Source organism: Mycobacterium avium subsp. avium, from assembly GCF_009741445.1.
GTDB lineage: Bacteria > Actinomycetota > Actinomycetes > Mycobacteriales > Mycobacteriaceae > Mycobacterium > Mycobacterium avium.
The window spans coordinates 4,000,425-4,057,406 of record NZ_CP046507.1 but is presented as its reverse complement, the minus strand read 5'-3'; the positions used below and the strand labels follow the sequence as shown (position 1 = coordinate 4,057,406).

The window sequence follows — 56,982 nt, the reverse complement described above, 5'->3', positions numbered from 1 at the left end:
CACCGCCCGCCGGTGGGTGGGCTCGCGGCCCGGCGGTTGCTGCGGCGGCGGCAGCAGCGGCTTGCGGGGACGCACCGCGACGGTGGTCGGGGACTGGGTGCTGAGCTCCAGCTCGGCGCCGGCGTGCTGGATGGTCAGCTCGCCGCCGGGCCCGTCGCGCAGCGTGTAGGTGACATCGGCGTGGTTGACGTCCACGGTGACCCGGAAATCGCGCCACCGCAGCCGGAACCGCAACCGCGAAATCCCGTCGGGCAGTTGGGGATCCAGCGACAGAACGCCCTCGTCGTCGCGCAGCCCGCCGAACCCGGACACCAGCGCCGTCCACGCGCCGGCCAGCGAGGCCATGTGCAGGCCGTCGCGGGTGTTGTGGTGCAGGTCGCGCAGGTCGATCAGGGCGGCCTCGTAGGCGTAGTCGTGGGCCAGTTCCAGATGCCCGACCTCGGCGCACATCACCGCTTGCGTGCACGCCGACAGCGACGAGTCGCGCACCATCCGCGGCTCGTAGTAGTCGACGTTGCGGGCCTTCTGCTCGGGCGTGAACGCGTGGCTCTGCCAGTGCATCGCCAGCACCAGGTCGGCCTGCTTGATCACCTGCGCCGGGTAGAGGCGCACGTAGGCCTCGTGCAGCAGCAGCGGGTAGGTGGTGTTGTGCTCGAAGTCCCATTCCGCGAAGGTGGTGAAGCCCTCGCACTGCTGGTGCACGCCCAGGCCGGAGTCGTAGGGGATCTTGACGGCGTCGGCGGCGTCGCGCCACGCCGCGGTCTCCTCAGTGGTGACGCCCAGCGCCTTGGCCCCGTCGGGGTGGCGGTTGCAGGCCTCGGCCGCGACGCGCAGGTTGTGCGCGGCCATCAGGTTGGTGAAGACGTTGTCGCGGACCACCGCGGTGTACTCGTCGGGGCCGGTGACGCCGTCGAGGTGCCAGACGCCGTGCCGGTCGTGGTGGCCCAGCGAGAGCCACAGCCGGGCGGTTTCGACCAGCACCGGCAGCCCGCACTCGGCCTCCAGGTCGTCGTCGCCGGTGACGATGCGGTAGCGCTCGAAGGCCATCGCGATGTCGGCGTTGATGTGCCAGGCCGCCGTGCCGGCCGGCCAGTAGGCCGAGCATTCCTGTCCGCGGATGGTGCGCCACGGAAACGCGGCGCCCTCCAGGCCCAGCTCGGCCGCGCGCTCCTTGGCCAGGTCCAGGGTGGAGGCGCGCCACCGCAGCGCGTCGGCGACGGTGTGCGGCGCGGTGTAGGTCAGCACCGGCAGCACGTATCCCTCGGTGTCCCAGAAGGCGTGGCCGTCATACCCGGTTCCGGTGAGCCCTTTGGCGGCGATCGCGCGGCGTTCGGCGCGGGCGCTGGCCTGCAACAGGTGGAACAGCCCGAAGCGGACGGCCTGCTGGGATTCGGGGTCGCCCTCCACCTCGACATCGGCGCAGTCCCAGAAGTTGTCCAGGTACTTGCGTTGCGATTCCAGCAGCCCCGGCCATCCGGTGTAGCGGGCGCTGTGCAGCGCGGCGGCCACCTGGTCGCGCAGCGCCGGCCGCGAGCGCATGCTCGACCACCCGTAGGCGAGGTATTTGACGATGCGCAGTTTCTGTCCCGCGCGCAGCCCGCAGATCACCGTGGTCCGCGCCAGGTCGGCCCGCGAATCCGTGCTGACCTCCACGCGTCCGGGAACCTCGACTTCGTGGTCCATGCCGGCGGCCATCATCAGCGCGCTACTGCGGGTGCGGTGTATGAGAAGCGCACCGGTGTCGGTGTTTTCGTGGTCGACCTCTTCGAGCGGGTTCTCCAGGATGGCCGACACCCGCGGGTCGCCCGAGGTCTGCGGCTGGTCCTCGTTGGTGACCAATTCGGATTGCACCGTCACCCGGACGAAGTCGCCGACGGCTTGCACGACGTACTCGATGGCGGCGACGCCGCGTTGGGCCAGCGACACCAGCCGGGTGGAGACCACCTTGACCTCTTTGCCCGCGGGCGAGCGCCAGTACGCGCTTCGCGTCAGCGTTCCGCCGCGCAGGTCGAGAGTGCGCTCGTGGGAAAGCAATTCGCCGTAGCGGACGTCGAAGGGCTCGTCCTCGACCAGGAGCCGGATGATCTTGCCGTTGGTGACGTCGACCAGCGTCTGGCCGGCCTCCGGGTAGCCGTAGCCGGCCTCGGCGTAGGGCAGTGGCCGGATCTCGTAGAAGGAGTTCAGGTAGGTGCCCGGCAGCCCGTAGGGCTCGCCCTCGTCCAGGTTGCCGCGCAGCCCGATGTGCCCGTTGGACAGGGTGAACAGGGATTCCGACTGGGCCAGCAGGTTGAGGTTGAGCTGGGTCTCGCGCACGTGCCAGGGGTCGACGGGAAACGATTCGTCGGCGATCATGACGCCAGCAGCTCGGCGAGATCGCTGACCACCACGTCGGCGCCGTTGCGGCGCAAATCCTCGGCCTGGCCCACCCGGTCGACACCTACCACGAAACCGAAATTACCGGCCCGGCCCGCGGCCACCCCGGACAAGGCGTCCTCGAACACCGCCGCCGCGCCGGCGGGGACGTCGAGCAGCTGCGCCCCGCGCAGGAAGGAGTCCGGCGCCGGCTTGCCGGCCAGGTGTTCCTCGCGCAGCGTGATGCCGTCCACCCGCTGCTGCACGAACCGGTCCAGGCCGGTGACCTCGAGCACGTCGCGGGTGTTGGCGCTGGACGACACCACCGCGATGCCCAGGCCGGCGGCCGAGGCCGCCTCGAGGTAGCGCCGCGACCCGTCGAACACCTTGACGCCGTCCTGTTTGAGGACCTTCTGGAACATGTCGTTCTTGCGGTTGCCCAGGCCGTAGATCGTCTCCGCGTCTCCCGCGTCGTCCGGGCTGCCGTCGGGCAGGTGAATGCCGCGGCTCTGCAGGAACGACCGCACCCCGTCCTCGCGCTTCTTGCCGTCGACGTATTTGCGGTAGTCGGCGGCCGGGTCGAACGGGACGAACGTCTCGCCGGTGCGCTTGGCCCGGTCGGCCAGGTAGGCGTCGAACATCGCCTTCCAGGCCTTGGTGTGCACGCTGGCGGTGTCGGTGAGCACGCCGTCGAGGTCGAACAGGCAGGCGTGCACTTTCTCGGGCAGACCCAGCACGGGCACTCGCTTCCGGTGGTTGGGGTCGGGCGGTATCCACTCCACCATGCGGAAGGGACATGTCGCCACCGATCGCCGGCGCGCCGGACGTCAGACCCCGCTGTCGCGCGGGTCCGGCGGGGCCCAGCTGCCCGGGAGCAGGGGCATGCCGGCCCCGCCGCCGAACTCATCCCCGGCCAGCTGGGTCAGGCCCGCGGCCGCAACGGTTTCCCGGGGCGCCGTGCCGGCGAAGCCCAGGTTTCCGGCACCGCGCGGGGACGCCGTCGTCGCCGGCTCGTCCCAGTCCGGATCGACGCCGACATTCATGTCCATGAATTCGTCGCCGCGGCGCCGCGACCGCTGGCGGCGCCGGGCATGTGCCGCCTCCCGGACGGCCGCCCCGGCGCCGACCGCATTCGAATCCGGTTGGGGTGACTTGCTTTTCGCGCGGGCGTCGACGCTCGCTCTCGCTTTCGAGCCGAACCCAACACCGGGCGGTGCGACGGCGTAGGGAGGCGCAAACGGGGCCGCGCCCGGGGCCGGTGGCGCCGGCGGTGCCGGGCTGGACACGGTGGCCGCCGTAGGAGCAGGCGTGGGCGCGGGCGCCGGCACCGAAGCCGCGGCCGAAGCGGCGATCGGGGTCGCGCCGGCCGTCGCCGGCAGGCCGGTCGGCGCCGCGGCGGATGGGGTCGCCGGCTCCGCGACCGGCGCGGGGAGGGGCGGCTGCCCGGCCACGCCCGCGAAGCCGGCCAGCGCCCCGAACGGCGCCGCGGCGACGAGCGCGGGCACCAACAGCAGCTGGGGTTGCGTCGGAAGCCAACTGGCGAGCTGGGCCAGGTGGGTCGGCCAGTCGAGCAGCACCAGTTCGGTGATGAATTGGAAAGCCGCCGCGGGGTTTTCCTGCAGCAGGGCCCCGAACTGTTGGAAATCGGAAAACAGCTCCAGGGCCCGCACCACCCACCACAGCGGGTCGGCGGGGCTGGTGTAGGCCTCGTACGGCAACCCGTTGAGGGTGCCCTCGACCGGGTCCCAGTCGATGCCGAACAGCCGCAGGATCTGGGCGACGAACTGGTTGAGCGGGCTGTCGAACCCGTGGTCGTGATCGTGGTCATCCCCGTGCTCGTGGTCGTCGTGGTCGTGCGCCGCGGTGGATTTCAGGATGGACGGCGCCGGGTCCGGCTGCGGGACGGCTGCCACCGCCGCGGTGGAGACCGCTTGATACGTCGCCATGGTGCCGGCGGCCTGGACCCACATCCGCGCATAGTCGGCCTCGTTGACGGCGATCGGAATGGTGTTGATCCCAAAGAAATTCGTCGCCACCAGCGCGCCGTGGACGGCGTGGTTGGCGGCCAGCTCCGGCAGCGTCGGCATCGCCGCCAACGCGGCGGTATAGGCGGTGCCCGCGGTCTCGTGCTGGGCGGCCGCCGCCGCGCTGTGCGCGCTGGCCCGCGTCAACCATGCCAGATACGGGCCGTGCGCGGCGACATAGGATTCGGCGCTCGGCCCCTGCCACGCGCCGGCCTGCGCCGATGCCAGTAACCCACTGAGTTCCTCTGCCGCCGAGGCGTATTCGGCGCCCAACGCGCTCCACGCCGCCGCGGCGGCGAACACCGACGCCGGCCCGGGGCCGCTGCTCAACAACGCCGAGTGCACCTCCGGCGGGGACGCCATCCAGATCGGTGCGGTCATCGCGGGCACTGTCGTCACGGCAACTCCTGGGCTGGTTGGGATTGCGGAATCACCGAAAAGATAAGTGAAAATGATTATCGTTATCAGCAGCGGCCGGGAGGCTCATATCGAAGGCATAGAATTCGCTCGGTGCCGCGCTTTCGCTGCGGGCGTCGGGGGCCGGGGCCGGCGGAGGCGGCCACTAGACTTCTGGCGTGGCCGAATCCCCCCCCACCGAGGTGCCCGAACCGCCCGCTCGACCCGTGTTGGTGGTCGACTTCGGTGCCCAGTACGCGCAGCTGATCGCCCGGCGGGTGCGTGAGGCGCGGGTCTTCTCCGAGGTCATTCCACACACCGCGACGATCGAGGAGATCAAGGCCCGCCAGCCGCGGGCGCTGGTGCTCTCCGGCGGCCCGTCCAGCGTCTACGAGCCGGGCGCCCCGCAACTGGATCCGGCGGTGTTCGACCTGGGGGTGCCGGTGTTCGGCATCTGCTACGGATTTCAGGCCATGGCGCAGGCTTTGGGCGGCACCGTCGCGCACACCGGCACCAGCGAATACGGTCGCACCGAGCTGAAAGTGCTTGGCGGCGAACTGCATTCGGGGCTACCGGGCGTGCAGCCGGTCTGGATGAGCCACGGTGATGCGGTCACCGCCGCGCCGGACGGTTTCGAGGTGGTGGCCAGCAGCCCCGGCGCCGTGGTGGCCGCGTTCGAGAACCGGGCCCGCCGCCTGGCCGGGGTGCAGTACCACCCGGAGGTGATGCACACCCCGCACGGCCAGCAGGTGCTGAGCCGGTTCCTGCACGACTTCGCCGGGCTGGGCGCGGACTGGACGGCCGCCAACATCGCCGGTGTGCTGGTGGAGCAGGTCCGCGCGCAGATCGGCGACGGCCACGCGATCTGCGGATTGTCCGGCGGGGTGGATTCCGCGGTGGCCGCCGCTCTGGTGCAGCGCGCCATCGGCGATCGCTTGACGTGTGTGTTCGTCGACCACGGGTTGTTGCGTGCCGGCGAACGCGCGCAGGTGCAGCGCGATTTCGTGGCCGCCACCGGCGCCAACCTGGTCACCGTCGACGCGGCGGACACCTTCCTGCAGGCGCTGGCCGGGGTGACCAACCCGGAGGGCAAGCGCAAGATCATCGGCCGGCAGTTCATCCGGGCGTTCGAGGGCGCGGTGCGAGATGTGTTGGGGGACAAGCCGGTCGAGTTCCTGGTGCAGGGCACGCTGTATCCCGACGTGGTGGAGTCCGGCGGGGGCAGCGGCACCGCGAACATCAAGAGCCACCACAACGTCGGGGGGCTGCCCGGCGACCTGAAGTTCACCCTCGTCGAGCCGCTGCGGCTGCTGTTCAAGGACGAGGTGCGCGCGGTCGGCCGGGAACTGGGGCTGCCGGAGGAAATCGTTGCGCGCCAACCCTTTCCGGGTCCCGGCCTGGGCATCCGGATCGTCGGCGAGGTCACCGCGACGCGGCTGGACACGCTGCGGCGGGCGGACTCGATCGCGCGCGAGGAACTCACCGCCGCCGGCTTGGACTCGCTGATCTGGCAGTGCCCGGTGGTGCTGCTCGGTGAGGTCCGCTCGGTGGGGGTGCAGGGCGACAACCGCACCTACGGACATCCGATCGTGCTGCGGCCGGTGACCAGTGAGGACGCCATGACCGCGGACTGGACCCGGGTCCCCTACGAGGTGCTGGAACGGATCTCGACCCGCATCACCAACGAGGTCCCCGAGGTCAACCGCGTGGTGCTGGACATCACCAGCAAGCCGCCCGGCACCATCGAGTGGGAGTAGCCGCCCCGCCGGAAATGGGCTCGGGCTGCCGTCAGCCGGACGGGATGGTCGCCGCGCCGCCGCCGAGGGCGCGCGGCGCGATCCGCCTGTGAGGGCGTTTTCCCGGTAGCAGGCCTCGGTGAATTTGACGACGTGCTCGTCGCCGTGCACGACGGCGCGGCTTCCGCCGGCTTCCTACCGGCCCGGCCCGGCGTTGCCACTCGGGGCAAAAAAGCACCATCCGTCCCACCGGCACCGAGCGCATAAGGCTGCCCCTTACGTTTCTTGACGGTTGTCGGAGGGTGGGTGTTTACTCCCCAGTGAATCGAACATGCGTTCGAAACCTTCGGGCGACGAGTGGCGACAGGAGGCTGGTCATGACCGCGGCTTTCGCCTCCAGTCGCCACGAAGAAACCCGCGCCGAGCGGCTGGAATCGCTGCGCCGGCGGATGGCGGAGATGTCCGGGAGGATGTCCGGGGCGGCGTCCGGTGCCGCCGCCCCCGCCGACCTGCTGGGCGCGGAATCTTTGCTGGCCCTGCCGCGGTGGCTGGCCGAATCGGTGCGGGTGCCCCGGGGGTCGGTGGCGGTGCTCTCGGGCGCCCGGTCGCTGCTGTTGAGCATGGTGGCCGCGGTGACGGCGGCCGGGGGCAACGCCGCGATCGTCGGCCAGCCGGACATCGGGCTGCTGGCCGCCGCCGAGATGGGGGCGGACCTGAGCCGGCTCGCGGTGATCCCGGACCCCGGGACCGATCCGGTGGAGGTGGCCGCGGTGCTGGTCGACGGCATGGATCTGGTGGTCCTCGGGCTGGGCGGGCGCCGGGTGCCGCCGACCCGGGCCCGGGCGGTGGTGGCGCGGGCCCGCAGCAAGGGCTGCACCCTGCTGGTCACCGGCGGCGATTGGCAGGGCGCGCCGACGCGGCTCGCGGCCCGGGTCTGTGGCTATGAGGTCACACCGGCCCAGTGGGGAAAACCCGCCCCGGGGTTCGGGCGCATCAGCGGGGTGCGGCTGCAGGTCAGCGGGATGTGCGCGGGACGGCGGGTGGCGGCCCAGGCGCGGGCGGGGTGAATTCCGGTGGTAACCCCTTCTGGTTCAAGGGTTTTGGCGATCTGGTGCATGGACTGGCCCGCGGTGGCGGCGGCGGCCGCCGCGGAGCTGCCCGCCACCGCCCCGGTCGCGGTCACGTTGGCCAACCGGGTGATCGCCTGCTCGTCGGCCGCCCGCGCGGCCGGGGTGCGGCGGGGCCTGCGCCGCCGGGAGGCGGCGGCCCGGTGCCCGCAACTGCATGTCAGCACCGCCGACGCGGACCGCGACGCCCGCTTCTTCGAAGCGGTGATCGCGGCGGTGGACGACCTGGTGCCCCGCGCCGAGGTGCTGCGGCCCGGGCTGCTGGTGCTGCCGGTGCGCGGGGCGGCCCGCTACTTCGGGTCCGAGGAGGCCGCGGCCGAGCGGCTGGTCGACGCGGTGGCCGTGAGCTCCGTGGCCGGCGCCGAGTGCCAGGTCGGGATCGCCGACCGGTTGTCCACCGCGGTCCTGGCGGCGCGGGCGGGCCGGATCGTGGAGCCGGGAGGCGACGCGAAGTTCCTGTCGGTGCTGTCCGTCCGCCAACTCGCCACCGAGCCGAGCCTGTCCGGCCCCGGCCGCGAAGAGCTGACGGACCTGTTGTGGCGGATGGGAATTCGCACCATCGGGCAGTTCGCCGCGCTGGCCCGCGGCGACGTGGCGTCCCGGTTCGGCGCCGACGGGGTGGCCGCGCACCGGCTGGCCCGCGGCGAACCCGAACGGCCGCCCTCCGGGCGGGAACCCCCGGCCGAGCTCGAGGCCGTGCTGGACTGCGACCCGCCGATCGACCGGGTGGACGCCGCGGCGTTCGCCGGGCGCTCGCTGGCCGGCACGCTGCATCAGGCGCTGATGGCCGCCGGCGTGGGCTGCACCCGGCTGGCCATTCACGCCGTCACCGGGAGCGGCGAAGAACGCCACCGGGTGTGGCGGTGCGCCGAGCCGTTGACCGAAGACGCCACCGCCGACCGGGTGCGCTGGCAACTCGACGGCTGGTTGAGCAACCGCACCGCGCGCGATCGTCCCACCGCCCCGGTGACGCTGTTGCGGCTGCGGGCGGTGGAGGTGGTCTCCGCCGAGGCGCTGCAATTGCCGCTCTGGGGCGGCCTGGGCGAGGAGGACCGGCTGCGGGCCCGCCGGGCGCTGGTGCGGGTGCAGGGCTTGCTCGGCCCGGAGGCGGTGCGGGTACCGGTGCGCTCCGGTGGCCGCGGCCCGGCCGAGCGCATCACCTTGATCCCGCTCGGCGACGAGCCGGTGCCGCAGGCCGATCCCGACCTGCCGTGGCCCGGCCGGCTGCCCGAGCCGTCACCGTCGGTGTTGCTCGACGATCCGGTGGAATTGCTTGACGCCCAAGGTAATCCGATACGCGTCAGCAGTCGGGGGCTGTTCTCCGCCGACCCTGCGCGCCTGGTCGTCCACGGCCGGGGCGAGCGGCTGTGCTGGTGGGGCGGGCCCTGGCCGGTCGACGAGCGGTGGTGGGACGACCGGGGTCAGGGCGGGGGCCGTACCGCCCGCGCGCAGGTTCTGCTGGAAAGCGAACGCGCGCTGCTGCTGTGCTACCGGCAAAGGAGATGGTATTTGGAGGGAAGCTACGAATAACGTTGTGGTGCAACATGTTCGACGCGGCGAAGCGCGTCCGGCGTCAGGTCCTTCAGCGAGGGGTAGCCGTCGACGGCCATGATCAGGTCCGCCTCGGCCAGCAGCGAGCGCAGCACGTGCACGATGCCGTCGACGCCCCCGAGCGCCAGCCCGTAGGCGTAGGGGCGGCCGATGCCGACCGCGGTCGCCCCCAGCGCCAGCGCCTTGACGATGTCGGCACCGCTGCGCACACCCGAGTCGAACAGCACCGGCAACCCGTCAGCCGCCTCGACCACCCCGGGCAGGCAGTCCAGGCAGGGCAACCCGCCGTTGGCTTGCCGGCCGCCGTGGTTGGAGCAGTAAATGGCGTCCACCCCAATGTCTTTGGCGCGGCGCACGTCGTCGGGGTGGCAGATGCCCTTGGCCATCAGCGGCAGGCTGGTCGTCGACCGCAGCCATTCCAGGTCCTCCCACCGGAACGGCCCGCCGAAGATCGGCAGCTTGCGCACCGCCGCCTCGGTGGGGTCTTCGCCGCGGCTCAACCCGGCGCGAAAAACCGGATCGCTGGTGTAGTTGGCCAGGCATCCGCTGGGCACCTGGGGGTAGTTCCCGCCGCTCAGGTCGCGGGGCCGCCAGCCGGTCACCCAGGTGTCCAGGGTGACGGCGATGCCCTTGAAGCCGGCCGCCTCGGCCCGGTGCACCAGGCTGGCGGCCATCTTGCGGTCCGGTGGGGTGTAGAGCTGGAAAAACGCTGGGGTGTCGCCCAATTCGTCGGCCAGGTCCTCCATCGGATCGGCCGACAGCGTGCCGACGAAGAACGGGACGCCGGTGCGGATCGAGGCCCGAACGCAGGCCAGGTCGCCGTGGCCGTCGGGGTCGCATACCCCGATCACGCCGATGGGCGCCATGAATATCGGTGACGGGAACCGGGTGCCGAACAGCTCGACGGACATGTCGCGCTGTTCGGGGGCGATCCCCATCCGCGGGTACAAGCCCCACCGCTTGAACGCCTCGCAGTTGGCCCGCTGGGTGTGCTCGTCGCCGGCGCCGCCGGCGACATACCCCAGCACCTTCGGGGTCATCGCCGCCGACGCCTTGGCCTCCAGCTCCTCGAATCTGATCGGATACTGCGGCTGGTTGCCGTGCAACGACTGGTCGTAGAGCTCGTTCTGATACTCGGCGAAGGCCATAGTCGCTGCTTTACCCTCTGCTCGGATCACCAAACGAGGGCCGGCGCGACGGTGGTTTCAGTACCGTCCGAAGGCGATGGCGACGTTGTGGCCGCCGAAGCCGAACGAGTTGTTGATCGCGTACTGGTAGTTGCCCGGTCGCGGTTTGCCCGCCACCACGTCCAAATCGATTTCGGGGTCGAGGTTTTCCAGGTTCAGGGTGGGCGGGACGACCTGGTCGCGCAGGGCCAGCACGGTCAGGATGGACTCGACGGCGCCGACGGCGCCGACCGAGTGGCCGAGCGCGGCCTTGGGGGCGTAGACGGCGGCGTTGCCGCCGTGCGGGCCCAGCGCGTTGTTGATGGCCTTGCTCTCGGCCACGTCGCCCACCGAGGTGCCGGTGGCGTGCGCGTTGACGTGATCGATGTCGCCGGGCGTCAGGCCGGCCAGCTGGATGGCGCGGCTCATGGCGTGTCCGGCGCGTTCGCCGTTGGGGTCCGGGGCGACCATGTGGTAGCCGTCGGAGGTGATGCTGGCGCCCATGATGCGGGCCAGGATGTTGGCGCCGCGGGCCTTGGCGTGTTCCTCGGTTTCGATCACCATCAGCGCGCCGGCCTCGCCGAACACGAAGCCGGTGCGGTCCCGGTCGAACGGGCGGCAGGCGCCGACGGGGTCGTCGTTCTTGGTCGACATCACGATGCGCATCTGGGCGAACGCCGCGATCGCCACCGCCTCGATGCGGACCTCCACGCCGCCGCAGATTGCGACGTCGGCCTCGCCGAAGACGATGCTGCGCCACGCCTGGGCGATGCCCTCGGAGCCCGACGCGCACGCCGACACCGGCGTGATCACGCCGGCCTTGGCGTGCCGTTCCAGGCCCACCGCGACGGCCGCGCCGTCGGGCATGTACTTCGACACCGCCAGCGGCGAGACCCCCTTCATGCCCCGCGCACGCAGGTCGTCGTAGCTGAACACGATCTGCTCCGCCGAGCCCAGGCCGGTGCCGATGGACACCATGAGCCGGTTACTGTCAACTTCGGGCGAGCCGGCGTTCTCCCAGACCCGCCGGCCCAGCACCGTCGACATCATCTGCAGGTAGCCCATCCGGTGCCGCTCGGCCCGGGTCAGCCCGTCGTCGAAATCCTCCAGCAGGTGACCGCCGATGCGCACCGGCAGGTCGAACTCCTCGACGAAGGAATCCTCGAGCTTGCGGATACCACTTTGACTGTCCAGCAACAGCTTCCAGGTGGTATCGGCGTCGGTTGCCAGCGCGGTCGTCATGGCGATGCCAGTGACGACCACGTTCGGCAGCGTTTCCCCGGTAACCAGCTCCGTCATGACACTCGATACCTTTCACTTGACGGGAGCCGTCCACGCGTGACGTCGCGCCCCCACTCGTCCATCTTCATGAAAACACAATCCGCCGACGTCACCGGCGCAGGTGACCGGCAACCGCCGATTTTCGTGTGACGGCCCGCCTTCGTTTCGCGGATACCGTCGTCACTGGCCGCCGCCCACCCGGCGGGCGAACGGCCCCACCCGTTCGATGAACCGGTCGAAGAATGCCGCCGAGTCCACATCAATCCCGATGAGCGCGTTGGGTTCTCGACGACCCGACCAGTCGGTGACCGTCATGGCGCGGGTCAGGGTGCCGGTCAACTCGATCTCCACCGTCGCCGGACGGGTGGCCACCAGCGTGGGGTCCAGCGCGACGGCGGCGGCCAACGGGTCGTGCATGTGCGCCTGATAGCCGTGGCCGAGGTCGTGATAGGCCTCCAGGTAGAACCGCATCGCGTCCTCGATCACCCGGATCAGCGGGTTGGCGGCCGCCGACCGGGTTCCGGGTTCGTCGTCGGCACTCAGCGGGCGGGTGCCGGAGTCCGCGGCGGTGGCCAGCCGCGTCAGGTGATCCGGCGTCATCGCCACCTTGCGGGTCAGGTCCAGCCCGCACAGGATCGGCAGCCGCTCCCGTCCGGCGTCGGCGCCACCCCAGCCGGCCAGCACCTCGGCCGCGGCCTCGGGGTCCACGCTGATGTTCCATTCCGCCACCGCGGTGGTGTTGCCCCGATGGTCGTAGGAGCCGCCCATGATCACCAGCCGGCGCAGCAGGGTCGGCAGCGCGGGCTCGGCCCGCAGCGCCAGCGCCAGGTTGGTCAGCGGCCCGGTCGCCACCCCGATCAGCTCCCCGGGGTGGGCGTGCGCGGCGCGCACCCAGGCGCTCGCCGAGTCGTGGTCGGTGACCCGGTGGTCGCTGGGCGGTAGCTCGGCATAGCCCAATCCCCTGGGGCCGTGGACTTTTGACGGCAGCCGCATCGGGCCGGTCAGGGTCTGCCCGGATCCCTTGGACACCGGGATGCCGGTCAGCCCGCACAGCTGCAGCAGGCCCAGGTTGTTTTCGCAAACCTGCTCCACCGCAACGTTTCCGCCGGTCGATGCGATGCCCACCACGTCGGCGTCCGGGCTGGCGAACAGGTACATCAGCGCCAGCGCATCATCCACGCCGGTGTCGACATCGACGAAAACTGGAGTCACCGCGGCCACGATACCGCGACGATCAGGGCCGGCCGGACGCGAAGGTGATCACCAGGACGTCCCGGCGGGCCGGGCCGTCGCCCTCGAGCGGCCGGATCGGCGACACCTGGTGCAGGGTGCGGCGGTCGTCGCTGACCAGCAGGGTGCCCGGCTCGGCCAGCGTCGCCGCCAGCAGCCGCCGGCCGTCGGCCTCGTACACCGCGCTCTCGCCGCCGATGGCGTTGCGCCGGGCCACCAACAGCGAGCTGACCAGGGTGACACCGTCGCGGTGCCGGCCCTCGGGCGTCGGTTGTCCGCCGGTGCCGCACTCCTGCGGAGCCGACCGGATGCGGAACGGGTGCACCTGGACGTTCCACTCGCCGACCTCGTCGAGGGCGGCGGCGATCCGGGACAGCAGCCGTATCACCTTGTGCAGCAATGGGTCCCGGGCGAACTCGTCGGTCAGCGGCGCGAAGTCGCGGTCCTGGCCGACATAGAGCGGATTGGAGTCGTCGGGCTGCGCGAAGGCCCGGTGGGCCATCGGGTGCAGCACGCCGTCGCGCAGCAGGTACCGGCCGTACCGGCGCAGCCGGGTGACACCCAGTTCGGCCGCATACGGGTCGGGCGCCAGCCGGTCCCAGTGCCGGGCGAACCGCGTCCACTCCTCGCGGCCCACACCCAGGCTGCGCGTCACACTCAGCGCGGGCAGCACCGCCGCGCCCGTCGCGGCCACCAGTTCGGCGGCCACTCCCACGGGATCGATGTCAGTCCGGCCGGCACTGCCTACCATCGCGCCGTAGTACCGCGATCGCGCCCGGGTAAACGTGTGCGCGGATCACCAGTGCACGCCGGGGACCAGGCGCACCAGCCGCCTGACCGGGCGCGGTGTGCGCAGGCCGCGCGTGACGGCGCGGACGGGCCGGCGCGGCTTGCGGGGTGCAGTGCGTTCGATGCGTTCCGCCGGCCGGGGTTCGGTGGCCACCCCGCGCGCCGCGGCCGAGTCCGGGTAGCCGAGGTAGAGCTGGTGCAGGACCCGCCGAGAAGTCCTGGGCGCGAAGTAATTTCCGGCCTCGGCCAGGGTGCCCAGCGGGGTGTCGATGCGGGCCGGCTTTTCCACCAGCCCGCGCACCACCATCGCCGCTGCGCGCTCCGGGCTGATCGCCCGCACCGGGTTGAGCCGGTGCGACGGCACGATCATCGGGGTGCGCACCAGCGGCATGTGGATGTTGGTGAAGGTGATGTGGTCGGACAGCACCTCCGAGCCGACCACGTCGGCGAACGCGTCCAGGGCCGCCTTGGTCGGCAGATAGGAGCTGTACTTGGGGTTGCGTGCCTGCACACCGGCGCTGGACACGTTGACGACGTGACCGAATCGCCGCTCCCGCCAATGCGGCAGCAGCGCCAGCACCATCCGCACCGCGCCGAAGTAGTTGACGGCCATCACCCGTTCGTAGTCGTGCAGCCGATCGGTCGAGTTGACCACCGAGCGGCGGATCGACCGGCCGGCGTTGTTCACCAGGTAATCGACGTGGTCGAACCGGCCCAGGATGTCTTTGACGGTGTGTTCCACCGACGCGGAATCGGTGACGTCGCAGGTAAAGGCATGGGCCGCACCGCCATTGGCGCGGATCTCGTCGACCAGCGCGTCCAGTGCGGCGCCGTTGCGGGCCAGCGCGAACACGGTGGCGCCCCGCTGCGCGATCGCGATGGCCGACGCCCGGCCGATGCCGCTGGAGGCGCCGGTGACGATGACGTGCCGGCCGTACAGCGGTCCCCGCGGATCGTCGCGGCGCGCCCGGTCGGGGTCGAGGTGCTCGGCCCAGTACCGCCACAGCCTGGGCGTGTAGCCGGCGAACTCGGGAACTTCGATTCCGGTGCCCGCCAACGCATTTCGCGTCTTCTCGCTGACGAAGGTGGGGGCCAGGTCGACCAGGTCGAACACCTGCGCGGGGATGCCGAGCTGGGTGGCCGCCATGTCGCGCACCACCCGGGCGCGGCCGCGCACCTTGAGCACCGGGGCGGCCACCGCGCCGGGCAGCGACCCGCGCAGCGGCGGCAGCCCGGCCGCCTTGGCCACGCCCCGGTAGATGCCGCGCAGGCCGATGGTCTTCTCGGCGGTGAGGTGGAAGGTCTGCCCGTCCAGGCCGTCGGCGTGCATCAGCGCGACCAGCGCGTCGGCGACGTAGTCGACCGGCACGATGTTGGTGCGCCCGGTGTCGGGGAGCAGCATCGGGGTGAACCTGGGCAGCACCGCCAGCTTGGCCAGTACGCCGAAGAAGTAGTACGGCCCGTCCACCTTGTCCATCTCGCCGGTGCGCGAGTCGCCCACCACCACCGCCGGGCGGTAGATGCGATGACGCAGGCCGGGCGCCGAGCGCACCAGCAGCTCGGCCTCGAACTTGGTCTGGTGATACGGCGTGGGCAGTTGCTGGCCCACGTCGAAGTCGTCCTCGGTGTACTCGCCGGGGAAGTCACCGGCCACCGCGATGGACGACACGTGGTGCAGGGTGGCGCCGAGCCGTTGCGCCAGCTCGATCACGGCGCGGGTGCCGTCCACGTTGGCGGCCCGCTGCTCGGCCTCCCCGGCGGTGATGTCGTAGATCGCCGCGCAGTGCACCAGGTGGTCGACGTGTCCCAGCTCGGCCAGGGTCTCGTCGCTGAGCTCCAGCGCCGGCAGCTCTCCGACCAGCGGTTTCACCCGGTCGCCCCACGGGGTGTCGCCCCGCGCCGAGAGCCGTTCGAACCGGCCCAGCGACTGCCGGCGGACCAGCACCCACACCTGCGCGTCGGGCCGGGTTTGCAGAAGACGAGTGACGACGCGGCGACCAATAAACCCGGTACCGCCGGTAACGACATACCGCATGAAGACATCGTGGCGGTGCCGGCCTCGCGCGTCAACCGCCGAGCTTGGGGAGCGAGCTTGGGCGGCGAGCTTCGGGGCGGCCGGGGGCTAGCTGCGGAAGTCGCGGATCCCGTCCCAATCCACCAGCGTCCAGCCGGTGATCGGGTTGCCGTTGATCACCACCCGGCCGGTGTTGGGCAGCGGATGGGTGTTCATCAGGCTGTCCTTGGCGTTGCGGGTGTTCATCAGCGTCCACACCATGATCGAGTTCGCGTGCGAGAACACCACCGGGTTGCGGTGGCCGCTGTTGTAGATCTTGTTGACGGCCGCGGTGAACTGGTCGTTGAACTCCTTGCCGCTGATCGAGCCGGGGATGCTGTCGGAGACGTCGCCCTTGAGCCAGTTCGCCGGCGCCACCAGGTAGGTCGACTTCGCCATCGACTCGGGTTTGCCGTTGTACCAGCCGGCGTTGATCTCCTGGATGCCGGGCAGCACCTCGACCTGCTTGCCGAGCTCGGCGGCCAGCGGGGCCGCGGTTTGCTGGGCCCGGGTCATGGTGGAGGCGTAGACGCTGTCGTAGTCCTTGCGGCCGAGTTGGTGGGCGACCTGTTCGGCCTGCCCCTTGCCCTCCGGGGACAGACCCGGCCCGGGCACCTCGGTGTCGATGGTGCCGCTGGCGTTGGCCTCGGACTGGGCGTGCCGGACGAAGGTCACCGTGATGGACCGGGCCTGCGGTGAGCCGCCGCAGGCGGCGACGGTCACCGTCGCGGTGAGCACGGCCAGCGCCACCGAGACCTTCCGAATCATGCTGCGCGTAGGCATGAGAGATAGCCTGCCCTGCCGACGGCTCCGCTGGGAAGGGTTTGCGATGGTTAGCGGGAGAAAAGCTCTCGAATTCCGCGAAAAGGAGAACTCCCATGGCGATTGACCCGAGTGCCGTCGGCGCGGTGACCGAACCCCTGCTGTTCGAATGGACCGACCGGGACACCCTGCTTTATGCGCTCGGTGTCGGCGCCGGGGTCGACGACCTGGCCTTCACCACCGAGAACAGCCACGGCATCGACCAGCAGGTGCTGCCCACCTACGCGGTGATCTGCTGCCCGGCCTTCGGCGCGGCCGGGCTGGTCGGAAAGTTCAACTGGGCCATGCTGTTACACGGCTCGCAGAGCATCCGGCTGCACGCGCCGCTGCCGCCGGCGGGCAAGCTCTCGGTGGTCTCGGAGGTCGCCGACATCCAGGACAAGGGCGAGGGCAAGAACGCGATCCTGGTGTTGCGCGGCCGCGGCACCGAGCCGGACTCCGGGCAGCTGATCGCCGAGACGCTGACCACCCTGGTCATCCGGGGCGAGGGCGGGTTCGGCGGGATGCCCGGGCAGCGGCCGATCGCGCCGGAATTCCCCGACCGCGAGCCCGACGCGCGGATCGCACTGCCCACCCGGGAGGACCAGGCGCTGATCTACCGGCTCTCCGGGGACCGCAACCCGCTGCACAGCGACCCGTGGTTCGCACGGGAACTGGCCGGCTTCCCCAAGCCGATCCTGCACGGGCTGTGCACCTACGGGGTGTCCGGGCGGGCGCTGGTGGCCGAGCTCGGCGGCGGCGTCGCGGCCAACATCACCTCGATCGCGTCGCGGTTCACCTCGCCGGTATTCCCCGGCGAGACGCTGACCACGCTGATCTGGCGCACCGAGCCGGGCAAGGCGGTGTTCCGCACCGAGGCGTCGAACCCGGACGGCTCCAACACCCGGGTGGTGCTCGACGACGGCGCGGTGGAGTACGCCTAACCCTCGCCGCGTTCGAGCTGATCGGCCAGCCGCTCGGTGAACTCGGCGGCCCGCGCGGGACTGTCCAGCGCGAACAGGGCCGCGGTGGCGCGGTCGCCGTCGTCGTTGTGCCGCACCAGGATTGGCACGCCCTGGACGGGCCCGCCGCGCACCGCGTCGAACGCGTCCTCGTCGGTGATGTCGTCGCCGAGGTAGACCGGCGTCAGCGCACCCGACCCGGACCGGCGCAGGTGCTCGATCACCCAGTGCAGCGTCTTGCCCTTGTCCCAGTCCAGGTCCGGGCGCAGCTCGATGACCTCGCGGCCGGTGGTCACCCGCAGCGCGTCGTGCCGGCCCGCGGCGCGCACCGCCGCCGCCACCTCGCCGACGCGGTCGCGTGCCGCGTTGCGGTAGTGCACCGCGACGCCGAATCGCTTGTGCTCCACCACAACACCCGGGATCGCGCCGAGCTCGTCGCGCAGCCGCCCGGCCGCTTGCGTCAGCACCGGGATGGCCGCGGCGGCGTCGTCGTTCTGGTGGTGGCTGCCGTCGGGCGCGGTCAGCTCGAAGCCGTGGCTTCCCGCATACCAGATCCCCGGCACCCCAACGCGTTTCGTCACGTCGGCCAGATCGCGCCCGGACAGCACCGCGACCGGGCAACGCGCGGCCAGCCGGGTCAGCGCCGCGGTGGCCCCGGCCACCGGGCGGGCCGCGTCGGGATCGTCGACGATGTCCGACAGCGTGCCGTCGAAGTCGAAGAACACCGCCGGGTGCCGACCGGCCAGCCCGCCGGCGCCGCCGGTCAGGACCTGGGAGGCATCCGGCAGCTGCGACATCCGGCGGTCGCCGGTGCGCACGGTGATCTGTTCCAGCTCGGCGATCACCGCGTCGGCCCCGGCCCCGCGCAGCCCGTCGCCGTCGCGCCCGTCGGGCGCCAGCCCGATCACCAACGCGAACCCGGCGGCGCGGGCGGCCTCGACGGCCGCGGGGTCGCCGGCCACCACCACGCAGCGGCCCGGGCGGACCCGCAGCCGGTCGGCCGCCGCCGCCGGGTCGTCCGCCGCGAACGCCGCGGTGCCCACCCCGATCTGTCCCAGTTGGCTCGCCAATGCCGAGCCCAGCGCGTCGCCGACCCCGAACAGCACCGCGTCGTGGCGGCGCGGGTCGATCACCACCGGCCCCGATTCGCCCATGAGGAAAACCTTCTCACGGCGGCACGGTCGCGCCCCGAGCCGGTCAGTGACGTGCGTGTCCGGGCGCCGATGGGTGTGCGGGCGGCACCCGGCCCAGCGGCGGGCGGGCCGCGCGGCGGCGCCGCCGGTCGGCGAACAGCAGCACGGAATCGTCGCCGAGGGCCGCCAGCCGCGCCATGCCCAGCTCGACGGCGGCGGCCAGCCGCGTGACGTCGAACCCGTCGCCCGGCCCGGCAGTGATGCCGAAAACCAGTTCGTCGCCGTAGCTGAGCACCGCCACGCCGGTGTGCAGCTGGGTGGCCGTCGGGGGGACCGGCAGCAGCCGCTCCAGCGTCTGGCCCATCACCCGCAGCCGTCGGCGCGGCCCGGGCACGTTGGTGGCCAGCGTGACGACGGCACGCTGCGGCAGCCGGGACAACAGCTGAATCAGATTGCCGCGCACCATGTTCGGGAGCAGTCCGATCGCCGATTCGACGATGCCGGCCGGCTGCGTCCCGGCGGCGGGGTTGCACCGGGCGTGCACGGTCTGCAGCCGGCGCACCGGGTCGTCGTGTTCGACGGGCAGGTGCGAGAGTACCGCCGAGCGGACCGGCAGCGGGACCAGGGTGCGCAGCGAGTCGGCCCGCGGTTGCTCGCCGCGGTCGAGCAGCACCGTGCGGAATCCCTCGGTGACGGCGGCCAGCGCGACGTCGTTGGCGCTGACACCGAATTTGCGGCAGACCCGGTCGACGTCGGCGATCGGCACCCGCACCGTGGCGTAGCGGCGCACCGGCGCCACCGCCTCGGCCCGCCCGGCGAGCCGGAGCGCCCCGAGCAGCCCACCGGTCAGCGACGACACCCGGCTCAGCGCGTCGAGCCAGCCGGTCGGGGATGAAACAGGTTGTGCTGCAGCGTTATTGGCGAACATGTCGGCGTCGGCGTCGTCGCAGAGCCGGGTGATCAGGCGGGCGGCCGGGTTGCCGTCCAGCAGGCCGTGATGGGTCTTCATCAACATCGCCCACCGGTTGCCGCGCAGGCCCTCGATCACCCAGCATTCCCACGGCGGGCGACCCGGGTCCAGCGGCCGGCGCAGCGCCTGGCCGATCACCCGCGACAGCTCGGCCTCGTCGCCGGTGCCCGCGATCGCCACCCGGCGCAGGTGCCGGGCCAGATCGAAGTCCGGGCAGTCCACCCACTCCCGGTTCAGCGGGTGCGCCCGCAGCAGCTGCGTGCACCGCGCGATCGGCAGGATACGTTCTGCCACAAGGTGTTCCAGTTGCGCGGGGTCGGGCACGGTGCCGTCGACGATGGCGACCGCCCCGATCGCCAGGCTGGCGTGCTGATCCGGATCGTGGGCCTTGAGGAACGCCGTATCGAGTGTCTGCGCCATGCTCGGTCCCGCCCGTGTCCGCTTTTTTGAACCCGTACCAGTATTCGTCCAGTGCCCCGCCCGCGGTAACCCCCGCAGCGTTAAGACCTTGTTTAGGAGTTGAAGATCGGTTTAACAACGGTTGTACCGGGCCGCGATTAAATCGAACACCAGTTCGATATACTCGGGTCTGTGGGCTGGTTCAACGGGCCGCCGAGTTGGGCGGAGATGGAGCGGGTGCTCGACAGCAAGCCGCGCCGCGCCGGCGAGTCGCCGGCCCCGGAACCAGACGGACCGCTGTCGCGCGGGCGCGCGACGTACCGGCCGCCGGACGAGGGCCGGGCGGCCCGTTCGTCGGTTCCCTATGCCGAATTGCACGCGCATTCCGCGTTCAGCTTCCTGGACGGGGTGAGCACGCCCGAGGAGATGGTCGAGGAGGCCGCCCGGCTGGACCTGCGCGCCCTGGCGCTCACCGACCACGACGGGTTGTACGGGGCGGTGCGGTTCGCCGAGGCGGCGGCCGAACTCGACGTGCGCACCGTGTTCGGCGCCGAACTGTCTTTGGGCCCCAGTGCGCGCACCGAGGCGCCCGACCCGCCCGGCCCGCACCTGCTGGTGCTGGCCCGCGGCGCCGAGGGGTACCGGCGGCTGTCGCGGCAGCTGGCCGTGGCGCATCTGGCCGGCGGCGAGAAGGGCAAGCCCCGCTACGATCTCGACGCGCTGACCGAGGCCGCCGGCGGGCACTGGCACATCCTGACCGGTTGCCGCAAAGGCCATGTCCGCCAAGCGCTTTCCGACGGCGGGCCGGACGCGGCGGCGCGGGCGCTGGCCGATCTGGTGGACCGGTTCGGCGCGGCGCGGGTCAGCATCGAGCTGACCCGGCATGGCCAACCGCTCGACGACGAACGCAACGCGGCGCTGGCCGCGCTGGCCCCGCGCTTCGGGGTCGGCGTCGTCGCCACCACCGGCGCGCATTTCGCCGGGCCGTCGCGGCGCCGGCTGGCCATGGCGGTGGGCGCCATCCGGGCCCGGGAGTCGCTGGATTCGGCCGCCGGATGGCTGGCCCCGCTGGGCGGTTCGCACCTGCGCTCCGGCGAGGAGATGGCCCGGCTGTTCGCGTGGTGTCCCGAGGCGGTGACCGCCGCCGCCGAGCTGGGCGAGCAGTGCGCGTTCGGGCTGGCGCTGATCGCGCCGCGGCTGCCGCCGTTCGACGTGCCCGACGGGCACACCGAGGACAGCTGGCTGCGGCAGTTGACCATGACCGGGGCGCGCGACCGCTACGGGTCACCCGAGCGCGCGCCGCGGGCCTACGCCCAGATCGAGCACGAGCTGAAAGTCATTGCGCAACTGCAGTTTCCGGGCTATTTCCTGGTGGTGCACGACATCGCGCGGTTCTGCCGGGAGAACAACATCCTGTGTCAGGGCCGGGGATCGGCGGCCAACTCCGCGGTCTGCTACGCCCTGGGCGTCACCGCGGTGGACCCGGTGGCCAACGAGCTGCTGTTCGAGCGCTTCCTGTCGCCGGCCCGCGACGGGCCGCCCGACATCGACATGGACATCGAATCCGACCAGCGCGAAAAGGTGATCCAGTACGTCTACGACCGCTACGGCCGCGACTACGCCGCCCAGGTCGCCAACGTCATCACCTACCGGGGAAAGATCGCGGTGCGCGACATGGCCCGCGCGCTGGGCTATTCGCAGGGCCAGCAGGACGCGTGGAGCAAGCAGATCAGCAGCTGGAGCGGGCTGGCGGATTCCCCGGACGTGGAAGGCATCCCGCCGCAGGTGATCGATCTGGCCAACCAGGTCCGCAACCTGCCGCGACACCTGGGCATTCATTCGGGCGGCATGGTGATCTGCGACCGCCCGATCGCCGACGTGTGCCCGGTGGAGTGGGCCCGGATGGAGAATCGCAGCGTGCTGCAGTGGGACAAAGACGACTGCGCGGCAATCGGTTTGGTGAAGTTCGACCTGCTCGGGCTGGGCATGCTCTCGGCACTGCACTACGCCATCGACCTGGTGGCCGAGCACAAGGGGATCGAGGTGGACCTGTCGCGGCTCGACCTGTCCGAGCCGGCGGTGTACGAGATGCTGGCCCGCGCCGATTCCGTCGGCGTGTTCCAGGTGGAGTCGCGCGCGCAGATGGCCACCCTGCCGCGGCTGAAGCCCCGGGTGTTCTACGACCTGGTGGTGGAGGTGGCGCTGATCCGTCCCGGGCCCATCCAGGGCGGGTCGGTGCATCCCTACATCCGGCGGCGCAATGGGGTGGACCCGGTACTCTACGACCACCCGTCGATGGAGCCGGCGCTGCGAAAGACGTTGGGGGTGCCGCTGTTTCAGGAGCAGCTGATGCAGCTCGCGGTGGACTGCGCCGGGTTCTCCGCCGCCGAGGCCGATCAGCTGCGCCGCGCCATGGGGTCCAAGCGCTCCACCGAGCGGATGCGACGGCTGCGCGGCCGGTTCTACGACGGCATGCGGGCGCTGCACGGCGCCCCTGACGAGGTGATCGACCGGACCTACGAAAAGCTGGAGGCGTTCGCCAATTTCGGCTTCCCGGAAAGCCATGCGCTGAGCTTCGCGTCGCTGGTGTTCTACTCGTCGTGGTTCAAGCTGCACCACCCCGCGGCGTTCTGCGCGGCGCTGCTGCGCGCCCAGCCGATGGGGTTCTACTCGCCGCAGTCGCTGGTGGCCGACGCCCGCCGGCACGGCGTGACGGTGCACGGCCCGGACGTCAACGCCAGCCTGGCGCACGCCACGCTGGAGAACGCCGGCACCGAGGTGCGCCTCGGCCTGGGTGCCGTCCGCCACATCGGCGACGACCTGGCCGAAAAGCTGGTGCAGGAGCGAAAGGCCAACGGCCCGTTCGCTTCCCTGCTGGACCTGACCGCCCGGCTGCACCTTTCGGTGCCGCAGACCGAGGCGCTGGCGACCGCCGGGGCGTTCGGCTGCTTCGGGATGTCGCGGCGCGAGGCGCTGTGGGCGGCCGGGGCGGCGGCCACCCAGCGGCCGGACCGGCTGCCCGGGGTGGGTTCGTCCTCGCACATCCCGGCGCTGCCGGGGATGAGCGAGCTGGAGCTGGCCGCCGCCGACGTGTGGGCCACCGGCATCTCCCCGGACAGCTATCCGACCCAGTTCCTGCGCGACGACCTGGACGCGATGGGGGTGGTGCCCGCGGCGAGGCTGGGGTCGGTGCCCGACGGCGACCGGGTCCTGATCGCGGGCGCGGTGACGCATCGGCAGCGGCCCGGCACCGCGCAGGGGGTGACCTTCCTCAACCTCGAGGACGAGACCGGGATGGTCAACGTGCTCTGCACCCCGGGGGTGTGGGCGCGGCATCGCAAGCTGGCCAACACCGCGCCGGCGTTGCTGGTGCGCGGGCAGGTGCAAAACGCCAGCGGCGCCATCACCGTCGTCGCCGAACGGTTGGGCCGCATCACCCTGGCCGTCGGCTCGCGCTCCCGCGACTTCCGCTGACCGGCCCGCCGAACGTGCACTGGCGGCGAAAATTTCGCGTGAACGTCACCGTGAGTGCACGTTCGGTGGCGGCGGGCCGACCGACGGGCCGGCCGGTCGGCCGACGGTAGTCTCCAAGCATGACCCTGAACCTGTCCGTCGACGAAGTCCTGACCACCACCCGCTCGGTCCGCAAGCGGCTCGACTTCGACAAGCCGGTGCCCCGCGAGGTCCTGATGGAATGCCTGGAACTGGCGCTGCAGGCGCCCACCGGGTCCAATGCCCAAGGCTGGCAATGGGTTTTCGTCGAGGACGCCGACAAGAAGAAGGCGATCGCCGACATCTACCTGGCCAACGCCCGCGCCTACCTGAGCCTGCCCGCCGCCGAGTACCCCGAGGGCGACACCCGCGGCGAGCGGATGCCCAAGGTCAAGGACTCGGCGGTCTACCTCGCCGAGCACATGCACGAGGCGCCGGTGCTGCTGATCCCGTGCCTGGAGGGGCGGGTGGAGAACGCGCCGCTGGGGCTGAGCGCGTCGTTCTGGGCGTCGCTGTTCCCGGCCGCGTGGAGCTTCTGCCTGGCGCTGCGCTCGCGCGGGCTGGGCACCTGCTGGACCACGCTGCACCTGATCAACGACGGCGAGAAGCAGGCCGCCGAGCTGCTCGGCATCCCGCACGACCGCTACAGCCAGGGCGGGCTGTTCCCGATCGCCTACACCAAGGGCACCGACTTCCGCCCGGCCAAGCGGCTGCCCGCCGAGCAGGTCACGCACTGGGACAGCTGGTGAATCCGCGGCGATCGCAAGCGCGGCGCAGCCGGGCGAAGCGGGACGCCGCGATGAAATCAGGTCGCCCCGGCGTAGCCGTGCTGCCGCCACGCCTCGTAGACGGCGATCGCCGCGGCGTTGGACAGGTTCAGTGAGCGCCGCCCGGCCAGCATCGGGATGCGCACCTGGGTGGTGACGTGCGGGTCGGCCAGCGTGGCCGCGTCCAGCCCGGTGGGTTCGGGGCCGAACATCAGCACGTCGCCCGGCCGGTAGCGCAGCTCGGCGAACGACGCGGGGGCGTGCGAGGTGAACGCGACCACCCGGGCCGGCGTCAACGCGTCCCACGCGGCGGCCAGCGAGGCGTGCACGGTGACCGAGGCGAGGTCGTGATAGTCCAGCCCGGCCCGGCGCAGCTTGGGTTCGGACAGGTCGAAGCCCATCGGCTCGACCAGATGCAATTCGCAGCCGGTCGCCGCCGCCGTCCGGATGGCGTTGCCCGTGTTGGGGGCGATGCGCGGGGAGACGAACATCAGCTTGAACACAACGCGATAATGGTCGCATGGTCGAGCAGAGCATCTGGATGCAGAAGGTCGCTGCCGATCCCGGGCATTCGCACTGGTACATCGAGCGCTTCCGCGCCATGGCCCGCGCCGGCGACGACCTGGCCGGCGAGGCCCGGTTCGTGGACGCCATGGCGCCCCGGGGCGCCCGCATCCTCGACGCCGGCTGCGGACCCGGCCGGCTGGGCAGCTACCTCGCCGCGGCCGGCCACCAGGTGGTCGGCGTCGACGTCGACCCGGCGCTGATCGAAGCCGCCGAGCACGACCATCCCGGGCCGCGCTGGCTGGTCGGCGACCTCGCCGAGCTCGACCTGCCCGCCCGCGGCATCACCGACCCGTTCGACGTGATCGTCTCGGCCGGCAACGTGATGACGTTCCTGGCGCCCAGCACCCGTGTGCTGGTGCTGAGCCGGCTGCGCGCACACCTGGCCGCCGACGGCCGCGCCGCGATCGGCTTCGGCGCCTACCGCGAGTACGAGTTCACCGACTTCCTCAACGACGCGGCCGACGCCGGGTTCGCCCCCGATCTGCTGCTGTCCAGCTGGGACCTGCGGCCGTTCACCGAGGACTCCGACTTCCTGGTCGCCGTGCTGCGCCCGGCCTGACCTTCCGCCCGCCGCGGTGTTTGCCAGGGCCGACGACGGCCGGGCGGCGCCACCTTGGAGGGACCTGTCTGCTCAGTGACGATTCTGGTGGCCTGGCCCGCGGGCTGTCATACTCGTCGGGTTGCCACACTTACGCACACGCCGATCTGGCGCGCGGCGGGCGAAATGGCGAAATAAAGCAGGAAGTTTCATGAGCCTCGGGTTTGTTTCAGCGCTGAGCGCAGCGGCCGGTCGCGCGGCCGCGACGACGTGACCATGTTCAGCCGCCCGGCCGAACCGGCCGCGGCGGAAGCCCCCGGGCCCGCACCGCTGGGCGGCGGCGCCGTGCCGGCCAAACGCCCGCCGGCCTGGTCGCTGAGCAACTGGCCGGTGCGGTGGAAAGTGCTGGCCATCGTCCTGGTTCCGCTGATGCTGGCGACGGTTTTCGGGGTGCTGCGCATCCACGGCGCGATGGCCAACGCGGCGGGCCTGCGGCTGGCCGCCGCCCGCGCCGACGTCGTCCCGGCGATCACCAAGTACATGTCGGCGCTGGACGTCGCGCTGCTGGCCGGCTCCGCCGGGCGCGACGCCGAGGGCGCCAAGAAGAACTACGAGGCCCGCAAGAACGAACTGCAGACCCGGCTGGGCGACACCGACGTCACCGACGACGTCCGCGCCGGGGTGAACAACCTGCTGGACGCCGGCCAAATGCTGGTGAACAAGGTGGCCGAGGGCAGCCTCGGCCTGCGGGAGCGGGTGACCTTCTACGCGCCGATCCTGTTGACCGCCGAAAACGTCATCAACGCGTCGGTGCGGGTCGACGACGAGCGGATCCGGGCGCAGGCCCAGGGCCTGAGCCGGGCGGTCGGCGCCCGCGGGCAGATGACCATGCAGAAGATCCTGGTCACCCGGGGAGCCGAGCTGCCCGAGCCGCAGCTGCGCACCTCGATGGCGACCCTGGCCGGCACCGAACCGTCGACGCTGTTCGGCATGAGCGAGGTGCTCGGCGCCGGATCGCCCGAGGCCAAGACGCTGCAACAGCAGATGGTCAGCCGGATGGCGATCATGTCCGACCCGGCCAGCGTGCTCGTCGACAACCCCGACCTGCTGCGCTCGATCCAGACCACCGACGACATCGCCGACCAGGTCATCAAGAGCACCACCGCGTCGGTGACCAAGTCGGTGCACGCGCAGGCCGCCGAACGGCGCAACTCGGCCATCCTGGACACCGCCCTGGTGCTGGCCGCCATCGTGATCGCGCTGGCGGTGGTGCTGCTGGTGGCGCGGGCCCTGGTGCGGCCGCTGCGCACGCTGCGCGACGGCGCGCTTAAGGTGGCCCACACCGATCTCGAGGAGGAGATCGCACACGTGAAAGCCGGTGGGGCCGAACCGATTCCGGCTCCGCTGCCGGTGTACACCACCGAGGAGATCGGCCAGGTCGCGCACGCCGTGGACGAGCTGCACACCCAGGCCCTACTGCTGGCCGGCGACGAGGCGCGGCTGCGGCTGCTGGTCAACGACATGTTCGAGACCATGTCGCGGCGCAGCCGCTCGCTGGTCGACCAGCAGCTGGCGCTCATCGACCGGCTGGAGCGCAACGAGGACAATCCCGAACGGCTGGACAACCTGTTCCGGCTGGACCATCTGGCGGCCCGGCTGCGCCGCAACAGCGCCAACCTGCTGGTGCTGGCCGGCGCGAAGCTGGCGCGCGACCAGCGCGATCCGGTGCCGCTGGCCACCGTGATCAACGCCGCGGTGTCCGAGGTGGAGGACTACCGCCGGGTCGAGATCGCCGGGCTGCCCGAGTGCTCGCTGCTCGGGGCGGCCGCCGGCGGCGCCATCCACCTGTTCGCCGAGCTGATCGACAACGCGCTGCGGTACTCGCCGCCGACCACCTCGGCCCGGGTGTCGGCGTCGCGCGGCGGTGACGGGGGAGTGGTGGTGCGCATCGCCGACTCCGGCCTGGGGATGAACGACGCCGACCGGCGCATCGCCAACATGCGGCTGCAGGCCGGCGGCGACGCCAACCCCGACCCGCATCCCGAAAACGCCCGGCATCTCGGCCTTTTCGTGGTGGGCCGGATCGCGGCCTGGCACGGGATGCGGGTGGGGTTGCGCGGCCCGGCGGCCAACGAATCCGGCTCGGGCACCACCGCCGAGGTGTACCTGCCGCCGACGGTGCTCGCCGGCCGGGTCGTCGCCGAGCCGTCCGGGCCCCGGCACATCCGGGCGGTCTCGTCGCCGAGCGCCAAACTCGCCAGCGCCATCGCCGCACCCGCCGAGGAGGGCGGCCGGCACGACGGCACCCAGCAGCCGGCCGCGCGCGGCACCCGCAACGCCGGCGACGCGTCCACACCGCCGGTCACCCTGCTGCCCCGCCGCAATCCTGGGTCCAGCGGCATCGCGGATGTTGCCGCGGTTCCCGCCCCGCCGGCCGAACCGCAGCCCCGCCGGCAGCGCCGTGAGCTGGCGAAGCCCTGGTGGGAGGCCAGCCCGGCGCCCAGGCCGGCCCCGGAACGGGCGCCCGAGCCGGCCCCCGAACCGCAGCAGCCGGCGCCCCGGCCGGCCCGCGCGGCGTCGGACACCTCGGCCTTCTTCGCCGCCCGCCCGCGCACCGAGACGCCGCCCGAGGCGCCCCCGAAACCTGCCCCGAAGCCGAAGCCCGACGCCTCCATTCCGCCCGCCGCCAGCACCGGCCCGGCCGACGACGACGTCATCTACCGGCGCATGCTCTCGGAGATGCTGGGCGACCCGCACGACCTGGTCAACAGCCCCGACCTGGACTGGCAGTCGGTGTGGGACCGGGGCTGGACGCTGGCGGCCGCTGCCGAGGACAAGCCCGTCGAGTCGCACACCACCGACCACGGCCTGCCCGTGCGCACCCCCGGCGCCCGGCTGGTGCCGGGTGGCGCCCACGGGGCCGCGGCCGAACCCGACGACGAGCCGGGGCTCAACGGCCGCTCACCCGCGCCGCGCCGGCCGCAGCACGCGGCCGTCGCCCGCGACCCCGAGGCGGTCCGCGCCTCGTTCAGCAGCCATTTCGGTGGCGTGCGCACCGGACGGTCGCACGCCCGGGAAAGCAGCGAAGGACCCGACCAACAATGACCGCACCCGACAATTCCTGGTCTGCAGCCCCGGACCGGTCGCTGGACTGGTTGGTGACGAAGTTCGCCCGCGAGGTCCCCGGCGTCGCGCACGCGCTGCTGGTGTCCGTCGACGGGCTGCCCGTCGCCGCCAGCGAACACCTGCCGCGCGAACGCGCCGACCAGCTGGCCGCCGTCGCCTCCGGGCTGGCCAGCCTCGCAACGGGCGCCGCCCAGCTGTTCGAGGGCGGGCAGGTGCTGCAGTCGGTGGTCGAGATGTCCAACGGCTACCTGCTGCTGATGCAGGTCGGGGACGGCTCGCATCTGGCCACGCTCGCCGCGGCGTCCTGCGACATCGGTCAGATCGGCTACGAGATGGCCGTCCTCGTCGAGCGGGTGGGCGGGGTGGTGCAGTCCACCCGCCGGTCCAGCGTCTCGTGAGCGCCCGATGGACACCCCCGAGACCTGGCCGACCTCCCGCAGCGGGAATCTGGTCCGGCCGTACACGCTGACGTCGGGGCGCACCGACACCACCGTCGACCTGCCGGTGGAGGCGCCGATCCAGACGTTGCAGGCCGGCCTGACGCACCGGTGGCCGCCCGGCGACGCGCGCGGCAGGATCGTGCGGCTGTGCCTGGACAGCCCGTCGGTCGCCGAGATCTCGGCCCGGCTGGACCTGCCGCTGGGCGTGGCGCGCGTCCTGGTCGGCGATCTGGTGTTGTCCGGCTACCTTCGGGTGCACAAGACGTTGTCCGAGCGTTCGACCAGGGATGAGCGCCACGAACTGATAGGAAGGACCCTGCGTGGCTTACGCGCACTCTGACGTGCAGCTTGACTCCGGCGACCACGCGTCGACCAAGATCGTGATCGCCGGCGGATTCGGCGCCGGCAAGACCACGTTCGTCGGGGCGGTGTCGGAGATCATGCCGCTGCGCACCGAGGCCATGCTCACCGACGCCTCGACCGGCGTGGACGCGCTGGAGGCCACGCCCGACAAGCGGACCACCACGGTGGCGATGGACTTCGGCCGGATCACCCTGGCCGACGATCTGGTGCTGTACCTGTTCGGCACGCCGGGGCAGCGCCGGTTCTGGTTCATGTGGGACGACCTGGTGCGCGGCGCGATCGGCGCGGTGGTGCTGGTCGACTGCCGGCGGCTGCAGGACAGCTTCGCCGCCGTGGACTTCTTCGAGCACCGCAACCTGCCGTTCCTGGTCGCGGTCAACGAGTTCGACGGGGCGCCCCGCTACCCGGTCGAGGAGGTGCGCGAGGCGCTGACGCTGCCGCCGCACATCCCGGTGATCACCGTCGACGCCAGGGACCGCCGGTCGGCGACCGACGCCCTGATCGCGGTCAGCGAATACGCGCTGGCCAGCCTGTCGGCCAATTGACCGCGTGGGTCGACCGCGAATTCGAGCGGCACGATTTCACCGACGAGGACCTGGTCGGGCTGTCGACCGAGCGGGTGGTGTTCACCGAATGCAATTTCAGCGGCGCCAACCTGGCCGAGTCGCGGCACCGCGCGTCGGCCTTCCGCAACTGCACCTTTCGTCGAACATCGTTGTGGCACAGCACTTTCGAGCAGTGCACCATGCTGGGGTCGGTGTTCGAGCAGTGTCGGCTGCGGCCGGTGACGTTCGACGAGGTGGACTTCACGCTCGCGGTGCTCGGCGGCAACGACCTGCGCGGCGTCGATTTGAGCGGGTGCCGGCTGCGGGAGACCTCGCTGGTGGAGGCCGACCTGCGCAAGGCGGTGCTGCGTGGCGCGGACCTGCGCGGCGCGCGCACCGCCGGCACCCGGCTGGACGACGCCGACCTGCGCGGCGGCGCCGCGGACCCGGCGCTGTGGACGACGGCGTCGCTGGCCGGGGCCCGCGTCGACGTCGACCAGGCCGTCGCCTTCGCGCTGGCGCACGGGCTGCGGCTGGACGGCTAGCGAGTCAACGCCGCAACCGGATGCGCCAGCGCACCAGCGCGGCGTAGCCCACCGAGAGCACCGCCAGCATGGCCATGTCGAACAGCCAGGCCGTCGCGGTGTGCTGGAAGTGGCTGTCCCGCGGGCTCTGCGGGCCGGGTGACACCGTCCACAGGTCCACCGTCGCCGCCTGCGCCGCATAGCCCCACCGGGACGGCACCAGCCAGGACAGCTGGTCGAGGAAGACCCGGCGGGTGACCGGCACCATGCCGCCGCACAGCACCATCTGCATCATCAGCGACACCACCAGCAGCGGCATGATCTGCTCGTGCGACCGCGCCAGCGCCGAGAGCAGCAGGCCCAGCATCGCCGCGGCCACGCACGTCGCCGCCACCGCGACGAACAGCTCGAAGGTGGCGTTACCCAGCAGCACGGCCGGCCGCGTCGGCGGCCCCTTGCCCAGCACCACGATGGCGGTGGCGACGGCCGCCTGCGCGACGGCGAACACGCAGAACACCACGATCTTGGCCAGCAGGTAGGCGGTGCTGGACAGCCCGACCGCCTGCTCGCGGCGGAAGATCGGCCGCTCGCCGATCAGGTCGCGGATGGTCAGCGCCGTGCCCATGAACGCGGCGGCCATGGTGAGCAACGTCAGGATGGTGCCGGCCTCGCCGGCCGACTCGCCGGCCGGATCGGCGTAGCCGAACCCGGCGCTGCCCGGCACGGTCAGCGACAGCGCGCCCATCACGAACGGCAGCACCGCCAGGAACAGGAAGTAGGCGCGGTCGGCGACCACCAGCCGGACCTGACGGCGGGCGATGGTGAAGAACTGGCGGCGCTTGCTGGTCTGCGCCGGGGCGCCCAGCTCGGCCGGCGCCTCGGTCCGCGCGGGCGGCGGCGGCCGGTTCTGGGCCAGAAAACGGCGGTTGGCCTCGTCCGGGTCGGCGCCCACCTTGGCGAAGATGTGCGCCCAGTTGGTGGTGCCCATCGCCGGGCCGATCTGGCCGGGCGGGCCGAGGAATGCCGTCTTGCCGCCCGGCGCCATCAGCAGCACCTGGTCGCAGACGTCCAGGTAGGTCAGCGAGTGGGTGACCACCAGCACCACCCGGCCGGCGTCGGCGAGCTGGCGCAGCATGGTCATGACCTGCAGGTCGAGTGCCGGGTCCAGGCCCGACGTCGGCTCGTCGAGGATCAGCAGCGACGGCCCGGTGAGCAGCTCCAGCGCCACCGACGCCCGTTTGCGCTGGCCGCCGGACAGTCGGTCCACCCGGGTGTCGGCGTGCTCGGTCAGGCCCAGCTCGTCGAGGACCTGGGCGACCACCTGGGCCCGGTCGGACTTGCTGGTGTCGGGCGGCAGCCGCAGTTCGGCGGCGTAGCCGAGCGCCTGGCTGACCGTGAGCTGGCGGTGCACCACGTCGTCCTGCGGCACCATGCCGATCCGGGTGCGCAGCGAGGCGTACTCGGTGTGGATGTCGTGGCCCTCGAACGTCACCGAGCCGGAGGTGGGGGTGGCATACCCGGCGATCAGCCGCGACAGCGTGGTCTTGCCCGCGCCGGACCCGCCGATCAGCGCGGTCAGGGTGCCGGGGCGGGCGACCAGGGAGATCCGTTCCAGCAGCTGCTTGCCGTCGACGCCGAAGTTGACCTCGCGCACCTCCAGGCCGCCGGCGCGGGTGGCCGCCTCCTGGCGGCGGACCAGCATGCCGCCGGTGAACACCAGGTCGACGTTGCCGATGGTGACCACGTCGCCGTCGGACAGCGCCGCCGCACCGACCCGCACACCGTTGACGAAGGTGCCGTTGCTGCTATTGGCGTCGCGGATCTCGGCGCCGGTCGGGGTCGGGGTCAAGAAGGCGTGATGACGGGAGGCCAGCACGTCGTGGATGACGATGTCGTTGTTGAGGGCGCGCCCGATCCAGGCGGCCCGCCCGGGCGTCGGCCGGCGATCGGCGTCGGGACCCGGGACGCTGACCCAGGTGGTCGGGAACTCCCCGCTGCCGCCGGTCCTGCCGGTCTGGGTGCGCGGCGGCGGCCCGGGCTGCGGCACCCCGCGCGTCGCGGCGTCCGGCGGGACGGCGCTGCGCTGGGTGTCTCGGCGCCGGAACGAGCGCGTCGGCGGCTGCCCGGGCGGTTTCGGCTGCCGGGGCGGCGGCGGGAGCAGGCCGACCGCGCCGGTGTGCTGGCCGATTTCGAACGTGATGCGCGGGCCGTCGGGTTTGCCGATGTTGATGGTCTGCCCGTCCTGGATGTCGACCGCCGGCACCCGCCGGCCGTCCACATAAACCCCGTTGAGCGTGTTGTTGTCCACCGCCCGCCAGCGGCCCTGCTCGAAGCGCAGCAGCACGTGCGCCCGGGCGATCAACGGGTGCGCCACCCGCAGGTCGGCGCGCAGGTCGCTGCCGACGACCACGTCACGGCCCGCGGCGAAGCTGCCTTCGGAGCGGTCGGATCGGGCAGTCAGCACGGGCTGCGCGGAGCGAGTCATCACACCCAGATTAGGGTTCGCGGCCGGCCGGCCGGCCTCAGCGTTTCAGCCGGATGTGCCAGCGCACGAAGCCGGTGTAACCGATCGACAGCAGCGCCAGCATGGCCATGTCGAACACGAAGATGTGTTTGGAGTGCTGCCATATCGGGTCGTTGGTGGGGATCTGCTTGACCTTGACCAGCGACGGGAAGTCGATCGAGGAGGCGCCCGCGGCATAGCCCCACCGCGCCGGTGTCAGCCAGGCCAGCTGCTCGAGGCCGATGCGCTGGTAGACCGGGATCATGCCGCTGGAGAACACCAGCTGCGACATGATCGACACCACCAGCAGCGGCATGATCTGCTCGTTGGACTGCGCCAGCGCCGACAGCAGCAGGCCCAGCATCGCCGACGCGATACAGGTGCCCGCCACGGTGACGAACAGCGAGAACGTCGAGTTGCCGAAGAACTGCGGGTGCGCGGTCGGCGCGCCCTTGCCCAGCCGCACGATGATGGTCGCGATCGCCGCCTGGGCGGTCGCGAAGACGCAGAACACCGCGATCTTGGCCAGCAGATAGGCGGTGGTGGACAACCCCACCGCCTGCTCTCGTCGGAAGATGGCCCGCTCGCCGATGAGATCTCGGATGGTCAGCGCGGTGCCCATGAACACCGCACCGATGTTCAGCAGCACCATGATGTACTGCGGCTGCGTGGGCGCGGGTCCGAGCGGGTCGGCCGGCCCCAGCCCCGGATGCGGGCCCTTCACCGTCAGCGACAACGCGCCGATGAGGAACGGCAGCACCGCCAGGAAGATGGTGTAGCCGCGGTCGGAGACCACCAGCCGGACCTGGCGGCGCGCGATCGTCGACAGCTGCCGCCACAGGTCGGTCTGCGGGGGTTCCCCCAGGTCCGCCGGGCTCTGCGGCGTCGGCGGCTGCGACGACTGCTGGTTGCGCTCCTTGAAGCGCCGGTTGGCCTCGTCCGGGTCGGCGCCGACCTTGGCGAAGATGTCGGCCCAGTTTCGGGTGCCCAGCGCGGGCTCGACCTGGTCGGGCGGCCCGCAGAAGGCGGTCTTGCCGCCGGGGGCGATCAGCAGGATCTGGTCGCACACGTCCAGGTAGGACACCGAGTGGGTGACCACCAAAACCACCCGCCCGGCGTCGGCGAGCTGGCGCAGCATCAGCATCACCTGGCGGTCCAGCGCCGGGTCCAGGCCGGACGTCGGCTCGTCGAGCAGCAGCAGCGACGGCTGGGTGAGCAGCTCGAGGGCGACCGAGGCGCGTTTGCGCTGCCCACCGGAGAGCTTGTCCACCCGCGTTTCGGCGTGCTGGGTCATGTCGAGTTCCTCGAGCACCTGGGCGACGACGCGGGCCCGTTCCTCTTTGCTGGTGTCGGGCGGCAGCCGCAGTTCGGCGGCGTAGCCGAGCGCCTGGTTGACCGTGAGCTGGCGGTGCACCACGTCGTCCTGCGGGACCATGCCGATCCGGCTGCGCATGGATGCGTATTCGGTGTGGATGTTGTGGCCCTCGAAGGTCACCGTGCCCGACGTGGGGGTGGTGTAGCCGACGATCAGCCGCGACAGCGTGGTCTTGCCGGCGCCGGAGCCGCCGATGATGGCGGTCAGCGTGCCGGGCCGGGCGGTCAGCGAGATGTGGTCGAGCAGCTGCTTGCCGTGGTCGACGGTGTAGCAGACGGAGTTGACCTCCAGCCCGCCGCTGCGGGTGGCCGCCTCGGTGCGCCGGATCAGCCCGTCCCGGGTGAACACCAGGTCGACGTTGCCGATGGTGACCACGTCGCCCTCGGTGAGCACGGCCGAGCCGACCCGCACGCCGTTGACGAAGGTGCCGTTGACGCTGTGCGCGTCGCGGATCTCGGTGCCCAGCGGCGTCTGGATCAGAAACGCGTGATGGCGGGACGCCAGCACGTCCTGGATGACGATGTCGTTGTCGGTGGCCCGGCCGATGGTCTGCGACCCGGCCGGCTTCTGGATCGCGCCGGACCGCGACGGCATCAGCGCCTGGAACATCTTGGTCGCCAGGTTGGCCACCTCGGGCGGCTTGGAAGCCGCGGGCGCCATCTGGGTGTGCGGGGCCGCCGGGGCCGGCGCGACGGGCGGCGGGGGCGGCGCGGCGGGCGGGTAGCCGCCGGGTGGGCGGCCGCCGTACATGGTCTGGCCCGGCGGGCCGGGGCGCGGCGCGGGCTGCGGGCGCCGCGGTGGCGCGGCCCAGTTGGGGGTGCGCCCGGCCGGCGGGGGCGGGGCGGCGACCGGCGGCGCCGGTTGGGCCGACCAGGCCGCCGGTGCGGGCGGGTGGGCCGCCACCGGTATGCCCATCGACTCGGTGCGGGGCGGGCGTCCGGCCATGCCTTGGTGGCGGCCGACGTCGAAGGTCAGCAGCGGGCCGTCCGGGTTTCCGATGTTGATGGCGCACCCGTCGTGGATCTCGACCACCGGCACCCGGCGGCCATTGACGAAAGTTCCGTTGAGCGAACCGTTGTCGATGGCCAGCCACTTGCCCTGGTCGTAGCGCAGCAGCAGGTGGGCGCGCGAGATCAGAGGGTGCGTGATGCGCATGTCGGCTCGCAGATCGCGCCCGACGACCACGTCGTGGCCCGCGGCGAAGGTACGTTCCGAGCCTTCGTGATGGACGGTTAGCGCTGGCGGGGCTGGTGCTGACATCGCCACAACTGTAGCTTGCAGCGCTGTGGATTAAGTTGCGGCGCTGGTGTGCCGGTCGGGCGCACCGGTGACCACGCAGTGCGTTCGGCTGTAGATGGTGGGCATGCACTGATTGCAGTGCGTGCACGCCGAATGCACCCGGTGCGCGGCGTCCTCGGCGGCGATCCGGTTGATCAGATCCGGCTCGGCCAGCAGCGCGCGGGCCATGGCGACGAATTCGAACCCTCCGCCATCGCCAGGTCCATCGTCTCGCGATTGGTGATGCCGCCCAGCAGGATCAGCGGCATCTTCAGCTCGGCGCGAAACAGCTTGGCGTCCCGCAATAGATACGCCTCGCGGTAGGGGTATTCGCGCAGGAACTTCTTGCCCGTCATGCGCATGCCCCAGCGCAGCGGCGGCTTGAACGCGCCGGCGAACTCCTTGAGCGGCGCGTCGCCGCGGAACAGGTACATCGGGTTGACCAGCGAGCTGCCCGCGGTGAGCTCGATCGCGTCCAGGCCGCCGTCGGACTCCAGCCACTTGGCGGTGGTCAGCGATTCCTCGGTGCTGATGCCGCCGCGCACTCCGTCGGCCATGTTCAGCTTGGCCGTCACCGCGATGGGCGTGCCCTCCTTTTCCACCGCCCGCCGCACGGCCATCACCATGCCGCGGGCCACCTTCGCCCGGTTCTGCAGCGACCCGCCGAACTCGTCGTTGCGGCGGTTGATCAGCGGTGACAGGAACGAACTCGCCAAATAGTTGTGGCCCAGGTGGATTTCGACGGCGTCGAACCCGGCCTCGATGGCCAGCCGCGCGGCGTTGGCGTGCGCGGCGATCACCTCGTCGATGTCCTCGCGGGTCGCCTTCTTGGCGAACCGCATTCCGATCGGGTTGAAGAACCGGACCGGCGCCAGCGCCTGCGCCTTGTTGGACCTGGCGTTGGCCACCGGCCCGGCGTGCCCGATCTGCGCGCTGACCGCCGCGCCCTCGGCGTGGATCGCGTCGGTGAGCCGGCGGAACCCGGGCACGGCCTCGGGCCGCATCCAGATGCCGTTGCCCTCGGTGCGGCCGCCGGGGGAGACGGCGCAGTAGGCGACGGTCGTCATGCCGACGCCGCCCGCGGCGGGCAGCCGGTGGTATTCGATGAGGTCGTCGGTCACCAGCGCGTCCGGTGTACGCGCCTCGAAGGTGGCGGACTTGATGATGCGATTGCGCAGCGTGATCGGACCGAGCTTGGCGGGGCTGAACACGTCCGGAGGGGTGGGCATATCGGGGAGCCTAATGGCGATCGCAAGCGCGGCGGAGCCGGGCGCAGCGGGTCGCCATCATCGAGGTCTGCCAGACTGTCAGCGTGGGAGCAATCACACTGGACGGCAAGGCCACCCGCGACGAAATCTTCGTCGACCTCAAGCAGCGGGTCGCCGCGTTGACCGCGGCCGGCCGCACCCCGGGTTTGGGCACCATCCTGGTCGGCGACGACCCGGGCTCGCAGGCCTACGTGCGCGGCAAGCACGCCGACTGCGCCAAGGTGGGCATCACCTCGATCCGCCGCGACCTGCCCGCCGACATCAGCACCGCCGCGCTCAACGACACCATCGACGAGCTGAACGCCAACCCCGAATGCACGGGGTACATCGTGCAGTTGCCGCTGCCCAAGCAGTTGGACGAGAACGCGGCGCTGGAGCGGGTGGACCCGGATAAGGACGCCGACGGCCTGCACCCCACCAACCTGGGCCGGCTGGTGCTCAACAATCCGGCGCCGCTGCCGTGCACGCCGCGCGGAATCGTGCACCTGTTGCGCCGCTACGACGTCGAGATCGCCGGGGCGCACGTGGTGGTCATCGGCCGCGGTGTGACGGTCGGTCGTCCGCTGGGGCTGCTGCTGACCCGGCGTTCGGAGAACGCGACGGTTACGTTGTGCCACACCGGAACTCGTGATCTGCCGGCGTTGACCAGGCAGGCCGACATCATCGTGGCCGCCGTCGGGGTTCCGCACCTGCTGACCGCCGACATGGTGCGCCCGGGGGCCGCGGTGCTCGACGTGGGGGTCAGCCGGGTCGACGGCAAGCTCGCCGGCGACGTGCACCCCGACGTGTGGGAGGTGGCCGGTCACGTGTCGCCGAATCCCGGCGGCGTGGGCCCGTTGACCCGGGCGTTCCTGTTGACCAACGTCGTCGAGCTGGCCGAGCGGGAATGACCGCACGCACCCTGATGCGGGCTCAGTGGCCGATTCTGTTGGTGGGCTTGATCTTTGCGGTGGCGCTGGCCTTGGTGGGTGCCAACTTCTGGCGCCGCGGTTCACTGCTGCTAGGCATCGGGGTGGGGGTGGCGGCGCTGCTGCGGCTGGTGCTGTCCGAGGAGCGTGCCGGGCTGCTGGTGGTGCGCGGCAAGGGAATCGACTTCGTCACCACCGCGATGGTCGGGGCGGCGATGGTCTACATCGCCTGGACCATCGACCCGCTGGGCACCGGCTGACGTTTCGAGCGTTGGTCCGCGTCGAACGTGGGCTTTAGGTACGACTTTTCGTCATTTTTCGTCCGTGGCCCACACGCTCGGCGCGCCTCGATCAGAAGCTCGGCAGCTGGCCGGGCATCGTCGGCAGTTGGCCCGTCTGGCCCGCCATGCCCGGGATCTGGTCGGCCATCGCGGGAAGCTGCCCGGGCATTCCCGGAACCTGCGGCATGGCGCCGGACAGGTTGCCGCTGGCGATGTTCGCCATCTCCTGGGGGCAGTACGTCTGGATCGCGATGGTGGTGAACATGCGGGCCATCGTGGGGGACATGCCCCGGCCGGCGACGCTGGATGCCACCGCGGCGAAATTGCCGCCCGGCTGCGACAGCATCGGGCAGACCGACTCGCCGACGGCCATCGCGTTTCCCGGTTCGCCGAAGTCGATGCCGGCGTGGTTGAGCGCGTCGATGAAGTCGTCGCCGTTTCCCTCCGCCCCGGCCGGCGCCGCGAACGCCGACGCCACCGTGAGCAGGCCGGCGGCCGCGGCCAGCAGCCGAATGGTGAAGGGCTGGTGGCGCAAAACCCAGATCCATTGATGAGTTCGTGCAAGTGCCTTCACGCCAGCCTCCCCGTCCGCCTGGAGTGCACCGACGGCACTCGAATCACGCCCTACGAACTCTGAGCCATCACTGTCACGTTTACGACACGGTGGGATAAAGGTTCGCACAATAAGCGTTTCGTAAGGCCGCGGCGTCGGCGAGGTGGATTATTGGCCGGCCCGCAAGTCGGTTGCCGGGCAATTGATTCGCCGCCGTTATTGGCGCAACCACTGCTCGACGACCGCGGCTCCCTCGGCGCCGCGGGCCGGTGAAATCCCTTGTGTCACTTTGGTTTCTGTGGTCACATTGCGGGGTTTTTTGAGTTCCTAAGGGGAGTCAAGCTACTTCGGTGGGTTTTATGCTGGGGTGGACGGGCCGGTGAATTGGAGCGCGTAGCGACTCCTGTTGTTCCCGGCCCGTCCTGCCTTTTTGGCGCTGGGAGTAGCGCTTGGAGGCAGCGTTGATGCGAGTCTTCTTGTCGACGGTGTGGTGGGCGCGGACGATGCGGCGTCCTTCTTCGAAGGTGATGGGTCGTCCGTCGGTGTCGCGCAGCACGTAGTGCGCTCCGGCGCGCCAGCAGGTGGCGATGCGGGTGAGCAGGATGGTGGCAATGTGGCAGATCGCCGAATCGTGGTGGCGCTCGGTGCTCATCAGGCGTTTGTATTTCGCGGCCAGTTGCGGGTCGCTCTTGCGGGCTTGGTCAGCGGCGGCGAAGAGGGCTTCGCGCAGCAGCGGGTCACCGGCTTTGGTGAGTCCGTGGCGCTGTTCTGCTTGTCCGGACTGGTTGACCTTGGGGACGAGGCCGGAGTAGGCGCGGATGGCGGCTAGGGAGTGGAACCGGTGCGGGTCGCCGATGCGGCCGGCGATGACCGCACAGGTGACGGGCCCGACGCCGGGTGCTGAGGCGATGATGCCGCGCGGGTCGGCCTCGGCGTAGAGGTTGGCGGCGCGCTCGTCGAGGTCGTCGATCTGCTCGGTGAGCATCTGGGCTTGCTCGGCTTCGGTAGCGATGTCGGCGGCCAGTTCGGCGAAGTCGATGCGGGCATTAGCGCCAGATCCCCATAGCTGCAGCGATTCTTGGGCGGCGGTCAACAGCAGGGTGGCGTGTGGTTCGCGCCAGGCGCCGCGGGAGTGGCGGATCAGGAAGCGGGTCAGGCGGGCATGGCCGAGACGGATCAGGCTGTGCGGGTCGGCGTAGCGGGCCAGCAGTGCCAGCGCGGCCTTGCCATAGTTGGATCCCAGCGCGTCGTACCAGGCTGGACCGAGGAGCTCGAGCTGGGCGTCAAGGCGCTGGAAGACTGCGGTGCGGCGCTTGACGATCGAGGAGCGGATCTTGACCAGGCGCCGCAGCGGTTCGCCGGGCCCGTCGCCGCTGTGGTCACGCAGCCCCTCTGGATGCAGCAAGGGCAACCGGGCCAACAGCTTGGAGTCCAGATGGTCATTTTTGGTGTGCTTGGAGTAGTAGGCGCGCAGGTCTGCTGACTGGGTGGTGGGCACCATCGAGATCCGGGCGCCGTGATGACGAAACCAGGATGCCAGCGGAACCCATGCGTTGCGGGTGGGCTCCATCACCACCCGCACGGTGTCTTGCTCGCTGAGTCCGATTACTTTCCAGAGCTTTTCGAGGTCGGCGGGCCGGGTGAAGAACTTTCGTCCGGTCCACACATACGTCCCATCGGGACGGGCCAGCGATGCTTGATGAGCAGCCCGGCACGCCACGTCGATACCCAAAATCAGTTCCACGCACATCCTTTCGACGGATCCAGGTCAGTCCCCGGCTCCGACGGGCATGGCCCAGACATTCCGCAAGCAGAAGTCCGCTCCCGAGCGGCTCCAAGTTCCCGAACAGGGACACCGGTCGGCACCTGAGACGCGCCGCGGACGACCACTCAAAAATCAGGAATCACCAGGTGTTCCGGTCGGTGGCCTCGGCCGTCCGCGGACGCCCACTAAACCTAAATGTCGGTGGGCTCGCCTAGTTTGCGAGGTATGAGTAGTGATCGGGAGGCGGTGTCGGCGGCGTTCGACGCCATCGATGCCGCCTTGGACGATCTGCTCGACTGCGACTACGCCGCGTTGGCCACGCGCGAGAAGTTGGCGTTGCTGACCCGCTGCGAGGAACTGCGCCGGCGGCTGCCCGCGGTCGAGCATCCACTGATCAACGCGCTGGCCCGCGACGCCAGCCCGGCGGAGTTGGGTGGCCGGCTTTCGCACGCGATCGCCGAGGCCACCCTGATCAGCCGCGCCGAGGCCGCCCGGCGGGTACACACCGCCGCCGACCTGAGCCCCCGCGTCGGGCTGACCGGGGAACCGTTGCCGCCGCTGCTGGCGGCCACCGCCGCGCGGCAACGAGAGGGGTCGTTGGGTCCCGAGCAGGTGGCCGTGATCCGTAAGTTCTGCCACCAGCTGCCCGGCTGGATCGACCAGGCAACCCGCGAGCGCGCCGAAACCGACCTGGCCAGGGAAGGCACCCGGTATCGGCCCGAACACCTCGCCGCGTTGGCCGGCACGCTGGCCGATTGCCTCAACCCCGACGGCCTCTACCGCGACGAAGACCGCGCCCGCCGCCGCAGCCTCACCCTCGGCAACCAACACGCCGACGGCATGTCCGAACTCCGCGGACTACTGACCCCCGAACTACGTGCCACCCTCGAAGCCGTGCTGGCCAAACTCGCCGCCCCCGGCATGTGCAACCCCCTCGACGAAAACCCGTGCGTGGACGGCACGCCTACCGAGCAGGCCATCGACGGGGACACCCGCTCGGCGGCCCAGCGCAACCACGATGGGCTGCTGGCCGGCCTGCGCGCCCTGCTGGCCTCAGGAAACCTCGGCCAACACAACGGGCTACCGGCCTCCATCATCGTCACCACCACCCTGGCCGACCTCGAAACCGCCGCCGGGCGGGGCCTCACCGGCGGGGGCACCCTGCTGCCCATGTCCGATGTGATCCGGCTATCCCGGCACGCCCACCACTACCTCGCGATCTTCGACCACGGCAAAGCCCTGGCCCTGTATCACACCAAACGCCTGGCCTCCCCCGCACAGCGCATCGTGTTATACGCCAAAGACCGCGGCTGCACCGCCCCCGGCTGCACCGTCCCCGGCTACTACGCCGAAGTGCACCACTGCACCGACTACGCCACCTGCCACACCACCAACATCAACGACCTGACCTTCGCCTGCGGACCCCACCACCGCCTCCTGCAACCCGGCGCCTGGACCACCCACAAAAACACACGCGGCGAAACCCAATGGCTCCCACCACCCCACCTAGACCGAAACCAACCCCGCACCAACACCTTCCACCACCCCGAAAAACTCCTCCGCGGGGAGAACGGGGGTGAAGACGACGACGGCGACGACGACGGGGACGAACCCGATTGACCCGGCGCTCAGCCGGCCAGCGTCGCCCGGGTGCACCGGGTGACATAGGGCAGCGCCAGGCCGGTCGAATTCGCCAGCGCCGGATGCGTGGCCAGCAGGTGGCGGACCTGGTCCAGGGTTCGGGTGCGCACCTCGGTCGGCGAGGTGATGCAGTAGCTGCGCGACGCCACCAGGTCGATCAATGCTTGCGGCGTAAGGTAATTCGTCCACTCGACCTCATGGTGCGCCAGGTCGGTGAACGGCTCGGGCAGCACCACGTGGGTGCGGCCGTCGCCGTCGCTTCCGATGATGCGGCCCAGTTCGCGCACCCAGCCCAGCCGCTCGTCGCGGGTGTTCCACACCAGGCCGAGCCGCCCGCCGGGCCGCAGCACCCGGGCCACCTCCGGAATCGCCCGCTCCGGATCCACCCAATGCCAGGCCTGCGCCACCAACACCACGTCAACGCTGTTGTCTTCCAACGGGATTTCTTCGGCGGTGCCCAGCAGCGCCCGGGTCTCGGGCAGCGAGCTCCGCAACACCTCCAGCATGTCCGGAATCGGGTCGACGGCCACCACGTCCAGGCCGCGTTCCACCAGCCGAGTGGTCAGCTTGCCGGTGCCCGCGCCGAGGTCGAGCACCTGACGCGCGCCGACCGGCAGCAGCCAGTCGATCGCCTCCGGCGGATAGGAGGGCCGCCCACGCTCGTAGGCTGCGGCCGCCGAGCCGAACGAGAGGGAGCGGTCGTGGCGCGAGCGGGTCACCGGCGGGTCGTGCCTTTCCTGCTCCCCGGGCCGGCACCGCCCGGGCCGGCGCTCTGCGAACCGGCCAACAGCAGTGTCTTGCGGATCATTTCGCCGACCGCCTCGGACTCCACCAGGAACCCGTCGTGCCCGCAGATGGAGTCGACGACCTGCAGCTCGGCGCAGCCCGGCAGCTGCTCGGCCAGCTCCTGCTGCAGACGCAGCGGGTACAGCCGGTCCGACGTAATGCCGCCCACCACCACCGGCACCGGGCAGCTGCGCAACGCCTTGCGCACCCCGCCGCGGGCCCGGCCGACGTCGTGACTGTTCAGCGCCTCGGTCAACACCACGTAGCTGCCCGCGTCGAACCGCTCCACCAACTTGACGCCCTGGTACTCCAGATAACTCTGCACCGCGTACCGGCCGCCGTTGGCGGGATCCTCGTCGAGCTGCGCGTCGTTGCCGAACCGGGTGTCGAGCTCGACCTCGCCGCGGTAGGTCAGATGCGCGAAGCGCCGCGCGATCGCCAGCCCGGCGTCGGGCGTGCGCCCGGTGTCGTGATAATCGCCGCCCTGCCAATTCGGATCGGATTTGATCGCCGCGATCTGGGTGCACTGGGTGCCGATCTGATCGGCGGTCGCGCGCGCGCCCACCGCCAGCAGCAGCCCCGCCCGCACCCGGCTCGGGTGACCGACGATCCATTCCAAAGCCCTTGCGCCGCCCATGGATCCACCCACCACGGCGGCCACCTCGTCGATGCCCAGCGCGGCCAGCGCCGCGATGTCGGCCTCCACCTGGTCGCGAATCGAGATCCGGGGAAACCTTGAGCCCCAAGGCTTTCCGTCGCGGGTCCGCGAGCTCGGGCCGGTGGAACCGCGGCAACCCCCCAGCACGTTGGTGGCCACCGCGCACCAGCGGTCGGTGTCGATCGGCGCGCCCGGCCCGACCATCTCGTCCCACCAGCCGCCGGTGGGATGCCCGGGCCCGGCCGGCCCGGTGACATGTGAGTCACCGGTCAGCGCGTGCAGCACCACCACCACGTTGTCCCGCGTCGGCGACAACTCGCCCCAGCGCTGCACGGCGATGTGCACGTCGTCGATCACCGCGCCGGCCTCAGTGGTCAGCGAGCCGATGTGGACGAAGCCGATTTCGCCTTCGTCGGGCAGCGTCTGGGTGGGAACGTCGGGGATGGTCATGGCCGGGTCCGTCAGAACGCCGCCACGGCGTGCGGGTCGGCGCCGGAGGTGCCCGCGTTCGCACCGAATTTGGCGGCCGCGGCGAAGCCGAGCTCCAGGTCGGCCAGGATGTCGTCGATTCCCTCGATGCCGACCGCCAGCCGCACCAGCCCCGGGCTGACCCCGGTGCTCAGCTGCTCGGCCGGGGACAGCTGGGCGTGCGTGGTCGAGGCCGGGTGAATGACCAGCGAGCGGACGTCGCCGATGTTGGCGACGTGGCTGTGCAGCTTCAGCGCGTTCACGAACGCCTTGCCGGCCTCCACCCCGCCGGCCAACTCGAACGACAGCACCGCCCCGGTTCCCTTGGGCGCCAGCTTCTTTGCCCGCTCGTGCCACGGCGAGCCGGGCAGTCCCGCGTAGTTCACCGACAGCACGCCGTCATGAGAGGCCAGGAACTCGGCCACCCGCTGCGCGTTGGCGACGTGCCGCTCCATGCGCAGGCTCAGCGTCTCGATGCCCTGGGCGACCAGGAACGCGTTGAACGGCGCCGCGGCCGAACCGAGGTCGCGCAGCAACTGCACGCGGGCCTTGAGCGCGTACGCCGGCGGGCCCAGCTCCGCGAACACCACGCCGTGGTAGCTCGGGTCGGGGGTGGTGAAGCCCGGGAACCGGCCCTGCGTCCAGTCGAAGGTGCCGCCGTCGACGATCACGCCGGCGATCGCCGAGCCGTGACCGCCGAGGTACTTGGTGGCCGAGTGCACCACGATGTCGGCGCCGTGCGCGAACGGCTGGATCAGGTACGGCGTGGCGATGGTGTTGTCGACGATCAGCGGCACGCCGTTGGCGTGGGCGACGCCCGAGACGCCGGGGATGTCCAGGATGTCGATCTGCGGGTTGGAGATGGTCTCGGCGAAGAACGCCTTGGTGTTCGGCCGGACCGCGGCCTGCCAGGAATCCAGGTCGTCGGGATCCTCCACGAAGCTGACCTCGATACCGAGCTTGGCCAGCGAATAGTGGAACAGGTTGTAGGTGCCGCCGTAGAGCCGCGGGCTGGAGACGATGTGATCTCCGGCACTTGCCAGGTTCAATATGGCGAAAGTCTCAGCGGCCTGCCCGGAGCTCAGAAACAGCGCCGCCACCCCGCCCTCCAGCGCGGCGATGCGCTGCTCGACGACGTCGGTGGTCGGGTTGCCGATCCGGGTGTAGATGTTGCCCGGCACCTCCAGCCCGAACAGGGCGGCGGCGTGGGTGGTGTCGTCGAAGGTGTACGACGTGGTCTGGTAGATCGGCAGGGCCCGGGCGTTGGTGGCCGAGTCGGGGTGCTGGCCGGCGTGCACCTGCTTGGTCTCGAACGACCAGTGCGCGCTGGGGTCGGTGTCGTGATCGGTGTTCTCGGAGCTCACGGGGGTGCTTTCTCTCGGTCGGAAGAAGTCGGTCGGAAGAAGTCGGAAGAAGAATCCGGCGGGCAGCCGTCAGCAGCGACGCACGCGCGGGCGCGATCGAGCTTGCCGATGAACCGAGTGAATGCGCATCACGTTTCCCTGTCTGCTCAGGGGCCCGTCATGGCGGACCCGCGCTTGCCGGATAGCCGGTTGTGGTGGCTACTCAACCTGGTCATCACCCGGGGCACCCCACCGCGGTTGGAGGGTTGCCGGCCAGCAAGCCGGGGCTTGATGCTGGCGCTCATGACCGATACAAAGACTATCTTACTGTGCCGACCCGGTGCCAACTCCCCGGTGACGACCCGGCGGTGAGCCGGCGGTGAAGCGGGCAGACGCGCCCCGACACCTGTCCAAACACCCTTGATAACGTGGCAGATAGATTGCTGAGCCCCACAATGCGAACCCATCATTGACGCCGGGAGAGGGACCGTGAGCGCCGAGAAGCCGACCGTCATCTACACGCTGACCGACGAGGCGCCGCTGCTGGCGACCTACGCGTTCCTGCCGATCGTGCGGGCCTTCGCCGAACCGGCGGGCATCGAGATCAAGACCAGCGACATCTCGGTCGCGGCCCGCATCCTGGCCGAGTTCCCCGAGCACCTGACCGAAGAGCAGCGGGTGCCGGACAACCTGGCCGAGCTGGGCCGGCTGACCAAGCTGGCCGACACCAACATCATCAAGCTGCCCAACATCAGCGCCTCGGTGCCCCAGCTGATCGCCGCCGTCAAGGAGCTGCAGGGCAAGGGATACAAGATCCCCGACTTCCCGCAGAGCCCGAAGACCGACGAGGACCGCGAGATCCGCGAGCGCTACGCCAAGTGCCTGGGCAGTGCGGTCAATCCCGTTCTGCGGCAAGGCAACTCGGACCGTCGCGCACCCAAGGCGGTCAAGGAGTACGCCCGCAAGCACCCGCACCACATGGCGGAGTGGTCGCCGGCCTCGCGCACCCACGTCGCGACCATGAAGCACGGCGACTTCTACCACGGCGAGAAGTCGATGACGCTGGACCGCGCCCGCAACGTCAAGATGGAGCTGGAGACCAAGAGCGGCAAGACGATCGTGCTCAAGCCGATGGTCTCGCTGCGCACCGGCGACATCATCGACTCGATGTTCATGAGCAAGAAGGCCCTGGTCGAGTTCTACGAGCAGCAGATGCAGGACGCCTACGAGACCGGCGTGATGTTCTCGCTGCACGTCAAGGCGACCATGATGAAGGTCAGCCACCCGATCGTCTTCGGGCACGCGGTAAAGGTCTTCTACAAGGAGGCCTTCGCCAAGCATCAGGCGCTGTTCGACGAGCTCGGCGTCGACGTCAACAACGGGCTGGTCGACCTGTACAGCAAGATCGAGTCGCTGCCGGCGTCGCTGCACGACGAGATCATCCGCGACCTGCACGCCTGCCACGAGCACCGGCCCGAGCTGGCCATGGTCGATTCGGCCAAGGGCATCACCAACTTTCACTCGCCCAGCGACGTGATCGTGGACGCGTCCATGCCGGCGATGATCCGCGCCGGCGGCAAGATGTACGGCGCCGACGGGCGGCAGAAGGACACCAAGGCCGTCAACCCCGAGTCCACCTTTTCCCGGATCTACCAGGAGATCATCAACTTCTGCAAAACCCACGGCGCGTTCGACCCGGCGACCATGGGCACGGTGCCCAATGTCGGGCTGATGGCGCAGCAGGCCGAGGAATACGGTTCGCACGACAAGACATTCGAGATCCCCGAGGACGGCGTCGCCAACATCGTCGACCTGGACACGGGGGAGGTCCTGCTGACCCAGAACGTCGAGACCGGCGACATCTGGCGGATGCCGATCGTGCGCGACGAACCGATCCGGGACTGGGTCAAGCTGGCCGTCACCCGGGCCCGCAACTCGGGGATGACGGCGGTGTTCTGGCTGGACACCGAACGCCCGCACGAGGTCGAGCTGTGCAAGAAGGTCAAGGAATACCTCAAGGAGCACGACACCGAGGGCCTGCACATCCAGATCATGCCGCAGGTGTGGGCCATGCGGTACACCCTGGAACGGGCCATGCGCGGCCAGGACACCATCGCCGTCACCGGAAACATCCTGCGCGACTACCTCACCGACCTGTTCCCCATCCTGGAGCTGGGCACCAGCGCCAAGATGCTGTCCATCGTGCCGTTGATGTCCGGCGGCGGCATGTATGAGACCGGAGCCGGCGGGTCGGCGCCCAAGCATGTGCACCAGCTCGTCGAGGAGAACCATCTGCGCTGGGACTCCCTCGGTGAATTCCTGGCTCTGGGAGCGTGTTTCGAAGACATCGGCATCAAGACCGGTAACCAGCGGGCCAAGCTGCTGGGCAAGACGCTGGATGCCGCCATCGGAAAGCTGTTGGAGAACAACAAGAGTCCGTCGCGCAAGACCGGAGAGCTCGACAACCGGGGCAGCCAGTTCTACCTGGCGCTGTACTGGGCCCAAGAGCTCGCCGCGCAAAACGACGACGACGAGCTGCGCCGGCATTTCGCCGCGCTGGCCGAGTCGTTAGGCGAAAACGAGCAGCGGATCGTCGAGGAGCTCGCCGAGGTGCAGGGCCGGCCGGTCGACATCGGCGGCTACTACCAGCCCGACAGCGAGAAGACCACCGCCGTGATGCGGCCGAGCAAGACGTTCAACGAGGCGCTGGCCGCGTCGCAGCGCTGACATGTCCAAGCCCGCCAACACGTCCAAGATCAAGGTCAAGGGCCGCGTCGTCGAGCTCGACGGTGACGAGATGACCCGGGTCATCTGGAAGATGATCAAGGAGAACTTGATCCTTCCCTACCTCGACATCGACCTGGACTACTACGACCTGGGCATCGAGCACCGCGACCGCACCGACGACCAGGTGACGATCGACGCGGCGTATGCCATCAAGAAGCACGGCGTGGGCGTCAAGTGCGCGACGATCACCCCCGACGAGGCGAGGGTCCGGGAGTTCAACCTCAAGAGGATGTGGCTGTCCCCGAACGGGACGATCCGGAACATCTTGGGCGGCACCATCTTCCGCGAGCCGATCGTGATATCCAATGTGCCGCGGCTGGTTCCGGGCTGGAGCAAGCCGATCGTCATCGGCCGCCACGCATTCGGCGACCAGTACCGGTCGACCAACTTCAAGGTGGACAAGCCGGGCACCGTCGCGATCACCTTCACTCCCGCCGACGGCAGCGAGCCGATCGTGCACGAGATGGTGTCCATCCCCGAGGACGGCGGGGTGGTGATGGGGATGTACAACTTCCGGGAGTCGATCCGCGACTTCGCCCGCGCGTCGTTCAAGTACGGCCTGAACGCCAAATGGCCGGTGTACCTGTCGACCAAGAACACCATCCTCAAGGCCTACGACGGCATGTTCAAGGACGAGTTCCAGCGCATCTACGACGAGGAATTCAAGGAGCAGTTCGAAGCGGAGGGGCTGACCTACGAACACCGGCTGATCGACGACATGGTGGCGGCCTGCCTCAAATGGGAGGGCGGCTACGTGTGGGCTTGCAAGAACTACGACGGCGACGTCCAATCCGACGCGATAGCACAGGGTTACGGCTCGCTGGGGCTGATGACCTCGGTGCTGATGACCGCCGACGGCAAAACGGTCGAGGCCGAGGCCGCGCACGGCACCGTCACCCGGCACTTCCGTCAGTACCAGGCCGGCAAGCCGACCTCGACCAACCCGATCGCCTCGATCTTCGCCTGGACGCGCGGGCTGGCGCACCGCGGCAAGCTGGACGACACCCCCGAGGTGATCGAGTTCGCGCAGACCCTGGAACGCGTCGTCGTCTCCACCGTGGAGAGCGGCAAGATGACCAAGGACCTCGCCATCCTGATCGGCCCCGACCAAAAGTGGCAGCAGAGCGAGGAATTCCTCAACTCGATCGCCGAGAACCTGCGGCGGGAGCTGACTAACTAGCGGGGGGCTGCTGGCGTTGGGAGCGGGCCACGCAGTCGTCGATGAAGTCGGTGAGCACCGTTGTGACCCGCTCGGGCGCCTCGAACATCGGCACGTGTCCGACGCCGTCGAGCCTGGTGATCCTCGTCTCCGGCGGCAGGTGGTCGGTGAAGTGCCGGCTGAACCTGCTGGGTGGCACCACCCGGTCCTTCTCGCACAGCACCAGTTGCACCGGCACCGCGGTCTGCGCCAGCTCCAGCAGCCCGGGCTGCAGCAGCGACTTGACCAGCAGCTGGAAATAGGCCGGGCAGTGCGCGGCGTCCTCGACGACGCCGGACAGCTGGCGCTCGCTGACCCCGCTGGGCGTGGCGCTCAGCGGCAGCGTCGCCAGCCGCCGGCTCAGCGGCAACTGCAGGATGCGTTGGCCGAGCAGCCGGGCCAGCAACAGCAGCGGCATGCCCCCGATGAACTTGCCGATCACCTCGAACTTGACCGGGCTCCAGCGGGTCCAGCCGCCGGCGGCGCCGATGCCGGTGACGCTGGCGCCCGGCCGCGCCGCTCGAGTTCGAAGGCCACCCAGCCGCCCAGCGAGTTGCCCACCAGATGGGCGCTGTCCCAGCCGAGCCGGTCGAGCTGACGTTCGACGTGGTCGGCCAGCACCGACGAGCTGAGCAGCCAGGTGCCCGCGTACGGTCCGCCGTTGTGGCCGGCCATGGTCGGGGCGAAGACCTCGTAGCGGCCGGTGTCGGCCAGCCGCGGCGCCACCGGATCCCACACCGTCTGCGACATCAGGAACCCGTGCAGCAGCACGACCGGCTCCCCGGAACCATCCTTGGGGCCGAGGTGGATGGGCGCACGAGTCGTCATACCGCGACATTAAATACGGTACCGCCGGTACCGCAAGTTCGGCGGGCGGCGCGGGCACCGGTCCGTGCGGGCCGCGGCACGGCGCGGGAGACGAGGCGTGAAAAGATCGGTGCATCATGAGCACCGCCACCGGATCCCGCCGGATTTTCTCCGGCGTCCAGCCCACGTCCGATTCGCTGCACCTGGGCAACGCGTTGGGCGCCATCTCGCAGTGGGTGACCCTGCAGGACGACTGGGGCGACGATTGGGACGCGTTCTTCTGCGTGGTCGACCTGCACGCCATCACCATCGCCCAGGACCCCGCGGCGCTGCGCCGGCGGACCCTGGTCACCGCCGCCCAGTACCTGGCGCTGGGCATCGATCCGGCCCGCAGCACCGTGTTCGTGCAAAGCCACGTGCCCGCCCACACCCAGCTGGCCTGGGTGCTGGGCTGCTTCACCGGCTTCGGCCAGGCCTCGCGGATGACGCAGTTCAAGGACAAGTCGCTGCGCCAGGGCGCGGACTCCACCACGGTGGGCCTGTTCACCTATCCGGTGCTGCAGGCCGCCGACGTGCTGGCCTACGACACCGGCCTGGTGCCCGTCGGCGAGGACCAGCGCCAGCACCTGGAGTTGGCGCGCGACGTGGCGCAGCGGTTCAACGCCCGCTTCCCGGACACGTTCGTGGTGCCGGAGATGCTCATCCCCAAGGTCACCGCCAAGATCTACGACTTGGCCGACCCGACGTCGAAGATGAGCAAGTCGGCGTCCACCGATGCCGGGCTGGTCAACCTGCTCGACGATCCGGCGTTGTCCGCCAAGAAGATTCGCTCCGCGGTCACCGACAGCGAGCGGGAGATCCGATTCGACACCGACGCCAAGCCGGGCGTGTCCAACCTGCTGAGCATCCAGTCCGCGGTCAGCGGGGTCGACATCGACAAGCTCGTGCAGGGCTACGCCGGAAGGGGTTACGGCGATCTGAAGAAGGACACCGCGGACGCGGTGGTCGAGTTCGTCACCCCGATCAAGGCCCGCGTCGACGAATTGATGGCCGACCCGGCCGAATTGGAGGCCGTTCTGGCGGCCGGGGCGCAACGGGCCCAGGATGTCGCCGGGAAAACCGTCGAACGGGTTTACGATCGGCTTGGGTTCCTTCCGCGACGGGGGTAAGAAGTTCCACGATGAGCGAGCCGGCCGAGGCGGGGTTTCTTGATCGGCTGCGGGCCCGGCACGGCTGGCTGGATCACCTCATCCGCGCCTACCAGCGATTCGACGACCGCAACGGCGGCTTCTTCGCGGCGGGCCTGACGTATTACACGATCTTCGCGTTGTTTCCGTTGCTGATGGTCGGTTTCGCGGTGTTCGGTTTCGTGCTGGCGCGGCGGCCGCAACTGCTCAGCAGCATCGACGACCACATCCGCTCGCAAGTGAACGGGGCGCTGGGAAATCAGCTGCAGGAGTTGATGAACTCGGCGATCGATGCCCGGACGTCGGTCGGGGTGATCGGCCTGGCCACCGCGGTGTGGGCGGGGCTGGGCTGGATATCGCATCTGCGCCAGGCGTTGACCGAGATGTGGTGGGACACCCAGATCGAGTCGCCGGGCTTCGTGCGCAACAAGCTCTCCGACCTGCTGGCCATGGTGGGGACGTTCGCGGTGATCGTGGCCACCGTCGGGCTGACCACCGTCGGCCACGCCGCGCCCATGGCCGCGCTGCTGAAATGGCTTGGCATACCGCAGTTCGTGGTCTTCGACTGGTTGTTCTGGATCTTCTCCATCCTGATCGCGACGCTGGTGTCGTGGCTGCTGTTCACCTGGATGATCGCCCGGCTGCCGCGGGAGAAGGTCAGTTTCGTGGATTCGATGCGGGCCGGGCTGATCGCGGCGATCGGCTTCGAGGTGTTCAAACAGGTCGCGTCGATCTATCTGCGGACGGTGCTGCGCAGCCCGGCCGGCGCCGCCTTCGGGCCGGTGCTCGGGTTGATGGTATTCGCTTACATCACAGCCTATCTCGTGCTGTTCTGCACGGCATGGGCGGCGACCGCGTCCACCGATCCGCGTGATCGGCCCGTCGCCCCTCCGGCGCCGGCAATCATCGCGCCGCGGGTGCACCTGGACGAGGGGCTGAACACCCGCCAGACGCTGACCGCGATGGGCCTGGGGGCCGTTGCGGCGCTGGCGTTCGCCCGGCTCACCCGCCGGCGCCGCTAGCCGAGCAGCTTCAGGCCCGCGACGCAGGCCACGATCCCGGCGATCAGCACCAGCTTGACCGGCGACGCCGGTTCGTCGCCGACCAGCGCCGCATAGGTCACCGTGAGCGCGGCGCCGACGCCCACCCAGACCGCGTAGCTGGTGCCGACCGGCAGGCTGCGCATCGCGACCGCCAGCCCGGTCATCGAAAATGCCAGCGCCACAAAGAAAACCAGCGACGGGCCGAGCCGGGAGAAACCCTCGGACCGGCTCAGCGCGGTCGCCCACACCGCTTCCAGCACCCCCGAGGCGATCAGGATCAGCCAGGCCATTGCGCACCTCCACGGCGCCGTCTTGTCGCTGGCCGGGTACGGGGCCCCTCGTCCGGTGTCAGTTGTTGACGGCACCGATGTTAACAAGATCGCTACGGGTCGGCCAGCCAGTCGCCGCGGACCATGACGGCCCTAACTCGCCAATCATCGTCCAGCACAACGAGGTTGGCCTCATGGCCGGCCCGCAAGCTGCCCACCCGATCGAGCCCCAGCGCGCGCGCCGGCGTCGTCGACGTCATCTGCACCGCGGCCGCCAGCGCGGCGTCGCGGTCGGTGCCTGACCCGGCCACGGTGCGAAAGAGCCGGTCCATGGTGGCGGTGCTGCCCGCGATCGTCGTCGTCCCGTGCACCCGCGCGACGCCGGCGACGACGTCGATGTGCACCGGGCCGAGCCGGAACGCGCCGTCGGGGCGGCCGGCGGCCGCGAGCGCATCGGTGACCAGCGCGACCCGCTCCGGCCCGGCCGCGTCGATCACCGCGTGCACCACGTCGGGATGCACGTGCACGCCGTCGGCGATCAGCTCGACGGTGACCCGCGGGTCGCGCAGCAGGGCCAGCGCGGGGCCGGGCTCGCGGTGATGCAGCGGCGGCATCGCGTTGAACAGATGCGTGCCGACGGTGGCGCCCAGCGCGATGGCGTGCCGGGTCTGCCGGTAGTCGGCATTCGTATGCCCAACTGCCACAACGACTCCCGCGTCCACGAAACGCCGGATCGCCGCGTCGGCCCCGGGCAGCTCGGGCGCCAGGGTGACCATCCTGATCGCGCCCCCGCCGGCCGAGAGCACCGCGTCGATCTTCTGCGGGTCGGGGTCGCGCATCCGGCGGGCGTCGTGGGCGCCGCAGCGGGCGCGGCTCAACCACGGGCCCTCCAGGTGGATGCCCGCGACCGTGCGATCCCGGGTGGCCTCGGCGAGCGCGCGCACCCCGCCCAGCAGCTCGGCCGGCGAGCCGGTCACCAGGCTGGCCATCGTGGTGGTGGTGCCGTGCCGCAGATGGAAGGCGGCGGCCTTCGCGATGCCGTCGGGGTCGGTGTAGGAGGCGCCGCCGCCGCCGTGCACGTGCATGTCGACGAAGCCGGGCACCGCCGTGCCGTCGGGGAACTCGCGGTCGGCCGGGCGCGGCGGCGGGCCGGTGCCGCACGCCGCGATGTGCCCGCCGGACGTCTCGACCCAGCCCGGGCGGTGGACCCGCCCGGATGCCACCATCGTCCCCGCGGCGATCAGTCCCACCGGCCGCCGTTCTCCCAAAAGTGCCGGATGTCCTCCAGCTGGCGGCCCTTGGTCTCCGGCGCATACCGGTGGACGAACGCGAACGCGACCACCGCGAGCACCGCGAACACCGCGAAAGTGCCTGCGCCGCCCAAGGAATGCAGCAACGTCAGGAACACCGCGGCGACGATGGCGTTGGCCACCAGGTTGGAGGTCAGCATGGTGCTCGACCCGATGGACCGCAGCCGCGACGGGAAGCTCTCGCTGGCGTACACCCAGCCCAGGGAGCCGAAACCCATGGTGTAGCCGAAGATGAACAGCAGCACCCCGGCGAACCCGGCGATCACGCCGCCCGGGCCGCGGCCGAACACGGCCACCAGCACCACGTCGGCCACGATCATCATGGCGGTGCCGCACAACAGGATTGGCCGCCGGCCCACCCGGTCGACCAGCAGCAGCGCGGTGCCCACCGCAACCAGGCCGGCGACCTGCACCAGCGCCGGCAACGCCAGCAGCGCGAAATTGCCGGTGAAGCCCATCGCCTCGAAGATCCGCGGGCTGTAGTAGATGATCGCGTTGATGCCGGTGATCTGAATCAGAAACCCCAGCACCACCACGAAGACGGTGGCGCGCCGGTAGGGACTGCGCACCATCTCGGCCAGCATGGCCGGCAGGCTCGCGGCTTCCTCGCTCACCGCGCGGCCGATCTCGGCCAGCTCGTCGTCCACCCGCGCGGCGGGTTCCACCCGCAGCAGCGCCCGCCGCGCGTCGTCGACCCGGCCCTTGAGCAGATACCAGCGCGCCGTGTCGGGCATCCGAAACACCAACGGCAGCAACAACACTGCGGGAACACAGGCCAACCCCAGCATCCAGCGCCAGCTGTGCGTGCCGGCCAGCAGATACCCGCTCAGGTAGCCGACGATCAGGCCGCTGACGATCGCCAGCTGATAGGCCGTCAGCAGCGCGCCGCGCACCGCCGTCGGGGCCGACTCGGCCACGTACACCGGCACCACCACCACGGTCACGCCGATGGTCAGGCCCAGCAGCAGCCGCGCCGTCAACAGCATCGGCAGACCCACCGAGAACGCGGCCAGCAGCGCGAAAACCGCGTAGCCGGACAGGATCAGCAGCACCGACCGTCGGCGCCCGATCGCGTTGGCGAGCACCCCGGCGAAAAGCGCCCCACCGATCTGGCCGATCACCGCCATCGTCGTCAGCAGTTCCTGTTGCCGGGTGGACAGGCCGAAGTCCTCGGTGACGAACAACTGCGCGCCGGCGATGATGGACAGGTCGTAACCGTAGATGACGCCCACGCTGGCGGCGGTCAGCCCGACCAGCAGGCCGCGCCGCGATCCGCGTGCCACGGTGCTCAGCGGTGCTGGGGTCGGCGGTTCATCGAGCGGGCCATCATGATCAGTGTGAACACCACGATGGTGCCGATCACCGCCACCCCCACCCGGACCGGCAGCGCGTCCGCCGAGGAGATCATCCCGGCGGCCGCGGTGTTGCCGGCCAGCCGGTCGGCGGCGCCGTCGCGCTTGGCCGGCGCCAGCGACGGGTCGGGCGCGATCAGCGAGCCGACCTGGGTGCCCTGCGGCGTGGCGAACCCGTAGTCCAGCAGGTGCGCGGCCTGCTCCCAGGGCGCGATCGGCTGCCGCGTCCCGTGCAGCAGCACCGCCACCAGCCGTCGCCCGTCGTGATTGGCCGCGCCCACGAACGTCTGGCCGGCGTCGTCGGTGTAGCCGGTCTTGCCGCCCAGTGCGCCCGGATACTTGTAGAGCAGCTGGTTGTCGTTCTCCAGCTCGTAGCCCGGGTGGTCGCCGTGGCCGGGGAAGTCGAAGGTGCGGGTCGCGACGATGTCCGCGAAGGTCGGGTTCTGCCAGGCGTAGCGGTAGAACAGCCCGATGTCGTAGGCCGAGGTGCTCATGCCCGGCGCGTCCAGACCCGACGGTGTGGCCACCCGGGTGTCCTGCCCGCCCAGCTTGGCTGCCAGCACGTTGATCTTCTCCAGCGCCTGCTGCATGCCGCCCAGCTGCATGGCCAGCGCGTGCGCGGCGTCGTTGCCGGAGTGCATCAGCAGCCCGTGCAGCAGCTGGTTGACGGTGAACACTCCGCCCTCCTCGACGCCCACCTTGGTGCCCTCGGCGGCCGCGTCGTCGGCGGTGCCGGGCACCGCCTTGTTCAGGTTGAGCGTGTTGATGGCGGCCATCGCGACCAGCACCTTGATGATGCTGGCCGGGCGGTGCCGGCCGTGCGGGTCCTTGGCGGCGATGACCGCGCCGCTGTCCAGGTCGGCCACCAGCCACGCCTCGGCGGACACGTCGCCGGGCAGCGGCGGCGTGTTGGGTGCGGCGACGATGCCGCAGCTGCCCAGGGCGTCGCCGCCGACCGGCTTGGCGGGCACCGCCAGCGGCATCGGCGGGTCACCGGCGGTGGGGACCTCCGACGAATCCACGGCCGGCGGGGTGTTCACCTTGTACGGGCAGTTCGTCGGCGCGGCATTGGGTTCGGCGCCGGGCTCGGCCCGTCCCAGCGGCGACGCCGTGCCCGAAACCGCCGGCGCGGCCGCCAGGAAAAGCGCCGCTGCCAGGCATGATGCGGAACGTACCAGGGCCCCTGAAGTTGACATCGTCTGTGCACAGTAAGCGATCGGGGGCCCGAATCCGGGGAGCCGCGCTGTGACTGTTGAGGCGGAAGTTACTCAGCGGCCGCGGCGGGCGCGGGTTAGGCTGGGCGCGCGGCGAGTCCGAAGCCGATCGGCCGCCCCGAATCCCGAGGGATGTGCCATTTCCAACGAGCGGTTCTGGTCCCGATGGCGGCGCGGCGGCGACGGCCCGCGATCGTTGGAACAGCTGCTCAAGCAGGTGGAGAAGGGAACCCAGGTGCGCGGCCCCGGCCAGGACCGGATGCTCACCGAGCTGAAGGTGCACCGCGACGCCGCCCCCGAGGGCGACCTGCGCTCCGCACTCACCTGGCTGTGCAACGCGCAATCGCGGATCGCGAACAGCCCGTCGGCGGCGCATTCCCGCGAGGTGCTGTTGGCCGCCTACGAGGTCAAGCGGGTGCTGGCTACAGCCGGCGGCACTCGTCGCTGAGCACGCCGCGCAGCGCCGCCTCGATGGTGTCGAACTCGGCCTGACCGCTGATCAGCGGCGGCGCCAGCTGGATGACGGAATCGCCGCGATCGTCGGTGCGGCAATACAATCCGGCCTCGAACAGCGCGGCACCGACCCGTCCCAGCAGCGCGCGGCGTTCGGAATCGGTGAAGGTCTGCTTGGTGGCCCGATCCTTGACCAGTTCCAC

General features: G+C 70.6%; 44 protein-coding genes, 2 pseudogenes and 2 riboswitches (2 of these 48 running past the window's edge). Of the genes and pseudogenes, 20 read left to right on the top strand and 26 right to left on the bottom strand.

The window, feature by feature from the left end; all coding sequences use genetic code 11:
* The 3 genes in view from MAA44156_RS18855 to MAA44156_RS18845 are tightly spaced (at most 42 nt apart) and all read right to left on the bottom strand, a layout consistent with a single transcriptional unit that may run on beyond the window.
* Window positions 1-2,352, bottom strand: the 5' portion of a protein-coding gene (locus MAA44156_RS18855; protein ID WP_009978884.1) for a glycoside hydrolase family 65 protein. It extends 24 nt beyond the left edge of the window; 2,352 of the gene's 2,376 nt are visible here — the first part of the coding sequence; it begins with the start codon at window positions 2,350-2,352; its stop codon lies off the left edge, out of view.
* Entirely contained in the window at window positions 2,349-3,137 is a 789-nt protein-coding gene (locus MAA44156_RS18850; RefSeq protein WP_009978883.1) for a beta-phosphoglucomutase family hydrolase, read from the bottom strand. Before MAA44156_RS18850 ends, MAA44156_RS18855 begins: the two co-directional genes overlap by 4 nt.
* Before the next feature lie 42 nt (window positions 3,138-3,179).
* The gene (locus tag MAA44156_RS18845; protein WP_062909449.1) at window positions 3,180-4,757 is read right to left on the bottom strand and encodes a PPE family protein; all 1,578 of its coding nucleotides are present in this window, start codon (window positions 4,755-4,757) and stop codon (window positions 3,180-3,182) included.
* A 194-nt stretch (window positions 4,758-4,951) separates the two neighbouring features.
* On the opposite strand from MAA44156_RS18845, the gene guaA reads away from it, so the two are divergent.
* The 3 genes from guaA (at window position 4,952) to MAA44156_RS18830 (ending at window position 9,165) form a co-directional block, all read left to right on the top strand.
* A complete protein-coding gene (guaA, locus tag MAA44156_RS18840) occupies window positions 4,952-6,529 on the top strand; it encodes a glutamine-hydrolyzing GMP synthase (protein ID WP_003879026.1) in 1,578 nt (525 codons plus the stop codon).
* Window positions 6,530-6,885: 356 nt separating this feature from the next.
* Window positions 6,886-7,575 (top strand): DnaE2-dependent mutagenesis accessory factor ImuA', encoded by a 690-nt coding sequence (locus MAA44156_RS18835; protein WP_009978879.1) that lies wholly within the window; start codon window positions 6,886-6,888, stop codon window positions 7,573-7,575.
* A gap of 48 nt (window positions 7,576-7,623) precedes the next feature.
* The gene (locus MAA44156_RS18830) at window positions 7,624-9,165 is read left to right on the top strand and encodes a Y-family DNA polymerase (RefSeq protein ID WP_009978877.1); all 1,542 of its coding nucleotides are present in this window, start codon (window positions 7,624-7,626) and stop codon (window positions 9,163-9,165) included.
* Here the strand turns inward: MAA44156_RS18830 and MAA44156_RS18825 are convergent.
* From MAA44156_RS18825 to MAA44156_RS18800, 6 genes are all read right to left on the bottom strand, one after another.
* The gene (locus tag MAA44156_RS18825; protein WP_009978875.1) at window positions 9,156-10,334 is read right to left on the bottom strand and encodes an alpha-hydroxy-acid oxidizing protein; all 1,179 of its coding nucleotides are present in this window, start codon (window positions 10,332-10,334) and stop codon (window positions 9,156-9,158) included. The two genes, MAA44156_RS18830 and MAA44156_RS18825, sit on opposite strands and share 10 nt — an antisense overlap.
* A 57-nt stretch (window positions 10,335-10,391) precedes the next feature.
* Window positions 10,392-11,651, bottom strand: coding sequence for a 3-oxoacyl-ACP synthase KasB (gene kasB, locus MAA44156_RS18820; RefSeq protein ID WP_009978874.1), 1,260 nt, complete (start codon window positions 11,649-11,651; stop codon window positions 10,392-10,394).
* A gap of 162 nt (window positions 11,652-11,813) precedes the next feature.
* A complete protein-coding gene (locus tag MAA44156_RS18815; protein WP_009978873.1) occupies window positions 11,814-12,854 on the bottom strand; it encodes a nucleoside hydrolase in 1,041 nt (346 codons plus the stop codon).
* A gap of 13 nt (window positions 12,855-12,867) precedes the next feature.
* Complete coding sequence (locus MAA44156_RS18810; protein WP_033715475.1) at window positions 12,868-13,614, bottom strand: 2OG-Fe dioxygenase family protein; 747 nt, start codon at window positions 13,612-13,614, stop codon at window positions 12,868-12,870.
* A gap of 45 nt (window positions 13,615-13,659) precedes the next feature.
* The gene (locus MAA44156_RS18805; protein ID WP_029248598.1) at window positions 13,660-15,687 is read right to left on the bottom strand and encodes an SDR family oxidoreductase; all 2,028 of its coding nucleotides are present in this window, start codon (window positions 15,685-15,687) and stop codon (window positions 13,660-13,662) included.
* A gap of 87 nt (window positions 15,688-15,774) precedes the next feature.
* The gene (locus tag MAA44156_RS18800; RefSeq protein ID WP_023863167.1) at window positions 15,775-16,488 is read right to left on the bottom strand and encodes a histidine phosphatase family protein; all 714 of its coding nucleotides are present in this window, start codon (window positions 16,486-16,488) and stop codon (window positions 15,775-15,777) included.
* A gap of 95 nt (window positions 16,489-16,583) precedes the next feature.
* On the opposite strand from MAA44156_RS18800, the gene MAA44156_RS18795 reads away from it, so the two are divergent.
* Window positions 16,584-17,450, top strand: coding sequence for a MaoC family dehydratase (locus tag MAA44156_RS18795; protein WP_003874377.1), 867 nt, complete (start codon window positions 16,584-16,586; stop codon window positions 17,448-17,450).
* Here the strand turns inward: MAA44156_RS18795 and otsB are convergent.
* Window positions 17,447-18,622 (bottom strand): trehalose-phosphatase, encoded by a 1,176-nt coding sequence (otsB, locus tag MAA44156_RS18790; protein WP_065370819.1) that lies wholly within the window; start codon window positions 18,620-18,622, stop codon window positions 17,447-17,449. The two genes, MAA44156_RS18795 and otsB, sit on opposite strands and share 4 nt — an antisense overlap.
* Window positions 18,623-18,665: 43 nt before the next feature.
* Complete coding sequence (locus MAA44156_RS18785) at window positions 18,666-19,991, bottom strand: wax ester/triacylglycerol synthase domain-containing protein (protein ID WP_009978864.1); 1,326 nt, start codon at window positions 19,989-19,991, stop codon at window positions 18,666-18,668.
* Between the two features lie 171 nt (window positions 19,992-20,162).
* Between MAA44156_RS18785 and MAA44156_RS18780 the strand changes: the two genes are divergently transcribed.
* Together MAA44156_RS18780 and MAA44156_RS18775 are read left to right on the top strand one after the other, a co-directional pair.
* Complete coding sequence (locus MAA44156_RS18780) at window positions 20,163-23,444, top strand: error-prone DNA polymerase (protein WP_009978863.1); 3,282 nt, start codon at window positions 20,163-20,165, stop codon at window positions 23,442-23,444.
* A 119-nt stretch (window positions 23,445-23,563) separates the two neighbouring features.
* Window positions 23,564-24,211, top strand: a complete 648-nt coding sequence (locus MAA44156_RS18775; protein ID WP_009978862.1) for a nitroreductase family protein — start codon at window positions 23,564-23,566, stop codon at window positions 24,209-24,211.
* A 56-nt stretch (window positions 24,212-24,267) separates the two neighbouring features.
* Here the strand turns inward: MAA44156_RS18775 and MAA44156_RS18770 are convergent, their stop codons facing one another.
* Window positions 24,268-24,732: a tRNA (cytidine(34)-2'-O)-methyltransferase gene (locus tag MAA44156_RS18770; RefSeq protein WP_009978861.1), complete on the bottom strand. Its 465-nt coding sequence runs from the start codon at window positions 24,730-24,732 to the stop codon at window positions 24,268-24,270.
* 17 nt (window positions 24,733-24,749) lie between these two features.
* On the opposite strand from MAA44156_RS18770, the gene MAA44156_RS18765 reads away from it, so the two are divergent.
* The 6 genes from MAA44156_RS18765 to MAA44156_RS18740 all read left to right on the top strand — a co-directional run bounded on the left by MAA44156_RS18765 (window position 24,750) and on the right by MAA44156_RS18740 (window position 30,353).
* Entirely contained in the window at window positions 24,750-25,355 is a 606-nt protein-coding gene (locus tag MAA44156_RS18765) for a class I SAM-dependent methyltransferase (protein ID WP_009978860.1), read from the top strand.
* A gap of 255 nt (window positions 25,356-25,610) precedes the next feature.
* Window positions 25,611-28,439, top strand: a complete 2,829-nt coding sequence (locus tag MAA44156_RS18760; RefSeq protein WP_205590179.1) for a sensor histidine kinase — start codon at window positions 25,611-25,613, stop codon at window positions 28,437-28,439.
* Window positions 28,436-28,858 (top strand): roadblock/LC7 domain-containing protein, encoded by a 423-nt coding sequence (locus MAA44156_RS18755; protein ID WP_009978855.1) that lies wholly within the window; start codon window positions 28,436-28,438, stop codon window positions 28,856-28,858. The genes MAA44156_RS18760 and MAA44156_RS18755 overlap by 4 nt, the downstream gene beginning before the upstream one ends.
* Window positions 28,859-28,865: 7 nt before the next feature.
* Window positions 28,866-29,240 carry a DUF742 domain-containing protein gene (locus MAA44156_RS18750; RefSeq protein ID WP_003874386.1) on the top strand — a complete coding sequence of 125 codons (375 nt, stop codon included), beginning with the start codon at window positions 28,866-28,868 and terminating at the stop codon, window positions 29,238-29,240.
* Window positions 29,221-29,808: a GTP-binding protein gene (locus tag MAA44156_RS18745; RefSeq protein ID WP_003874387.1), complete on the top strand. Its 588-nt coding sequence runs from the start codon at window positions 29,221-29,223 to the stop codon at window positions 29,806-29,808. Before MAA44156_RS18750 ends, MAA44156_RS18745 begins: the two co-directional genes overlap by 20 nt.
* Complete coding sequence (locus tag MAA44156_RS18740) at window positions 29,805-30,353, top strand: pentapeptide repeat-containing protein (protein ID WP_009978854.1); 549 nt, start codon at window positions 29,805-29,807, stop codon at window positions 30,351-30,353. The genes MAA44156_RS18745 and MAA44156_RS18740 overlap by 4 nt, the downstream gene beginning before the upstream one ends.
* A gap of 4 nt (window positions 30,354-30,357) precedes the next feature.
* Here the strand turns inward: MAA44156_RS18740 and MAA44156_RS18735 are convergent, their stop codons facing one another.
* From MAA44156_RS18735 to MAA44156_RS18725, 3 genes and pseudogenes are all read right to left on the bottom strand, one after another.
* Window positions 30,358-32,817 carry an ATP-binding cassette domain-containing protein gene (locus tag MAA44156_RS18735; protein WP_029248596.1) on the bottom strand — a complete coding sequence of 820 codons (2,460 nt, stop codon included), beginning with the start codon at window positions 32,815-32,817 and terminating at the stop codon, window positions 30,358-30,360.
* A 37-nt stretch (window positions 32,818-32,854) separates the two neighbouring features.
* Window positions 32,855-35,470: an FHA domain-containing protein gene (locus MAA44156_RS18730; protein WP_033726039.1), complete on the bottom strand. Its 2,616-nt coding sequence runs from the start codon at window positions 35,468-35,470 to the stop codon at window positions 32,855-32,857.
* 30 nt (window positions 35,471-35,500) lie between these two features.
* Window positions 35,501-36,717 (bottom strand): annotated as a pseudogene (locus tag MAA44156_RS18725) (NADH:flavin oxidoreductase).
* Window positions 36,718-36,800: 83 nt separating this feature from the next.
* Between MAA44156_RS18725 and MAA44156_RS18720 the strand changes: the two are divergent.
* Together MAA44156_RS18720 and MAA44156_RS18715 are read left to right on the top strand one after the other, a co-directional pair.
* Entirely contained in the window at window positions 36,801-37,646 is an 846-nt protein-coding gene (locus MAA44156_RS18720) for a bifunctional methylenetetrahydrofolate dehydrogenase/methenyltetrahydrofolate cyclohydrolase (RefSeq protein ID WP_009978848.1), read from the top strand.
* Window positions 37,643-37,924 carry a DUF3017 domain-containing protein gene (locus tag MAA44156_RS18715; RefSeq protein ID WP_003879003.1) on the top strand — a complete coding sequence of 94 codons (282 nt, stop codon included), beginning with the start codon at window positions 37,643-37,645 and terminating at the stop codon, window positions 37,922-37,924. The genes MAA44156_RS18720 and MAA44156_RS18715 overlap by 4 nt, the downstream gene beginning before the upstream one ends.
* Window positions 37,925-38,015: 91 nt before the next feature.
* On the opposite strand, the gene MAA44156_RS18710 is transcribed toward MAA44156_RS18715, so the two are convergent.
* Window positions 38,016-38,519: a DUF732 domain-containing protein gene (locus MAA44156_RS18710; protein ID WP_029248595.1), complete on the bottom strand. Its 504-nt coding sequence runs from the start codon at window positions 38,517-38,519 to the stop codon at window positions 38,016-38,018.
* A 316-nt stretch (window positions 38,520-38,835) separates the two neighbouring features.
* Window positions 38,836-40,248 carry an IS110 family RNA-guided transposase gene (locus tag MAA44156_RS18705; protein WP_080555769.1) on the bottom strand — a complete coding sequence of 471 codons (1,413 nt, stop codon included), beginning with the start codon at window positions 40,246-40,248 and terminating at the stop codon, window positions 38,836-38,838.
* A 240-nt stretch (window positions 40,249-40,488) separates the two neighbouring features.
* Here MAA44156_RS18705 and MAA44156_RS18700 point away from each other — a divergent pair, with 240 nt between their 5' ends.
* Complete coding sequence (locus tag MAA44156_RS18700) at window positions 40,489-41,883, top strand: HNH endonuclease signature motif containing protein (protein ID WP_156649251.1); 1,395 nt, start codon at window positions 40,489-40,491, stop codon at window positions 41,881-41,883.
* A gap of 8 nt (window positions 41,884-41,891) precedes the next feature.
* On the opposite strand, the gene MAA44156_RS18695 is transcribed toward MAA44156_RS18700, so the two are convergent.
* From MAA44156_RS18695 to MAA44156_RS18685, 3 genes are read right to left on the bottom strand one after another with little or no spacing between them, the layout of a single operon-like run.
* Window positions 41,892-42,623, bottom strand: coding sequence for a class I SAM-dependent methyltransferase (locus tag MAA44156_RS18695; RefSeq protein WP_009978843.1), 732 nt, complete (start codon window positions 42,621-42,623; stop codon window positions 41,892-41,894).
* Window positions 42,620-43,798, bottom strand: a complete 1,179-nt coding sequence (gene metX / locus MAA44156_RS18690; RefSeq protein WP_009978842.1) for a homoserine O-acetyltransferase MetX — start codon at window positions 43,796-43,798, stop codon at window positions 42,620-42,622. The genes MAA44156_RS18695 and metX overlap by 4 nt, the downstream gene beginning before the upstream one ends.
* A gap of 11 nt (window positions 43,799-43,809) precedes the next feature.
* The gene (locus MAA44156_RS18685) at window positions 43,810-45,180 is read right to left on the bottom strand and encodes a bifunctional o-acetylhomoserine/o-acetylserine sulfhydrylase (protein ID WP_009978841.1); all 1,371 of its coding nucleotides are present in this window, start codon (window positions 45,178-45,180) and stop codon (window positions 43,810-43,812) included.
* A 165-nt stretch (window positions 45,181-45,345) separates the two neighbouring features.
* A riboswitch (SAM riboswitch) is annotated at window positions 45,346-45,468 on the bottom strand.
* Between the two features lie 180 nt (window positions 45,469-45,648).
* Here MAA44156_RS18685 and MAA44156_RS18680 point away from each other — a divergent pair.
* Both MAA44156_RS18680 and MAA44156_RS18675 read left to right on the top strand, forming a co-directional pair.
* Window positions 45,649-47,886, top strand: coding sequence for an NADP-dependent isocitrate dehydrogenase (locus tag MAA44156_RS18680; RefSeq protein ID WP_009978840.1), 2,238 nt, complete (start codon window positions 45,649-45,651; stop codon window positions 47,884-47,886).
* 1 nt (window position 47,887) lies between these two features.
* A complete protein-coding gene (locus MAA44156_RS18675; protein ID WP_009978838.1) occupies window positions 47,888-49,126 on the top strand; it encodes an NADP-dependent isocitrate dehydrogenase in 1,239 nt (412 codons plus the stop codon).
* Here MAA44156_RS18675 and MAA44156_RS18670 read toward each other — a convergent pair.
* Window positions 49,119-49,915, bottom strand: a pseudogene (locus MAA44156_RS18670) (alpha/beta fold hydrolase). The gene MAA44156_RS18675 and the pseudogene MAA44156_RS18670 sit on opposite strands and share 8 nt — an antisense overlap.
* A gap of 173 nt (window positions 49,916-50,088) precedes the next feature.
* Between MAA44156_RS18670 and trpS the strand changes: the two are divergent.
* Together trpS and yhjD are read left to right on the top strand one after the other, a co-directional pair.
* Window positions 50,089-51,120 (top strand): tryptophan--tRNA ligase, encoded by a 1,032-nt coding sequence (trpS, locus tag MAA44156_RS18665; protein ID WP_009978836.1) that lies wholly within the window; start codon window positions 50,089-50,091, stop codon window positions 51,118-51,120.
* A gap of 11 nt (window positions 51,121-51,131) precedes the next feature.
* Window positions 51,132-52,160 carry an inner membrane protein YhjD gene (gene yhjD / locus MAA44156_RS18660; protein ID WP_009978835.1) on the top strand — a complete coding sequence of 343 codons (1,029 nt, stop codon included), beginning with the start codon at window positions 51,132-51,134 and terminating at the stop codon, window positions 52,158-52,160.
* Here the strand turns inward: yhjD and MAA44156_RS18655 are convergent.
* The 4 genes from MAA44156_RS18655 to dacB1 form a co-directional block, all read right to left on the bottom strand.
* The gene (locus tag MAA44156_RS18655; RefSeq protein ID WP_003874469.1) at window positions 52,157-52,471 is read right to left on the bottom strand and encodes a DMT family transporter; all 315 of its coding nucleotides are present in this window, start codon (window positions 52,469-52,471) and stop codon (window positions 52,157-52,159) included. The two genes, yhjD and MAA44156_RS18655, sit on opposite strands and share 4 nt — an antisense overlap.
* Window positions 52,472-52,482: 11 nt before the next feature.
* Window positions 52,483-52,546, bottom strand: a riboswitch (guanidine-III (ykkC-III) riboswitch).
* Window positions 52,547-52,563: 17 nt separating this feature from the next.
* Complete coding sequence (gene nagA / locus MAA44156_RS18650) at window positions 52,564-53,676, bottom strand: N-acetylglucosamine-6-phosphate deacetylase (RefSeq protein WP_394818186.1); 1,113 nt, start codon at window positions 53,674-53,676, stop codon at window positions 52,564-52,566.
* A gap of 14 nt (window positions 53,677-53,690) precedes the next feature.
* The gene (locus MAA44156_RS18645; protein ID WP_009978833.1) at window positions 53,691-55,043 is read right to left on the bottom strand and encodes a sugar porter family MFS transporter; all 1,353 of its coding nucleotides are present in this window, start codon (window positions 55,041-55,043) and stop codon (window positions 53,691-53,693) included.
* A 5-nt stretch (window positions 55,044-55,048) separates the two neighbouring features.
* Window positions 55,049-56,308, bottom strand: a complete 1,260-nt coding sequence (gene dacB1, locus MAA44156_RS18640; protein ID WP_011725994.1) for a D-alanyl-D-alanine carboxypeptidase DacB1 — start codon at window positions 56,306-56,308, stop codon at window positions 55,049-55,051.
* 214 nt (window positions 56,309-56,522) lie between these two features.
* Between dacB1 and MAA44156_RS18635 the strand changes: the two genes are divergently transcribed.
* Window positions 56,523-56,774, top strand: coding sequence for a hypothetical protein (locus MAA44156_RS18635; RefSeq protein WP_003874473.1), 252 nt, complete (start codon window positions 56,523-56,525; stop codon window positions 56,772-56,774).
* Here MAA44156_RS18635 and MAA44156_RS18630 read toward each other — a convergent pair.
* Window positions 56,749-56,982, bottom strand: the final stretch of a protein-coding gene (locus MAA44156_RS18630) for an aspartate aminotransferase family protein (protein WP_009978831.1). It continues 1,098 nt past the right edge of the window; the window shows 234 of its 1,332 coding nt (coding positions 1,099-1,332); the start codon falls outside the window, past its right edge; the stop codon is at window positions 56,749-56,751. The two genes, MAA44156_RS18635 and MAA44156_RS18630, sit on opposite strands and share 26 nt — an antisense overlap.

What these genes read in the sequence shown, in the direction of transcription:
- MAA44156_RS18800 (WP_023863167.1), bottom strand. Translation starts at nt 16,488, where the DNA reads ATGCCTACGCGCAGCATGATTCGGAAGGTCTCGGTGGCGCTGGCCGTG.
- MAA44156_RS18730 (WP_033726039.1), bottom strand. Translation starts at nt 35,470, where the DNA reads ATGTCAGCACCAGCCCCGCCAGCGCTAACCGTCCATCACGAAGGCTCG.
- dacB1 (WP_011725994.1), bottom strand. Translation starts at nt 56,308, where the DNA reads ATGTCAACTTCAGGGGCCCTGGTACGTTCCGCATCATGCCTGGCAGCG.
- MAA44156_RS18835 (WP_009978879.1), top strand. Translation starts at nt 6,886, where the DNA reads ATGACCGCGGCTTTCGCCTCCAGTCGCCACGAAGAAACCCGCGCCGAG.
- kasB (WP_009978874.1), bottom strand. Translation starts at nt 11,651, where the DNA reads ATGACGGAGCTGGTTACCGGGGAAACGCTGCCGAACGTGGTCGTCACT.
- MAA44156_RS18655 (WP_003874469.1), bottom strand. Translation starts at nt 52,471, where the DNA reads ATGGCCTGGCTGATCCTGATCGCCTCGGGGGTGCTGGAAGCGGTGTGG.
- MAA44156_RS18715 (WP_003879003.1), top strand. Translation starts at nt 37,643, where the DNA reads ATGACCGCACGCACCCTGATGCGGGCTCAGTGGCCGATTCTGTTGGTG.
- MAA44156_RS18735 (WP_029248596.1), bottom strand. Translation starts at nt 32,817, where the DNA reads ATGACTCGCTCCGCGCAGCCCGTGCTGACTGCCCGATCCGACCGCTCC.
- MAA44156_RS18755 (WP_009978855.1), top strand. Translation starts at nt 28,436, where the DNA reads ATGACCGCACCCGACAATTCCTGGTCTGCAGCCCCGGACCGGTCGCTG.
- MAA44156_RS18845 (WP_062909449.1), bottom strand. Translation starts at nt 4,757, where the DNA reads ATGACCGCACCGATCTGGATGGCGTCCCCGCCGGAGGTGCACTCGGCG.
- MAA44156_RS18750 (WP_003874386.1), top strand. Translation starts at nt 28,866, where the DNA reads ATGGACACCCCCGAGACCTGGCCGACCTCCCGCAGCGGGAATCTGGTC.
- MAA44156_RS18805 (WP_029248598.1), bottom strand. Translation starts at nt 15,687, where the DNA reads ATGCGGTATGTCGTTACCGGCGGTACCGGGTTTATTGGTCGCCGCGTC.
- yhjD (WP_009978835.1), top strand. Translation starts at nt 51,132, where the DNA reads ATGAGCGAGCCGGCCGAGGCGGGGTTTCTTGATCGGCTGCGGGCCCGG.
- MAA44156_RS18700 (WP_156649251.1), top strand. Translation starts at nt 40,489, where the DNA reads ATGAGTAGTGATCGGGAGGCGGTGTCGGCGGCGTTCGACGCCATCGAT.
- MAA44156_RS18760 (WP_205590179.1), top strand. Translation starts at nt 25,611, where the DNA reads ATGTTCAGCCGCCCGGCCGAACCGGCCGCGGCGGAAGCCCCCGGGCCC.
- MAA44156_RS18795 (WP_003874377.1), top strand. Translation starts at nt 16,584, where the DNA reads ATGGCGATTGACCCGAGTGCCGTCGGCGCGGTGACCGAACCCCTGCTG.
- MAA44156_RS18775 (WP_009978862.1), top strand. Translation starts at nt 23,564, where the DNA reads ATGACCCTGAACCTGTCCGTCGACGAAGTCCTGACCACCACCCGCTCG.
- MAA44156_RS18825 (WP_009978875.1), bottom strand. Translation starts at nt 10,334, where the DNA reads ATGGCCTTCGCCGAGTATCAGAACGAGCTCTACGACCAGTCGTTGCAC.
- MAA44156_RS18810 (WP_033715475.1), bottom strand. Translation starts at nt 13,614, where the DNA reads ATGGTAGGCAGTGCCGGCCGGACTGACATCGATCCCGTGGGAGTGGCC.
- MAA44156_RS18705 (WP_080555769.1), bottom strand. Translation starts at nt 40,248, where the DNA reads ATGTGCGTGGAACTGATTTTGGGTATCGACGTGGCGTGCCGGGCTGCT.
- MAA44156_RS18675 (WP_009978838.1), top strand. Translation starts at nt 47,888, where the DNA reads ATGTCCAAGCCCGCCAACACGTCCAAGATCAAGGTCAAGGGCCGCGTC.
- MAA44156_RS18850 (WP_009978883.1), bottom strand. Translation starts at nt 3,137, where the DNA reads ATGGTGGAGTGGATACCGCCCGACCCCAACCACCGGAAGCGAGTGCCC.
- otsB (WP_065370819.1), bottom strand. Translation starts at nt 18,622, where the DNA reads ATGGGCGAATCGGGGCCGGTGGTGATCGACCCGCGCCGCCACGACGCG.
- trpS (WP_009978836.1), top strand. Translation starts at nt 50,089, where the DNA reads ATGAGCACCGCCACCGGATCCCGCCGGATTTTCTCCGGCGTCCAGCCC.
- nagA (WP_394818186.1), bottom strand. Translation starts at nt 53,676, where the DNA reads ATGGTGGCATCCGGGCGGGTCCACCGCCCGGGCTGGGTCGAGACGTCC.
- MAA44156_RS18830 (WP_009978877.1), top strand. Translation starts at nt 7,624, where the DNA reads ATGGACTGGCCCGCGGTGGCGGCGGCGGCCGCCGCGGAGCTGCCCGCC.
- MAA44156_RS18785 (WP_009978864.1), bottom strand. Translation starts at nt 19,991, where the DNA reads ATGGCGCAGACACTCGATACGGCGTTCCTCAAGGCCCACGATCCGGAT.
- MAA44156_RS18765 (WP_009978860.1), top strand. Translation starts at nt 24,750, where the DNA reads ATGGTCGAGCAGAGCATCTGGATGCAGAAGGTCGCTGCCGATCCCGGG.
- metX (WP_009978842.1), bottom strand. Translation starts at nt 43,798, where the DNA reads ATGACCATCCCCGACGTTCCCACCCAGACGCTGCCCGACGAAGGCGAA.